Annotated in this window: 55 protein-coding genes (1 of these 55 running past the window's edge); 26 read left to right on the top strand and 29 right to left on the bottom strand. The window is 61.6% G+C overall.

Annotation, left to right across the window (positions count from 1 at the left end; genetic code table 11):
• Positions 1–352: the 3' portion of a TIGR00645 family protein gene (locus ACE3QM_RS16595; RefSeq protein WP_231580931.1), read on the top strand. It extends 155 nt beyond the left edge of the window; the window shows 352 of its 507 coding nt (coding positions 156–507); the start codon falls outside the window, past its left edge; it ends in the stop codon at positions 350–352.
• Positions 353–365: 13 nt separating this feature from the next.
• Here the strand turns inward: ACE3QM_RS16595 and ACE3QM_RS16590 are convergent, their stop codons facing one another.
• Positions 366–1,667, bottom strand: coding sequence for a tetratricopeptide repeat protein (locus tag ACE3QM_RS16590; protein ID WP_374423415.1), 1,302 nt, complete (start codon positions 1,665–1,667; stop codon positions 366–368).
• 159 nt (positions 1,668–1,826) lie between these two features.
• A complete protein-coding gene (gene phaR / locus ACE3QM_RS16585; protein ID WP_048407744.1) occupies positions 1,827–2,393 on the bottom strand; it encodes a polyhydroxyalkanoate synthesis repressor PhaR in 567 nt (188 codons plus the stop codon).
• Positions 2,394–2,589: 196 nt separating this feature from the next.
• Here phaR and ACE3QM_RS16580 point away from each other — a divergent pair, with 196 nt between their 5' ends.
• Together ACE3QM_RS16580 and ACE3QM_RS16575 are read left to right on the top strand one after the other, a co-directional pair.
• The gene (locus ACE3QM_RS16580) at positions 2,590–3,144 is read left to right on the top strand and encodes a phasin family protein (RefSeq protein ID WP_048407743.1); all 555 of its coding nucleotides are present in this window, start codon (positions 2,590–2,592) and stop codon (positions 3,142–3,144) included.
• A 138-nt stretch (positions 3,145–3,282) separates the two neighbouring features.
• Positions 3,283–4,413 carry a M14-type cytosolic carboxypeptidase gene (locus ACE3QM_RS16575; RefSeq protein WP_374423412.1) on the top strand — a complete coding sequence of 377 codons (1,131 nt, stop codon included), beginning with the start codon at positions 3,283–3,285 and terminating at the stop codon, positions 4,411–4,413.
• 64 nt (positions 4,414–4,477) lie between these two features.
• On the opposite strand, the gene ACE3QM_RS16570 is transcribed toward ACE3QM_RS16575, so the two are convergent.
• Positions 4,478–5,125, bottom strand: coding sequence for an HAD family hydrolase (locus ACE3QM_RS16570; protein WP_048407741.1), 648 nt, complete (start codon positions 5,123–5,125; stop codon positions 4,478–4,480).
• Positions 5,126–5,188: 63 nt separating this feature from the next.
• Positions 5,189–6,718: a threonine ammonia-lyase, biosynthetic gene (gene ilvA, locus ACE3QM_RS16565; protein ID WP_231460995.1), complete on the bottom strand. Its 1,530-nt coding sequence runs from the start codon at positions 6,716–6,718 to the stop codon at positions 5,189–5,191.
• 216 nt (positions 6,719–6,934) lie between these two features.
• Here ilvA and ACE3QM_RS16560 point away from each other — a divergent pair, with 216 nt between their 5' ends.
• The 6 genes from ACE3QM_RS16560 to ACE3QM_RS16535 all read left to right on the top strand — a co-directional run bounded on the left by ACE3QM_RS16560 (position 6,935) and on the right by ACE3QM_RS16535 (position 11,738).
• A complete protein-coding gene (locus ACE3QM_RS16560; RefSeq protein ID WP_107798629.1) occupies positions 6,935–8,080 on the top strand; it encodes a D-alanyl-D-alanine carboxypeptidase family protein in 1,146 nt (381 codons plus the stop codon).
• A gap of 328 nt (positions 8,081–8,408) precedes the next feature.
• Positions 8,409–8,675, top strand: a complete 267-nt coding sequence (locus ACE3QM_RS16555; protein WP_048407739.1) for a YbeD family protein — start codon at positions 8,409–8,411, stop codon at positions 8,673–8,675.
• Positions 8,676–8,691: 16 nt separating this feature from the next.
• Entirely contained in the window at positions 8,692–9,315 is a 624-nt protein-coding gene (gene lipB, locus ACE3QM_RS16550; protein ID WP_048407738.1) for a lipoyl(octanoyl) transferase LipB, read from the top strand.
• Positions 9,312–10,259, top strand: a complete 948-nt coding sequence (gene lipA / locus ACE3QM_RS16545) for a lipoyl synthase (protein WP_048407737.1) — start codon at positions 9,312–9,314, stop codon at positions 10,257–10,259. The genes lipB and lipA overlap by 4 nt, the downstream gene beginning before the upstream one ends.
• 184 nt (positions 10,260–10,443) lie before the next feature.
• Positions 10,444–11,307: a hypothetical protein gene (locus ACE3QM_RS16540; protein WP_231460997.1), complete on the top strand. Its 864-nt coding sequence runs from the start codon at positions 10,444–10,446 to the stop codon at positions 11,305–11,307.
• A gap of 125 nt (positions 11,308–11,432) precedes the next feature.
• The gene (locus ACE3QM_RS16535) at positions 11,433–11,738 is read left to right on the top strand and encodes a hypothetical protein (protein WP_048407735.1); all 306 of its coding nucleotides are present in this window, start codon (positions 11,433–11,435) and stop codon (positions 11,736–11,738) included.
• Between the two features lie 94 nt (positions 11,739–11,832).
• Here ACE3QM_RS16535 and ACE3QM_RS16530 read toward each other — a convergent pair whose 3' ends face one another.
• The 5 genes from ACE3QM_RS16530 to htpX form a co-directional block, all read right to left on the bottom strand.
• Positions 11,833–12,912, bottom strand: coding sequence for a porin (locus ACE3QM_RS16530; protein WP_048407734.1), 1,080 nt, complete (start codon positions 12,910–12,912; stop codon positions 11,833–11,835).
• Positions 12,913–13,406: 494 nt separating this feature from the next.
• Positions 13,407–14,855: an ATP-binding protein gene (locus tag ACE3QM_RS16525; protein WP_374423409.1), complete on the bottom strand. Its 1,449-nt coding sequence runs from the start codon at positions 14,853–14,855 to the stop codon at positions 13,407–13,409.
• On the bottom strand, positions 14,852–15,571 hold the full coding sequence (locus ACE3QM_RS16520) for a response regulator (RefSeq protein WP_048407732.1): 720 nt from the start codon (positions 15,569–15,571) through the stop codon (positions 14,852–14,854). The genes ACE3QM_RS16525 and ACE3QM_RS16520 overlap by 4 nt, the downstream gene beginning before the upstream one ends.
• A 158-nt stretch (positions 15,572–15,729) precedes the next feature.
• Positions 15,730–16,716, bottom strand: a complete 987-nt coding sequence (locus ACE3QM_RS16515) for a TerC family protein (protein ID WP_374423406.1) — start codon at positions 16,714–16,716, stop codon at positions 15,730–15,732.
• 101 nt (positions 16,717–16,817) lie between these two features.
• Positions 16,818–17,699: a protease HtpX gene (gene htpX, locus ACE3QM_RS16510; protein ID WP_374423404.1), complete on the bottom strand. Its 882-nt coding sequence runs from the start codon at positions 17,697–17,699 to the stop codon at positions 16,818–16,820.
• Between the two features lie 125 nt (positions 17,700–17,824).
• On the opposite strand from htpX, the gene ACE3QM_RS16505 reads away from it, so the two are divergent.
• The gene (locus ACE3QM_RS16505; RefSeq protein WP_231460999.1) at positions 17,825–18,718 is read left to right on the top strand and encodes a LysR family transcriptional regulator; all 894 of its coding nucleotides are present in this window, start codon (positions 17,825–17,827) and stop codon (positions 18,716–18,718) included.
• Between the two features lie 180 nt (positions 18,719–18,898).
• Here ACE3QM_RS16505 and ACE3QM_RS16500 read toward each other — a convergent pair whose 3' ends face one another.
• Genes ACE3QM_RS16500 through ACE3QM_RS16485 form a run of 4 tightly spaced genes read right to left on the bottom strand, consistent with a single transcriptional unit; the run spans position 18,899 to position 22,422 of the window.
• Positions 18,899–19,609, bottom strand: coding sequence for an ABC transporter ATP-binding protein (locus ACE3QM_RS16500; RefSeq protein ID WP_048407728.1), 711 nt, complete (start codon positions 19,607–19,609; stop codon positions 18,899–18,901).
• Positions 19,606–20,376, bottom strand: coding sequence for an ABC transporter ATP-binding protein (locus tag ACE3QM_RS16495; RefSeq protein WP_048407727.1), 771 nt, complete (start codon positions 20,374–20,376; stop codon positions 19,606–19,608). The genes ACE3QM_RS16500 and ACE3QM_RS16495 overlap by 4 nt, the downstream gene beginning before the upstream one ends.
• A gap of 3 nt (positions 20,377–20,379) precedes the next feature.
• Positions 20,380–21,480: an ABC transporter ATP-binding protein gene (locus tag ACE3QM_RS16490; protein WP_048407726.1), complete on the bottom strand. Its 1,101-nt coding sequence runs from the start codon at positions 21,478–21,480 to the stop codon at positions 20,380–20,382.
• Positions 21,481–21,498: 18 nt separating this feature from the next.
• Positions 21,499–22,422 carry a branched-chain amino acid ABC transporter permease gene (locus ACE3QM_RS16485; protein ID WP_048407725.1) on the bottom strand — a complete coding sequence of 308 codons (924 nt, stop codon included), beginning with the start codon at positions 22,420–22,422 and terminating at the stop codon, positions 21,499–21,501.
• A gap of 779 nt (positions 22,423–23,201) precedes the next feature.
• Here ACE3QM_RS16485 and ACE3QM_RS16480 point away from each other — a divergent pair.
• The 4 genes from ACE3QM_RS16480 (at position 23,202) to ACE3QM_RS16465 (ending at position 27,011) form a co-directional block, all read left to right on the top strand.
• Positions 23,202–24,068 carry an MBL fold metallo-hydrolase gene (locus tag ACE3QM_RS16480; RefSeq protein ID WP_374423400.1) on the top strand — a complete coding sequence of 289 codons (867 nt, stop codon included), beginning with the start codon at positions 23,202–23,204 and terminating at the stop codon, positions 24,066–24,068.
• Entirely contained in the window at positions 24,062–24,754 is a 693-nt protein-coding gene (locus ACE3QM_RS16475; protein WP_374423398.1) for a DsbA family protein, read from the top strand. The genes ACE3QM_RS16480 and ACE3QM_RS16475 overlap by 7 nt, the downstream gene beginning before the upstream one ends.
• Positions 24,755–24,932: 178 nt before the next feature.
• Positions 24,933–25,574 carry a hypothetical protein gene (locus ACE3QM_RS16470; protein WP_374423396.1) on the top strand — a complete coding sequence of 214 codons (642 nt, stop codon included), beginning with the start codon at positions 24,933–24,935 and terminating at the stop codon, positions 25,572–25,574.
• Positions 25,575–25,613: 39 nt separating this feature from the next.
• Complete coding sequence (locus ACE3QM_RS16465; protein ID WP_374423393.1) at positions 25,614–27,011, top strand: prolyl oligopeptidase family protein; 1,398 nt, start codon at positions 25,614–25,616, stop codon at positions 27,009–27,011.
• 126 nt (positions 27,012–27,137) lie between these two features.
• On the opposite strand, the gene ACE3QM_RS16460 is transcribed toward ACE3QM_RS16465, so the two are convergent.
• Positions 27,138–27,923, bottom strand: a complete 786-nt coding sequence (locus ACE3QM_RS16460) for an enoyl-CoA hydratase (RefSeq protein ID WP_231461004.1) — start codon at positions 27,921–27,923, stop codon at positions 27,138–27,140.
• A 306-nt stretch (positions 27,924–28,229) separates the two neighbouring features.
• On the opposite strand from ACE3QM_RS16460, the gene ACE3QM_RS16455 reads away from it, so the two are divergent.
• Positions 28,230–28,895 (top strand): sulfite exporter TauE/SafE family protein, encoded by a 666-nt coding sequence (locus ACE3QM_RS16455; protein ID WP_374423390.1) that lies wholly within the window; start codon positions 28,230–28,232, stop codon positions 28,893–28,895.
• Here ACE3QM_RS16455 and ACE3QM_RS16450 read toward each other — a convergent pair.
• Genes ACE3QM_RS16450 through ACE3QM_RS16425 form a run of 6 tightly spaced genes read right to left on the bottom strand, consistent with a single transcriptional unit; the run spans position 28,888 to position 32,972 of the window.
• Positions 28,888–29,793: a metal ABC transporter substrate-binding protein gene (locus ACE3QM_RS16450; protein ID WP_374423388.1), complete on the bottom strand. Its 906-nt coding sequence runs from the start codon at positions 29,791–29,793 to the stop codon at positions 28,888–28,890. The two genes, ACE3QM_RS16455 and ACE3QM_RS16450, sit on opposite strands and share 8 nt — an antisense overlap.
• A gap of 23 nt (positions 29,794–29,816) precedes the next feature.
• Positions 29,817–30,689, bottom strand: a complete 873-nt coding sequence (locus ACE3QM_RS16445; protein WP_374423425.1) for a metal ABC transporter permease — start codon at positions 30,687–30,689, stop codon at positions 29,817–29,819.
• A 2-nt stretch (positions 30,690–30,691) separates the two neighbouring features.
• Positions 30,692–31,435 (bottom strand): metal ABC transporter ATP-binding protein, encoded by a 744-nt coding sequence (locus tag ACE3QM_RS16440; protein ID WP_048407717.1) that lies wholly within the window; start codon positions 31,433–31,435, stop codon positions 30,692–30,694.
• Positions 31,432–31,602, bottom strand: a complete 171-nt coding sequence (locus ACE3QM_RS16435) for a hypothetical protein (RefSeq protein ID WP_156183680.1) — start codon at positions 31,600–31,602, stop codon at positions 31,432–31,434. The genes ACE3QM_RS16440 and ACE3QM_RS16435 overlap by 4 nt, the downstream gene beginning before the upstream one ends.
• Entirely contained in the window at positions 31,599–32,516 is a 918-nt protein-coding gene (locus ACE3QM_RS16430; protein WP_231461007.1) for a GTP-binding protein, read from the bottom strand. The genes ACE3QM_RS16435 and ACE3QM_RS16430 overlap by 4 nt, the downstream gene beginning before the upstream one ends.
• A gap of 21 nt (positions 32,517–32,537) precedes the next feature.
• Complete coding sequence (locus tag ACE3QM_RS16425) at positions 32,538–32,972, bottom strand: transcriptional repressor (RefSeq protein ID WP_048407715.1); 435 nt, start codon at positions 32,970–32,972, stop codon at positions 32,538–32,540.
• 173 nt (positions 32,973–33,145) lie between these two features.
• Here ACE3QM_RS16425 and ACE3QM_RS16420 point away from each other — a divergent pair, with 173 nt between their 5' ends.
• Both ACE3QM_RS16420 and ACE3QM_RS16415 read left to right on the top strand, forming a co-directional pair.
• Positions 33,146–33,574, top strand: coding sequence for a cytochrome c (locus ACE3QM_RS16420; protein WP_048407714.1), 429 nt, complete (start codon positions 33,146–33,148; stop codon positions 33,572–33,574).
• A gap of 83 nt (positions 33,575–33,657) precedes the next feature.
• Positions 33,658–34,095 (top strand): cytochrome c, encoded by a 438-nt coding sequence (locus ACE3QM_RS16415; protein ID WP_053074146.1) that lies wholly within the window; start codon positions 33,658–33,660, stop codon positions 34,093–34,095.
• Positions 34,096–34,155: 60 nt separating this feature from the next.
• Here ACE3QM_RS16415 and ACE3QM_RS16410 read toward each other — a convergent pair whose 3' ends face one another.
• Positions 34,156–34,815 carry a cytochrome b/b6 domain-containing protein gene (locus ACE3QM_RS16410; protein WP_048407713.1) on the bottom strand — a complete coding sequence of 220 codons (660 nt, stop codon included), beginning with the start codon at positions 34,813–34,815 and terminating at the stop codon, positions 34,156–34,158.
• A 302-nt stretch (positions 34,816–35,117) separates the two neighbouring features.
• Between ACE3QM_RS16410 and tyrS the strand changes: the two genes are divergently transcribed.
• On the top strand, positions 35,118–36,392 hold the full coding sequence (gene tyrS / locus ACE3QM_RS16405; RefSeq protein ID WP_231461009.1) for a tyrosine--tRNA ligase: 1,275 nt from the start codon (positions 35,118–35,120) through the stop codon (positions 36,390–36,392).
• A gap of 58 nt (positions 36,393–36,450) precedes the next feature.
• Here the strand turns inward: tyrS and ACE3QM_RS16400 are convergent, their stop codons facing one another.
• The 6 genes from ACE3QM_RS16400 to radC form a co-directional block, all read right to left on the bottom strand.
• Positions 36,451–37,014, bottom strand: coding sequence for a flavin reductase family protein (locus ACE3QM_RS16400; RefSeq protein WP_374423383.1), 564 nt, complete (start codon positions 37,012–37,014; stop codon positions 36,451–36,453).
• Between the two features lie 183 nt (positions 37,015–37,197).
• A complete protein-coding gene (locus tag ACE3QM_RS16395) occupies positions 37,198–38,421 on the bottom strand; it encodes a DUF3443 domain-containing protein (RefSeq protein ID WP_197081324.1) in 1,224 nt (407 codons plus the stop codon).
• A gap of 29 nt (positions 38,422–38,450) precedes the next feature.
• Entirely contained in the window at positions 38,451–38,909 is a 459-nt protein-coding gene (locus tag ACE3QM_RS16390) for a DUF2844 domain-containing protein (RefSeq protein WP_374423380.1), read from the bottom strand.
• A 229-nt stretch (positions 38,910–39,138) separates the two neighbouring features.
• Positions 39,139–39,516: an oxidoreductase gene (locus tag ACE3QM_RS16385; protein ID WP_048407708.1), complete on the bottom strand. Its 378-nt coding sequence runs from the start codon at positions 39,514–39,516 to the stop codon at positions 39,139–39,141.
• 162 nt (positions 39,517–39,678) lie between these two features.
• Positions 39,679–39,930 carry a hypothetical protein gene (locus tag ACE3QM_RS16380; protein ID WP_019101157.1) on the bottom strand — a complete coding sequence of 84 codons (252 nt, stop codon included), beginning with the start codon at positions 39,928–39,930 and terminating at the stop codon, positions 39,679–39,681.
• A gap of 128 nt (positions 39,931–40,058) precedes the next feature.
• Positions 40,059–40,733, bottom strand: coding sequence for a DNA repair protein RadC (gene radC / locus ACE3QM_RS16375; protein ID WP_048407707.1), 675 nt, complete (start codon positions 40,731–40,733; stop codon positions 40,059–40,061).
• 157 nt (positions 40,734–40,890) lie between these two features.
• Here radC and coaBC point away from each other — a divergent pair, with 157 nt between their 5' ends.
• The 3 genes from coaBC (at position 40,891) to ACE3QM_RS16360 (ending at position 43,732) form a co-directional block, all read left to right on the top strand.
• Positions 40,891–42,075, top strand: a complete 1,185-nt coding sequence (gene coaBC, locus ACE3QM_RS16370; protein WP_374423377.1) for a bifunctional phosphopantothenoylcysteine decarboxylase/phosphopantothenate--cysteine ligase CoaBC — start codon at positions 40,891–40,893, stop codon at positions 42,073–42,075.
• 66 nt (positions 42,076–42,141) lie between these two features.
• Positions 42,142–42,597 carry a dUTP diphosphatase gene (gene dut / locus ACE3QM_RS16365; protein ID WP_019101154.1) on the top strand — a complete coding sequence of 152 codons (456 nt, stop codon included), beginning with the start codon at positions 42,142–42,144 and terminating at the stop codon, positions 42,595–42,597.
• Between the two features lie 121 nt (positions 42,598–42,718).
• A complete protein-coding gene (locus ACE3QM_RS16360) occupies positions 42,719–43,732 on the top strand; it encodes a GGDEF domain-containing protein (RefSeq protein WP_374423375.1) in 1,014 nt (337 codons plus the stop codon).
• Between the two features lie 65 nt (positions 43,733–43,797).
• Here the strand turns inward: ACE3QM_RS16360 and ACE3QM_RS16355 are convergent, their stop codons facing one another.
• Positions 43,798–48,609 carry an NAD-glutamate dehydrogenase gene (locus tag ACE3QM_RS16355; RefSeq protein ID WP_374423373.1) on the bottom strand — a complete coding sequence of 1,604 codons (4,812 nt, stop codon included), beginning with the start codon at positions 48,607–48,609 and terminating at the stop codon, positions 43,798–43,800.
• A gap of 517 nt (positions 48,610–49,126) precedes the next feature.
• Between ACE3QM_RS16355 and ACE3QM_RS16350 the strand changes: the two genes are divergently transcribed.
• The 5 genes from ACE3QM_RS16350 to ACE3QM_RS16330 all read left to right on the top strand — a co-directional run bounded on the left by ACE3QM_RS16350 (position 49,127) and on the right by ACE3QM_RS16330 (position 53,376).
• On the top strand, positions 49,127–49,891 hold the full coding sequence (locus ACE3QM_RS16350) for an ABC transporter substrate-binding protein (RefSeq protein ID WP_048407703.1): 765 nt from the start codon (positions 49,127–49,129) through the stop codon (positions 49,889–49,891).
• A gap of 164 nt (positions 49,892–50,055) precedes the next feature.
• Positions 50,056–50,745, top strand: coding sequence for an ABC transporter permease (locus ACE3QM_RS16345; protein WP_048407702.1), 690 nt, complete (start codon positions 50,056–50,058; stop codon positions 50,743–50,745).
• Positions 50,742–51,473, top strand: a complete 732-nt coding sequence (locus ACE3QM_RS16340; RefSeq protein WP_374423369.1) for an ABC transporter permease — start codon at positions 50,742–50,744, stop codon at positions 51,471–51,473. The genes ACE3QM_RS16345 and ACE3QM_RS16340 overlap by 4 nt, the downstream gene beginning before the upstream one ends.
• A gap of 27 nt (positions 51,474–51,500) precedes the next feature.
• Positions 51,501–52,289: an ABC transporter ATP-binding protein gene (locus ACE3QM_RS16335; protein ID WP_048407701.1), complete on the top strand. Its 789-nt coding sequence runs from the start codon at positions 51,501–51,503 to the stop codon at positions 52,287–52,289.
• A gap of 88 nt (positions 52,290–52,377) precedes the next feature.
• Positions 52,378–53,376, top strand: coding sequence for a GlxA family transcriptional regulator (locus ACE3QM_RS16330; protein ID WP_231461016.1), 999 nt, complete (start codon positions 52,378–52,380; stop codon positions 53,374–53,376).
• A gap of 8 nt (positions 53,377–53,384) precedes the next feature.
• On the opposite strand, the gene ACE3QM_RS16325 is transcribed toward ACE3QM_RS16330, so the two are convergent.
• A partial coding sequence (locus tag ACE3QM_RS16325) for an ATP-binding protein (protein WP_374423366.1) occupies positions 53,385–55,889 on the bottom strand: 2,505 nt, incomplete at its 5' end.

The following is a 55,889-nucleotide window of genomic DNA, read 5'->3' as shown; positions in this document are numbered from 1 at the left end:
CGTGCTGGGCCTGATCGACGTGGTGATGATCGCCAATCTGCTGATCATGGTGGTGGTGGGCGGCTACGAGACCTTCGTCTCCAAGATCGACAGCCTGAATACACACGAGGACAGGCCGGAATGGTTGTCCCATGTCAACGCCGGCGTGTTGAAGACCAAGCTGTCGCTGGCGCTGATCAGCATTTCCTCCATCCATCTGCTGAAAACCTTCATCAGCGCGTCCAATCTGGGCAGCCCCGGCAATCCGCTCACCGAACAGGGCGTGATGTGGCAGGTGGTGATCCATTGCACCTTCCTGCTGTCCGCGCTGGTGATGGCCTGGACCGACAAGCTGATGCAAAGCAAGCACTGAGCGGCGGCCCGGCTCAGCACATGCGCTCGGCGCAGTAGAAAGCGCCGGGCACCGGGCAGCCGGCCTCTTCCCGCAACATCATGTCCCGCCTTTCCTCCAGCCGCAGCCCATAGTCCGCCAAGCAGGCCTCCACCCAGTCCGGATCGTGCAGATAGCGTCCGCAGGGCTGCAGCCGATGACCATCAGGCAAGGGCTGCAGCCCGCGCTCGATGCTGAACAGCAGCAGGCCGCCCGGCTTGAGCGCGCGCGCCATCCTACCCAGAGCAAGGCGCAGATCGCCAAAATAGCTGAGCGTGTCCAGGCAGCAGATCAGATCACAGGGCGGCGGGGCCGCCATCAGGAATTCGATGATGTCGCCTTGGGTCAAGGTGTCGTACACGCCTTTGTCCGCGGCGCGCGCCAACATCTCGCCGCTGAGATCCACCCCGTGCAAGCGCTGCGCGTACGGCCGCAACGCCGCGCCGGCCAGGCCGGTGCCGCAGCCCAGGTCTAACACCTCCAGCGCGGATGCCGGCAGCGCCAGCCGCCGCAGGCATTGCGCCAGCCATTGCGGCCCCTGGTAGCGCAAGCCGGCCAGGCTTGCGTCGAAGGTCGCGGCATTGGCGTCGAAAGTCTGTTGGATGAAGGCTGGGCTGCACTGCGACGGAGGCGGCGCGCCACCGCAGGCGGCCAGCAGATGCAAGGCCACCGCATCATCCGGCGCCTGCGCCAGCCAGCCATGCAACAGCGCCAATGCGGCGTCGTGCTGGCCCAGTTCGCAATAGGCCTCGATGCGCGCGATCGGTCCATGCGCGGCGGGCTGGGCCACGATGCCCGCAGCATTGTGCCGCCGCGCCTCGGCATGGCGCTCCTGGCGCAGGCACAGTCCGGCCAGCAGAAAATGGGCATCGGCGCAGCCGGCATCCAGCGCCAGCGCCTGCCGGCAGCAATGCTCCGCCGCCGCGAGGTCTCCATCCTGCTCGCTGGAGGCGGCAAGATTGGTCCAATACATCAACTGGCCGGCATCCAGCGCCACCGCGGCGGCAAAAGCCTGCCGCGCCCGGCCGGCGCGGCCCTGGCGCGCCAGCGCCATGCCCAGGTTGAAATGCCAGTCCGCATGCCCCGCCTCGGCGGCGATCGCCGCCTGCAGCCAGGTTTCAGCCTCCTCCGGCCGCTGCGTCTGCAATAACAGAAAGGCCAGCAAGGCCTGAGCCAGGGCGCAATCCGGCCAATCCCGCAGGCAGGCACGGTAGCGGCGTTCCGCTTCGGCCCAGTCGCCGTCAAGATGGCAGCGCTGCGCTTGTCGCAGGCTGAGGCTCAGTTCCGTGGCGGACATGGGAAAACAGGAAAGAAAAAAGATAGGATGGCGCCCGCAAAGGGCATCACGGCGTCGCGAACGGCGGCGCCGGGAATCAAACCGAAAAGAATCGGCATGGCGGGCTCCCGGACGGCGCATGGACGCGGAGCAAGCGCCGCGTCCGCTGGCCGCAGGCGTTTACGACTTGTCCTTGTCGTCTTCGCCGCCCGGCTTGTAGCCGGGGAAACCGAAACCACCGAACAGCTGCTTGGTCTGTTCCTGCATCCGGTTCTGCATGTCCAGGAACATGCTGGTGCTCTGCTCCATGTAGTTGGCCATCATGTTCTGCACCGCCGGACCTTGGAACTTCATGAACTCGCCCCATAGATTGGAGTTCAACATGGCGTTGTCGCCGTAGATCGCGCGGGTCTGCTCCTGCATTTTCTGTTGCAGTTGGGCAAACAGTTGCAGATTGTTCTCCAGAAACGGTCCCATCATGCCCTGCATGGCCTGGCCGTAGGAGCGGATGAACTGAGTCAGCACTTCGTAGCTGAACATCGGCATCCCACCGTTCTCTTCCTCCAGAATGATTTGCAGCAACACGCTGCGGGTGATGTCCTCCTGGCTCTTGGCGTCCACCACCTGGATATCAACATTATCCAGTACCAGTTGCTTCACATCCCCCAAGGTGATGTAGGAACTGGTGGCGGTATCGTACAGCCGGCGGTTCGGGTATTTTTTGATGACCCGCTTCTCAACACTCATGTAACGCTCCCGGTTTATTTTGTTACGGTGCCGTGTGCCCGCAATTTATCATAAATACAACACGCTAGAGTAAATCTTCAGTCAATGTTCCCAATTTTGCTGCATTGCATGATACATTTAGTCGTCATTGTGCAGTGCAAAATTTTTGATTAAGACTATCTCCTTAAGGTCTCACCCCACAGCGGAGGAATACCCCATGTCCATCAGCAATGAGCAACTGAACAAGCTGTCCCTCAACGGCCTGGAAACCGTTTTCCGTTTTTCGCAGATCACTCTGGACAGCGCCGAGCGCCTGGTCAAGCTGAATCTGGAAATCTCCAAGCAAACGCTGGAAGACAACGTCAAAGTCGCCAAGCAACTGAGCGGCGTGACCGACCCGCAGGAAGCCGTCACCCACCTGAACAAGCTGACCACCCAGAGCATAGACGCCGCGCTGGCCAACTCGCGCAATCTGTACGACATCGTATCTGCCGCGCAGAGTGAGCTGACCAAACTGGCCGAGGAAAACCTGGGCAGCTTCAACAAGTCGCTGATCGGCGCGATCGAGTCCGCCGCCAAGAACGCCCCGGCCGGCTCCGACGCCGCGCTGAACGCGGTGAAGAGCTCGGTGGCCGCCGCCGCCGCCGCGGTCAACACCTTCAGCAAGGCAGCCCAGCAAGTGGTTGAATTCACCGACAGCAGCGTCAAGGCCGCCACCAGCGCCACCGCCGACGCGGTGAAGACCGCCAGCAAGCGCGCGCCCACAGCTTAAAGAGAAGTTTCCGGCTAAAGCACAACCCCGTCCCGCCGACGGGGTTTTTCTTTGCCGCGCGCCAGGATGGCATGTGAGCGGCGACAGGTTTACAATCTCCGCCTTAAGCACGTTTCAGGAAACCAATAGGTTCAGCGCATGAAAATCAGCAGCAATTTTGACGCCGGCAGCATCGAGATCGTCTCCGCCGACAACTACGAAGACATCCAACTGCGCATCCGTCGCGACAATGCGGCCGAGTTCGCCCAGTGGTTTTACTTCCGCGTGCAAGGCGCCGCTTATCAGCACTGCACCTTCAATTTCCTGAACGCCAGCGAAAGCGCTTACCCGGATGGCTGGATCGACTACCAGGCGGTGGCCTCCTACGACCGCATCAACTGGTTCCGCGTGCCCACCCATTACGAAAACGGCGTGATGACGATAGATCACGTGCCGCTGTCCGGCAGCATCTACTACGCCTATTTCGAGCCCTATTCCTACGACCAGCACCTGAACCTGATCGGCCAGGCGCAAGGCTCCGGCCTGTGCCAGGTCAGCGACCTGGGCTTTACCGTGCAGCAGCGCGACATCAATCTGCTGACCATAGGCCACGAGGTGGAATCGGATCTGAAGATCTGGATCATCGCTCGCCAGCACCCCGGCGAGACCATGGCCGAATGGTTCATCGAGGGCCTGCTCAACCGCCTGCTGGACCCTCAGGACCCCACCAGCCGCGCGCTGCTGGACCGTGCCACCTTCTACGTGGTGCCGAATATGAACCCGGACGGCTCGGTGTTGGGCAATCTGCGCACCAACGCCGCCGGCGCCAACCTGAACCGCGAATGGGCGGCCCCCAGCGCGGAAACCAGCCCGGAAGTGCTGGCGGTGCGCAACAAGATGCAGGAAACCGGCGTCGACCTGTTCCTGGACATCCACGGCGACGAGAACATTCCCTATGTGTTCCTGGCCGGCACCGAAGGCGTGCCGTCGTGGAACGAGCACCTGGAAACCCTGGCCGACCAGTTCCGCCACCATCTGCTGCTGGCCAGCCCGGATTACCAGACCGAGCACGGCTACCCGCGCAACGCGCCGGGCAAGGCCAATATGACCATCGCCACCAACTGGGTGTGCGAGAACTTCGGCTGTCTCGCCTTCACGCTGGAAATGCCGTTCAAGGACAATGCCAATCTGCCGGACGACGACTTCGGCTGGAGCGGCCAGCGCAGCCTGCGCCTGGGCGAGGCGGCCTTATCGCCCATCTATGCGATTGCACAGAACCTGCGCGCCTGAGCACCAATCAGGCCGAAACCAAAAAAGCCACGGAAACCGTGGCTTTTTTCATGCCCGCCGCCGCTCAAACGTGATCGAGCAATTGCAGCGGATGGTCGATGGCGATATCGGCGCCCCACTCCGCCGGCCGGTCGCTATCGGCGATATAGCCCCAATTGGCCAACACCGTCTTCATGCCCACGCTGCGGCCGGCGGCGATATCCCGCTCGGCGTCGCCCACGTACAGGCAATGCTCGGGCGCGATGCCTATCCGCTCGGCGGCGAAACGCATCGGCCGCGGATCCGGCTTGGGCACGCCAACGGTGTCGCCGCTGACCGTCACCGCCGGGCAGGAGATGAAGGGCAGCGATGGCACCAATCTATCGGTGAAACGCATCGGCTTATTGGTGATGATGCCCCACAGCAGCCCCTTGTCCATCAAGCCCTGGATCAGGCCGTTGACGCCATCGAACAACACGGTCTCGTCGGCGAAGCTGTGCTCGTAATGGTCCAGGAAACGCAGGCGGTACTCCTCGAAACGCGGATGCTCGCGGTCGATGCCGAAGCCCAGGCTGACCAGCCCGCGCGCGCCGTGGCTGGCGATGGGCCGCACCGCCGCGTACGGCTGCGGCGGCAGGCCTTCCTCGGCCAGCAAGCGGTTGAGCGCGGCGCCCAGATCGCGCGCGGTGTCGGCCAGAGTGCCGTCCAGATCGAATAGAACTGCCTTGATCATGATTCGCTTCAAAGAGGTGGCACAGCGTCAGGCTGCCGACCACGAGCAGCCCGCCGGCCCGGTTCAACGTATGGTCTTGCCCAGGAACAGCTTGTAGGCCGGGTTCTGGGTTTCCTCGACATAGGGATAACCCAGATTGTCGAGGAAGCGCTGGAACTCCGCGTCGTCGCTGGCCGGCACCTGAATGCCCACCAGCACGCGGCCGTAATCGGCGCCGTGGTTGCGATAATGAAACAGGCTGATGTTCCAGTCCACGCTCATCGCTTCCAGGAAGCGCATCAAGGCGCCCGGCCGGTCCGGAAACTCGAAGCGCAGCACCCGCTCGTCCTTGAGCTGCGGCGCGTGGCCGCCCACCAGGTGGCGGATGTGCAGCTTGGCCAATTCGTTGTCGGTCAGATCGATGCTGCCCAGATCATTGGCGTTCAGGCTGGCCAGAATGCTTTCCAGATCCGGCTTGCCGCTGATCTGCACGCCGACGAAAACATGGGCGGTGCCGGGATCGGCGAAGCGGTAATTGAACTCGGTGATGTTGCGGCCGCCTATCACGGTGCAGAAGCGCTTGAAGCTGCCGGGTTTTTCCGGGATGGTCACCGCGATCACGGCTTCCCGCCGCTCGCCCAGCTCGGAACGCTCGGACACGTGGCGCAGACGATCGAAATTCATATTGGCGCCACAGGAAATCGCCACCAGCGTCTGATCGGCGCAACCCTCGCGCTCGACATAAGCCTTGGCGCCGGCCACCGCTAAGGCGCCCGCCGGCTCCACGATGGAGCGGGTGTCTTCGAAAATGTCCTTGATCGCCGCGCAGATGGCGTCGGTGTCCACCAGGATGATCTCATCCAACAGCTCGCGGCAGATGCGGAAAGTCTCCTCGCCCACCAGCTTGACCGCCACGCCATCGGCGAACAAACCCACATCCTTCAACTCCACGCGCTCGCCCTTGGCGATGGATTGGCGCATCGCGTCGGAATCCACCGGCTGCACCCCTATCACCTTGACCTCGGGCTTGAGCCGCTTGATGAAGCTGGCGACGCCGGAGGCCAGGCCGCCGCCGCCGATGGCGACAAAGACCGCGTCCAGATCGTCCGGATGCTGACGCAGGATTTCCATGCCTATGGTGCCTTGGCCGGCGATCACATCCGGATCGTCGAACGGCGGGATATAGGTCATGCCGTTTTGAGCGGCCAATTCAGTCGCGTGGTGGAAGGCTTCGTTGAAGGAATCGCCATGCAACACCACCTGGCCGCCGTATTGCTTGACCGCGTCTATCTTGATCTGCGGCGTGGTCACCGGCATCACGATGGTGGCGGCACAACCCAGCTTGCTCGCGGACAAGGCCACGCCCTGGGCGTGGTTGCCGGCGCTGGCGGTGATCACGCCGCGCTCGCGCTGTTCCCGGCTGAGCTTGGCCATCTTGTTGTAAGCGCCGCGCAGCTTGAATGAAAACACCGGCTGCAAATCCTCGCGCTTGAGCAGAATCTTGTTGCGATAGCGGCGCGACAGATTGGGCGCCAGCTCCAGCGGCGTTTCGATGGCGACGTCGTATACCCGCGACGTCAGGATGCGTTCCAGATAGTCTTGCTTCTCTTGCATGGCAAAGCCTTTGTCCCGATCATTATTGTGCTTGAACTGCCAGAGTAGCAGGAACTCCAAGTCTACGGGAAGCCTTGATAACATTGGATTGTTGCATTGCAGTATCGAGAAGCCGCCCGCAGAAAATCCCCACTTTGCGGCAACCGGTCGGCAATCCGCGTGTATAATCAACGGCTACTATTAGGCCCTCAACCCCCAGCGTTGCCCATAGGAACAATGAAAACATTCACCAGCATTCTCACGGCAGCGGCGATTGCGCTGCCGTCCGTCTCCTTCGCCTCCGCCGCCTTCCTGCCGCCCGCGCCCGAGATCGCCGGCAAGGCCTATTACCTGACCGATTTCAACAGCGGACAAGTGCTGGCCGAGCGCGACCCGGACTCCCGCGTGGAGCCGGCTTCGCTGACCAAGCTGATGACCGCCTACCTCACCTTCAAGGCGCTGAAGGAAAAACGGCTGACGCTGGAGCAGACGCTGACGGTGTCGCAAAAAGGCTGGAAGACCGAAGGCTCGCGCATGTTCCTGGATCCCAAGGTGCCGGCCAAGGTCGACGACCTGATCAAGGGCATGATCGTGCAATCCGGCAACGACGCCTGCGTGACGCTGGCCGAAGCCATTGCCGGCAGCGAAGAAGTGTTCGCCCAGGTGATGACCCAGCAAGCGCAGAAACTGGGCATGAAGAATACCCAGTTCCGCAACGCCACCGGCCTGCCCAACCCCGAGCACTACACCACCGTGCATGATCTGGGCATCCTGGCCGGCGCGCTGATCCGCGACTTCCCGGAGTTCTACCCGATCTACTCGATCAAGTCCTTCACCTACAACAATATCAAGCAGCCCAACCGCAACCTGCTGCTCTACCGCGACCCCAATGTCGACGGCATGAAGACCGGCTACACCGATAGCGCCGGCTACAATATGATCACCACCAGCCACCGCGACGGCCGTCGCGTGATTTCGGTGGTGGTGGGCACCGCCAGCCCGGAAGCGCGCGCGGTGGAAAGCTCCAAGCTGCTCAACTACGGCTTGCAGTTTTACGATACGCCCAAACTGTATAGCGGAGCCAAGCCGGTATCCGAGCTGCCCATCTACAAGGGCGCGGCCAAAACCGTGTCCGTCGGCTTCGCCAGCGACGTCTACGCCACCGTGGCCAAGGGCCAGGCCGCCAAGCTCAAGGCCGACCTGACCACCATGCAGCCCTTGATCGCCCCGGTCAAAGCCGGCCAGGTGGTGGGCAAGCTGGTGGTGTCCCTGGACGGCAAGCCGCTATTCGAGCGCCCGGTTGTGGCCTTGAAGGCGGTGGAAGAAGGCGGTTTCTTCAGCCGGCTGTGGGATAGCATCAAGCTGATGCTGGGCTGGAAATAAACGGCGTCCGCCGTTGATCGCGGCGCCGGGCATCGCCCGGACGCCGCGGCTGTATTATGATGTGGCGTTTTAGTAATAAAGACGACCGTAAAATGTATTGGCGCGGGCGGCCCGGTTTGCCGTACAACTGGCTGCTGCGCCTTTGCCCGTTTCGGGTTCGGCGTCTTTAGAACCTGTTTACGATCTGCTGCGCTTCGGCGATACAGCGTTGAAAACCGCTTCGAAATGCTCATGTACCGTGTGTACACTCCGCTTTCTCAACTGTTTTCGCCTTGTCTCGCTCTTGCTCGCAAAATCGTAAACACGTTCTTAGCGGATTTGATTGAATATGTCTGAAAAACAGGAACTCATGGAATTCCCCTGTCGCTTCCCCATCAAGGTGATGGGCGAGCGTCACGAGGAATTCGTCGTCACCATCACCGAGGTCGTCCGCGTCAACGCGCCCGACCTGGCCGACCACGACGTGACGCTGCGCGAAAGCTCCAATGGCCGCTTCTACGCGCTGACCGTCACCGTCACCGCCACCTCGCGTCAACAGCTGGATAATATCTACCTGTCGCTGACCGGCCATCCGATGGTGAAAATGGTGCTCTAAGCACCAGGAGATTGCCGTGTCGCGCATCGTCAAACATCTGGGCCGGGTCGACTACGAGCCAACCTGGCGCGCCATGCAGGCGTTCACCGACGCCCGCAACGCCGACACCCCGGATGAACTGTGGGTGGTCGAGCACCCCCCCGTCTACACCCAGGGCCTAGCCGGCAAGCCGGAGCATCTGCTGCACGCCACCGCCATCCCGGTGGTGAAAACCGACCGCGGCGGCCAGATCACCTATCATGGTCCTGGCCAATTGGTGGTCTACCTGCTGGTGGACTTCAAGCGCATGGGCATAGGCGTGCGCGAGTTGGTGCGCCGCATCGAACAAGCGGTGATAGACACGCTGGCGGAGCTGGGCATCCACGGCAATGGCGATGTGGACGCCCCCGGCGTTTACGTCGCCGGCGCCAAGATCGCCTCGCTGGGCCTGCGCATCAAGAACCACGCGGTCTACCACGGCCTCAGCTTCAATGTGGACATGGACCTGGCGCCTTTCGATTCCATCAATCCTTGCGGTTACGCCAACCTCAAGGTGACCGACCTGAAACAACTGGGAGTGGAGCTGAGCCTTGCCGCCGCCGCCGATACGCTGCTGCCGCATCTGGAGCGCCTCCTGAACTGCACCGAGGAACTGACATGAAGCCGGAAAACCAGGCTGGGGTCAAACACAAGGGCGCGGCCAAAACCGCGCGCATCCCCATCAAGATCGTCCCGCTGGACGAAAAGCTGAAAAAGCCGGAATGGATCCGCGCCAAGCTGCCCAACGGCCAGCGCTTCCACGAGATCAAGCAGATCCTGCGCGAACAGAAGCTGCACACCGTCTGTGAAGAAGCCACCTGCCCGAATATCGGCGAGTGCTTCAGCAAAGGCACCGCCACCTTCATGATCATGGGCGACATCTGCACCCGCCGCTGCCCGTTCTGCGACGTGGGCCACGGCCGCCCCAACCCGCTGGACGCGGACGAGCCGCGCCATCTGGCTGAAAGCGTGGCCGCGATGAAGCTGAAATACGTGGTGGTGACCTCGGTGGACCGCGACGATCTGCGCGACGGCGGTGCCCAGCATTTCGCCGACTGCATCAGCTCGGTGCGCGAAATGTCGCCCAACACCCAGATCGAAACCCTGGTGCCGGACTTCCGCGGCCGCCTGGACCTGGCCGTCGACATCCTGAGCCAGACGCCGCCGGATGTGATGAACCACAATCTGGAAACCGTGCCGCGGCTGTACAAGCAGGCGCGTCCGGGCTCGGATTACGCGCACTCGCTGCAACTACTGAAGGACTACAAGGCCAAGAACCCCAATGTCCGCACCAAGTCCGGCCTGATGGTGGGCCTGGGCGAAACCGACGAAGAGATTCTGGAAGTGATGCGTGATCTGCGCGCCCACAATGTGGACATGCTGACCATAGGCCAGTATCTGCAACCTTCCGACGGCCACCTGCCGGTACTGCGCTACGTGCATCCGGACGTGTTCAAGATGTTCGAGACCAAGGCCTATGAAATGGGCTTCGTCCACGCCGCGGTGGGCGCGATGGTACGTTCCAGCTACCACGCCGACGTGCAGGCGCACGAGGCCGGCGTGTAAACGCCGACCCCGCCGGACCAAGGGAGCTCCAGGGCTCCCTTTTTTCATTTCGTGTCTTTGGTACAGGCATGCGGCGCCGGCGAATCGGCTATACCATGGCATGCGCCCACCGGGGCGCCAGCATACGTTTCATCCCGCAAACCGCGCGGACGCAGCCACGCCCGCCTGCCGATGGAGCCGCGCCATGCCCACCCGCCCTCGCCTGCCGGCCCTGCTGCCACTGCTACTGCTGGCCGCCTGCGCCACCCCGCCCAATAAGCCCTTCTCCGATTTCGACCAGGCTACCCGCAAGGTTCAACTCAGCACCGGCAATACCCTGGAGCGCATCCAGCACAACGCCCGCCTCAATGCGGTGCTCACTGCGCCCAACGCCCCGCTGAACCCGGACACATTCCGACTTCAAACCGGCAGCGGCGCTGGCTACGACCTGGCACCCGCACTGGGGCAGCTGCAGGCCACGCTGGACACGCTGGCACTGTACGCGCGCACCCTGAACGGCCTAGCCGGCGACCGGGAGGCCGAAGCCCGGGTCGATGCCGCCGCCCAGGATCTGGCCGACAGCATCCAGGATCTCAAGCGGCAAGGCGGCAACGAAGATGCCGCCAAAATACTCGCCACCGCCGCCGACGCGCTGGGCAGACAACTGACAGCCGCGCAACGCCAAGCCGCGCTGCGCAAGGTCATGGCGACAGCCCAGCCCGGGCTCGAACTGCTGGCCGACAACAGCCACCGCGCTCTGAGCATGCTGCCCGCCTATCTGACCGTGATCCGGGACAGCCTGCTGCGCCACGCCAACTTCAGCCGGCCGCCCTACGGCAGCTGGCAGCGCTATCAGTTCGACCTCGCCATCGCCGACAGGCTGCGCGAGCTCGAGCGGATAGAAGCCGCGCTGCAGGCCAGCGACCAGGCGATTCAGGGCTTCCCCGCCGCCAATCGCCAGTTGCTGCAAAACCTGGACGCGCCCGCCTCAAGTCTGCAGGCGCTACGCGCCTTCGCCGCCGAAGCGCGGCGGCTGCGCGATTTTTATCGCGAGCTGCCCGACAAATAATGAGCGAGCACCACTTCGAAATGCTCATGCACCACTGCAGCACATTCCGCTTTCTCGGCCACTTTCACCTTGTTTCGCCCTTGTTCTCAAGACCTTGAACGGGGCTCCAAGCATGGAGAACGAGCATGGACCAACACACAGCAGTCGAACTCGTCGGCGGACTGGCGTCGCGCATCAATAATCTGGCCGTCGCCAGCCTGGGCGCGGACAGCAGGACGCTGTTGGCGCAACAGGATGAACTGGCGAACCAGACCTTGGCGCTGATCGCCCGCGAACTGAACGCCGACACCGCCGACTTCCAAACCGCCATCGCAGCGCTGCAGGCGGCCATCGCCGCCGCCGACCAGGCCGCGCAGCAACTGCAACAGGTGGGCAGAGCCATAGGCCTGACCGCCAAGGCCATCTCCGCGGTCGCCAAGCTGCTGACCTGAGCTCCCTCATTTCGTCCAGCCATGAAAAATGCCGCCCCTGTTGCCAGGGGCGGCATTCCAAACTGTTCGCAGCTTTACGTCTAGCCCGTAACGCTTAGAACTTGTGTACGACGTTCAGACCGAAGGCCTTAACCTTGTCGGTGTTCTGGCCGTTGCTGTTCAGGAACGCGCTGTCAGCCTTGATTTCGCCGTACTGAGCGCCAACCACGGTGCGCTTGGACAGGCTGTAGTCAACACCCAGCAGGTACTGCTTGTAGCCGGTGTTGTCTTGGGTAGCGCCGTCAACTTTGTAGTCTTTGCCCTGAGCGTAGGTGAACTTGGGCATGAAGGCGCCGATCTGGTAACCAGCGGTCAGCGCGTATTCTTGCGATTCGTACTTACGGCCATCGTTGATCACGACGTCGGAAGCACCCTTGTTCAGGAAGCTGTACGGGGTAACGGAGTAGTCACCCTTGTCATTGCGGTAGCCCAGCGCCACGAAGATATTGTTGGCGTTGTAGCCAGCTTCGATGCGGTGCTTGTTGTTGGCCTTGCTGCCAGCGTCAACTGCAACGGCAATCGGGCTTTCGTGGATGAACTGGTACTTGCCGAAGAAGCCGCTGTTCTCGTAGGACAGGCCCAGGTTGTACATTTCACGGTCGGCGCCGTTGGTGTTGCCAACAGCTTGCTTGTTCTCTTTGGTGCCGTACAGGAAGGCAGCCTTGAAGCCAGAGAATTCCGGGGTGTCGAAACGCACGGCGTTCTTAACATAGCCGTCGTCGCGGGTGAAGGCGTTCAGTTGCAGCGCGTTGCTGCTGCTTTCCCACGGGTTAACCTGAGCCATGTCGGACTCGCCGTAGGTGGACAGGTGGCCCAGACGGAAAGTACCGAAGTTGGAGGACAGGCCAACGAAGGATTCGCGGCTGGCGAAAGTGCCGCTGCTGTCGCCGGTGCGGCTTTGGCCGTCGATGCCGAAGCCGGTTTCAACTTGCCAGATGGCCTTCAGACCGTTGCCCAGGTCTTCATTGCCTTTGAAACCCAGGCGCGAGCCCAGATCATCGATATTGGTTTGCTTGGTAGCGTTGTTGCTGTCGACGTATTCAACGCCGCCTTTGATGGTGCCGAATACGGTTACATCGGCGAAAGCGGCTGCCGGCAGGGTGGCAACCATCAGGGCGATCAGACTTTTTTTCATGATTTGGCTATCCTTCTGTTTACTTAGGAAGTGAGCGAATACTAGTTCCTGTGTTTCACATTTGCAACTAGGCTTGCTAACTTGTGGTCATTAAACAACAGGTCGTGTCAAAAAAACAACAGATAACATCAGGCAATCAGACTGTAACGCAGCAGGAAAGTTGCAGCTCACAATTGTTAAAATCCATTAACTGCAAGCATTTGAGCAAAAAAAAGCCCGCTCGCGGCGGGCAAAGATTGGATAGACTTGACTCGAATTCAGAGAATCGAAAAAGAATCTGGAATCAGTGAATTCTGAACACGATTGTAATCGATCACTTTGTAAATGTCCATTTACAATAGCCTTATATTGTAAATAGAGTGTGAATACATCCCAATATTTAAGAATATCTGCGGCCACCGCCTCAGTGACACACAATGCGGCAACATCGCCACACCCAAAGCCGGGAACAAAAAAAAGCCGCTATCGCGGCTTTTTTCGACACCCAGCCCCAATCAACTCCGCAGAGGCAAGCTCAGCTGCACACACAAGCCCCCTTGCGGACGGTTGCTCAATACCAAGTTCCCGCCATGGTCGCGCGCGATGGCGCGGGCAATCGCCAGCCCCAGCCCGCTGCCGCCGGTATGACGCGCGCGCGACCCTTCCAGCCGCACATAAGGCTCCATCACCCGTTCCAGATCGGCCTCGGCAATGCCCGGCCCATTGTCCTGGATCTTCACCTCGACGCATTCCGCCCGTTGCCGCAGGCTGACCTCGATCGCATCGCCGCCATAACGGCGCGCATTCTCCAGCAGATTGCCCAGGCAGCGGCGCAGCGCGCTGACCTTGCCCATCACCGGCGGCGCCGGCTCGCTGTGTAGCTGAATATTGGAGCCCAGGGCCTCCATGTCTTCCACCACGCTCTCCAGCAAGGCGTTGAGATTGAGCTTCACCACGCCCTCGCTGCCGCAGCCGCCGCGCAGATAGGTCAACGAGTCATTGATCAGCTGGTCCATTTCCAACAAGTCGCGCTCGATCGCCTGTTTCTCCGCGGACTCTTCCAATCCTTCCAGACGCAGGCGAATGCGGGTGATCGGCAAGCGCAGATCATGCGACACTCCCGCCAGCATCTGACTGCGGGTTTTCAGCAGACGCTGCAACTCGGTCTGCATGCGATTGAAGGTCCTGGCCGCCTCCGCCACTTCCTCGGAGCCGGTCTCCGGCAATGGTTTCTGGTTTAGATTGCTGGCCAAGCCTCGAGCCGCGCGCGAGAACAGGTCCAGCGGCCGGATCAATTGCCGTACCGCCCACGCCCCCAGCAACGCGGCGGTCAAGGCCACCAGCAGCATCCAGGCCAGGATGCGGGCCGGCTGATCCGCCAGGGAGATCGGCCGCGAAGCGTTGAAGGTCAAGATCGTGCCGTCGCTCAACCTGGCTTGCACCGTGGCCAGATGCGTCTTGAATTCAGCCAGCGGCCCCAGCGCGCTCAATTCTTCGCTGACGATGGAGCCGGCGGCGCCGGCCTCGCGCGTGGGCGAGAAACTCTGCAGGCCGGCCCCGGCATGGTCCATCCAGGTGGCCCGCCCGCCTGCCGACGAGTCTTGCTGCTTGGACAGCACTTGCAGCGGATAGGGCTTGATCAGGTCGCGCCTGATCAATTGCTGAAACGAACGCCCATGCAGGCTCAGAGGCTGGTCCTGCGATTCCCAAAACCGGTCCATGCGCACCAGCAGCGTCGGCTGATTCAACGTGGAAATCACTTGTTCGCGATAATTGCTGGGACACTCGTCCAATAGATTGACGATGTCGGCGATATGCTGAGCGGTGTATTGCACCCGCAAGGAATTGCTGAGCCGGTCGCGGTCGCTGAGGATGAAGTAGATGCCCAAGGCGTTGGCCAACAGCAACCCGCCAACCAGGGTCAGCAGGATCTGGCCGTAAAGCGTGCGCGGCAACCACTTCATCGCAAGGCTTCCACCTCGCAGGCCAGCATATAGCCGCCGCTGCGTATGGTCTTCAACAAGGCCGGCTCGCGCGCGTCCTCGCCCAGGCGGCGGCGCACCCGGCCTATCATCACATCCACGGTGCGGTCGAAGGGCCCGGCCTCCTTGCCATTCATCGCTTCCATCAACTGATCGCGCGACATCACCGCGTTGGCGTGCTCCGCCAGGGCCTGCAGCAGCTTGAACTCGCCGCCGGACAGCGGCGTGACCACGCCGGCCTCGTCCAGCAGGTGCTGGGCGCCCAGATCCAGCGTCCAGCCGGCGAAACGCAGCCGGCGCACGCTGGCGGCATTCGCCGGCTGATCCGATACCCGCCGCAGAATGCTCTTGATCCTGGCCAACAACTCGCGCGGGCTGAACGGCTTGGTCAGATAATCGTCGGCCCCCATTTCCAGACCGATGATGCGATCCAGCTCATCGCCACGCGCGGTCAGCATCAGTATGGGCATGCAAGAGCGCTCGCGCAGATTGCGGCACAGAGTCAGGCCATCCTCGCCCGGCAGCATCAGGTCCAGGATCAACATATTGTAGTTTTGCGCGGCGATCGCCTGTTGCATCGCCTGGCCGTCACCGACGGCATCCACGGCGAAACCTTGCTTGCCCAGATATTCGCACAGCAGTTCGCGCAAGTCCGGATCGTCATCCACCACCAGCAGTCTTGGTAAATCGACAGTCATAACAGCTCATCTCCATTGCGGCTTTATTATTAGGATACCGCGCCCACCCGCGGGAGCCATGGAGAAATCGTGGCGAAATAGCCTGGGTTTACACCGGGTTTACAAAAAACGGCCCGACGCAAGCGCGCCGGGCCGGCAAAAGGCGGCTAGACCGTCTTTCAATCGTTGGGGTTCTGATCCCGCGTCTTGTGCAGCGAGTACAGCACGCCGGCCAGCAACAGGCCCAACGTCGCCGCCAGGGACCAGGCGGTGGGAATCTTGAAGCTCACCCAACCCACATCGTTGAAGAACACCAGCCCCACCTTGATGCCGATCAGCACCAGCACCAGCGACAAGGCGTACTTGAGGTAATGGAAGCGATGCACCATCGCCGCCAGCGCGAAGTACAGCGCGCGCAGGCCCAGAATCGCGAAGATATTGGAGGTGTACACCAGGAACGGGTCCTGAGTGATGGCAAAAATGGCCGGAATGCTGTCCACCGCGAACACCAGGTCGGCGCTCTCCACCATGATCAGCGCCAGCAACAGTGGCGTCGCCCACCATCCACGCGCCAGGCCGTGCGCCTCGCCGCGCACCAGGAAGTGCTTGCCGTGCAAATCCGGCGTCAGCCGCAGATGACCACGCAACCACTGGTACATGCGGTTTTCCTGGATAGGCGCGTGTTCGTCATCGGAGAACAGCATCTTGACCCCGGTAACGATGAGGAACAGGCCGAACAGCACCAGCACCCACTGGAACTCCGCCACCAGCGCCGCGCCCAGGCCTATCATCAGCGCCCGCATCACGATGACGCCGAGAATCCCCCAAAACAGCACGCGGTGCTGGTATAGCCGCGGCACCGCCAGGCTGGAGAAGATCAGGGACATCACGAAGACATTGTCCATGGACAGCGACTTCTCCACCACGTAGCCGGTCAGATACTGCATGCCGGCATCCGCGCCCTGATACCACCAGATCCAGCCGCCGAAGGCCAGGCCGACGCCGATGTAGAAAGCCGACAGCATCAGGCTTTCCTTGACCCCGATCTCTTTTTCTTCCTTGTGCAAAACGCCCAGGTCAAAAGCCAGCAGCGCCAGCACAATGGCCATGAACATCAGCCACACCCACAAAGGATAGCCGGCAAAACCGGCGCTCAACCATTCCATACGCATTCCTTTTGGCAACAGAAAGGCCCCGGGCCGAGCAAACCGCCCCGGGGCCTGAATTCAAACCATCCGCCGCCGCTATCGCGACGGCGAATCAAGACTTAACGACCGTGTTCCAGCGCGCCGATGCGCTCCTCGATGCTGGGATGGCTGGAGAACAGCGCCATCAGGCCACCGCGCCCGCCGGAGATGCCTGAAGCCACCATATTCTGCGGCAGGTCGCCGGCGACGCCGCCGCCAAGGCGGCGCAAGGCGTTGACCATGGGGCGCGCGCCGCCCAGCAGGGTCGCCGCGCCAGCGTCGGCGCGGAATTCACGCTGACGCGAGAAGTACATCACGATGGCCGAGGCCAGGATGCCGAACACGATCTCACAGACGATGACGGTGACCATATAGCCTATGCCCGGGCCGCTGGACTGTTCGTCATTGCGGCGCAGAAAACTGTCCACCAGATAACCGACCACGCGCGCCAGGAAGAACACGAAGGTGTTGACCACGCCCTGAATCAGCGTCAGCGTCACCATATCGCCGTTCTGGATATGGGCGACTTCGTGCGCCAGCACCGCTTCCACTTCTTCTTCCGTCATCGAGGCCAGCAGGCCGGTGGACACCGCCACCAGCGAATTGGACTTGCTCGGGCCGGTGGCGAAGGCATTCGGCTCACCCTCGTACACCGCGACCTCCGGCATCGGCAGATTGGCGCGGCTGGCCAGCTTCTGCACGGTATGCACCAACCAGCGCTCGGTCTCATTGCTCGGAGTTTCGATCACCCGCGCGCCGGTGCTCCACTTGGCCATGGTCTTGGACAACATCAGCGAGATGAAGGCGCCGCCGAAGCCCATCACCGCGGCGAAGCCCAGCAGCGTGCCCAGGTTCAGGCCATTGCCAGTCATGAAGCGGTTCAGCCCCAACAAGCTGGCCACAATGCTCAGCACCACCATCACGGCGATGTTGGTGGCGATTAATAGGATGACTCGTTTCATGGTGTTGGCCCTTGTTTAATTCGACGACATTCCGCGGAACGCCCGACACAGTGCATTCTAGACGCTGCATTCCACAGAAAAAATCAAATATAATCAGAAAATACATCAAGTTTTTTCGAACAATCATGTCCGAACAGATCAACTTCAAGCATCTGCATTATTTTTGGGCGGTCGCCCATGCCGGCGGCGTCACCCGGGCTGCTGAACAGCTGGGGGTCAGCACCCAGACCGTCAGCGGCCAGATTTCACGGCTGGAGCAGAGCCTGGAGCGAACCTTGTTCCGACAACAAGGACGCCAGCTGGTTCTGACCGAGGCCGGCCACGTGGCGCTGCGCTACGCCGACCAGATTTTCATGCTGGGGGAGGAACTACAGGAAACGCTGGAAGACGCCCAACTGGATAAAACCATCCGCCTGGCGGCCGGAATCTCGGACGTACTGCCCAAAACCATCGCGCTGCAACTACTGGAACCGGCGCTGAGGCTGGATGCCAAGGTCAGGCTACAATGCGGCGAAGGCGATTTCGACGAACTGCTGGCCGATCTGACCCGTCACCGGCTGGATGTGGTGCTGGCCGATCGGCCGCTGCCCGCCGGCGGCACCCAGGCGTTTCAGTCCTGGCTGCTGATGCGCAGCCCGGTGATGATAGCCGGCGCGGCCGCGCTGTGGCAGCGCTACGCCGCCGGCTTTCCCGACAGCCTCAATCAGGCGCCCATATTGCTGCCCAGCCGCCATCATGTGCTACGCAGCCAGTTGGACCAATGGTTCGAAGAACGCCGCATCAAGCCGGACATCGTCGCCGAGTTCGACGACGGCGCCTTGCTCGACGCCTTCGGCCGCCAGGGCTTCGGCCTGTTCCCCTCCACCGCCCATACCGGCGGCGACGCGCACATGCCGCAGGCGCTGGGCGAGATCGACGGCGTCTGGGAGCATTATTACGCCATTGCCAACCGCCGTCGGCTGCAGCATCCAGGCGTACAGGCCATGCTGCAGGCCGCCATCGAGGCAGCCCCGCTCTGAGCCGTTCAAACGAGACAAGACCTTATGGCTGAGAAAGCGGCATGTACGAATGCTACATAAGCATTTCGAAGCCGCTTTCAACGCCCTTGCCTAAAATTCCGCCGATACGCAGCAGACATTGAGCAGGCTCTAAAAGCAAAAACCCCGGACCAGTCCGGGGTTTGACGACGCGGCGCTGGATTACTCGCCCAGATAAGCGTTGCGCACCCGTTCGTCGTTCAGCAGATCCTTGGCCGGGCCGCTCATGGTGATGCGACCGCTTTCCATCACATAGCCACGTTGCGACACTTCCAGCGCCAGCTTGGCGTTCTGCTCCACCAGCAGCATGGTGACGCCCTCCTTGGCCACCATCTGGATGATCTCGAAGATCTTTTCCACGATGATGGGCGCCAGGCCCATGGACGGTTCATCCAGCAACAACAGCTTGGGCTTGGACAGCATCGCGCGGCCCATCGCCACCATCTGCTGCTCGCCGCCGGACAGGGTGCCGGCCAATTGCTTCTGTCGCTCCTTCAAGCGCGGAAACAGCTCGTACACCCGCTCGGCTTCGCTCAGGATCGCGGCCTTGTCGTCGCGATAATAAGCACCCATCAGCAGATTCTCCTCCACCGTCAGCTTGGCGAAGATGCCACGGCCTTCCGGCACCATGGCCAAGCCATGACGCACGAAGTTGTGCGGTGCAATACTGGCGATATCCTTGCCGTCGTACTGGATGCTGCCGCCGGATTTCTTCACCATGCCCACCAGGGTTTTCAGCGTGGTGGTCTTGCCGGCGCCGTTGGCGCCGATCAGGGTCACCAGCTCGCCCTGTTCGATGTGAAAATCGATGCCCTTGACCGCCTGAATGCCACCATAGGCCACTTGCAGGTTTTTGACTTCCAGAATGCTCATGCGTGTGCCGCTCCCAGGTAGGCCTCAATCACTTTCGGGTTTTTGCGCACTTCTTCCGGCACGCCCTCGGCAATCTTCTTGCCGTAGTCCAGCACCGCGATGCGGTCGCACAAGCCCATCATCAGCTTGACGTCGTGCTCGATCAGCAGCACGGTCACGCCGCCGTCCCGAATCTTGGACATCAGGGCTTTCAACTCTTCGGTTTCGCGCGGATTCATGCCGGCAGCCGGCTCGTCCAGCGCCAGCAGCTTGGGCTCGGTGGCCAGCGCGCGGGCGATTTCCAGACGGCGCTGATGGCCATAGGACAGGTTGCGGGCGCGCTCATGAGCGACATCGGCGATGCCGACATACTCCAGCAACTCCCACGCCTTGTCGGTGATGGACCTCTCCTCCGCCATGGTGCGGCGGTCGCGCAGCACCGCGCCCAGCGCGCCGGCCTTGGAACGGATGTGACGCCCCACCATCACGTTTTCCAGCGCCGTCATTTCGGCGAACAGACGAATGTTCTGGAAGGTGCGGGCGATGCCGGCGGCCACCACCACGTGCGGTTTCTGCTGGAACAGATTGTGGCCGTCGAACTCGAACGCGCCCTCGTCCGGCACATACAGGCCGGTCAGCACATTGAACAGCGTGGTCTTGCCCGCGCCATTGGGGCCGATCAGGCCGTAAATCTCGCCCTTGTTGATGGTCAGCGCCACATTGTTGAGCGCGTGCAGGCCGCCAAAGCGTTTATGGATGCCTTCTATCTTCAGCAAAACTTCAGCCATGGCTCAACCTTTCTGCCCAGCGGTTTCTCTATCGTCACGGAACTCGGCTTTGCGACGCTTGGACGGCCACATGCCTTCGGGCCGCACCAGCATCATCACCACCATCGCCAGGCCGAACAACAGCATGCGGGCGTTTTCCGGATCGATCAGCATTTTGCCGAAGGTTTTCATCTGCAACGGGCCGATCACGTCGCGCAGGATTTCCGGCGCGATGGTCAGCACCACCGCTCCCAGGATCACCCCCGGGATATGCCCCATGCCGCCCAGCACGATCATCGCCAGAATCATGATGGATTCCAGCAGGCTGAACGATTCCGGCGACACGAAGCCCTGGAACGAGGCGAACAGGCCGCCGGCCACGCCGCCGGACAAGGCGCCCAGCGCAAAGGCCAGCAGCTTGATATTGCGGATATTGATGCCCATCGCCGCGGCGGCGATGTCATCCTCGCGCAGGGCCACCCAGGCGCGGCCGATGCGCGAATGCTGCAAGCGCCAGGCCATGATCACCACGCCCACGGTCAGCACCAGGAACAGGTAGTAGTAAAGGTAGACGCTGTGAAAGCTGAGGCCGAACAACTCCATGGTATCGCCCAAGGACACGCCGCCCACCTTGATCGGGTCGATCAGGTTGATGCCCTGCGGACCGTTGGTGATGTTGACCGGGGTGTTCAGGTTGTTCATGAAGATGCGCACGATCTCCCCGAAGCCCAGCGTCACGATGGCTAGGTAGTCGCCCTTGAGCCGCAACACCGGCGTGCCCAGCAGAATGCCGCAGAAAGCGGCCAGCACCGCGCCCAGCGGAATACTGATGTAGAACGGCAGATGCAGGCCAAAGTGCGGAGAACCCAGCAAGGCGAAAGCGTAAGCGCCCACCGCGTAGAAGGCGATGAAGCCCAGATCCAGCAAGCCGGCAAAGCCCACCACGATGTTGAGGCCCAGCGCCAGCATCACGTAGAGCAAGGCGAAGTCGACGATGCGGACCCAGGAATTGCCCAGCACGCCGCCCACCAGGAAGGGCAGCACCGCCAGCGCCACCGCGGACAGCACGAACAGGCCGACTTTCTTGCCGGTGTCCATCTTATTGATATTGAGTGCCATGGTCATGATATGTCTGCTCCGGGATCAGGCACGATCGGCCATCTTTTCGCCCAGCAAGCCGGACGGACGGAAAATCAGCACCAGGATCAGCACCATGAAGGCGATGATGTCCTGATAGTTGGAGCCGAGGAAGCCACCGGTCAATGTGCCGATATAGCCGGCGCCCAGGCTTTCGATGATGCCCAGCAGCAAGCCGCCGGCCACCGCGCCGCCCAGATTGCCGATGCCGCCGAGCACCGCCGCGGTAAAGGCCTTCAGGCCAATCATGAAGCCCATGTAGTAATGGGCCTGCTCATAGTTGGTGGCGACCATCACGCCAGCCACCGCGCCCAGGCCGGAACCGATGACGAAGGTGGCGGAGATGATGGTGTTGACGTTGACGCCCATCAGGCCGGCCACCGCCGGGTTCTGGCTGGTGGCGCGCATCGCGCGGCCCAGTTTGGTGCGTTCCACCATCAGCAACAGACCGGCCATGATCACCAGGCACAGCACGATGATGGTGATCTGCAGCTTGGTGATGCTGGCGCCGAAGAAGGACACCACGTCGTGGTCAAGGATTTGCGGAAACGGAATATAGTTGCGTCCCCAGATCAGGATGGCCACCTGTTGCAGCACGATGGACAGGCCGATCGCGGTGATCAGCGGAGCCAGCCTTTGCTTGCCGCGCAGCGGGCGGTAGGCGATGCGCTCGACGGTGAAGCCTAGCAGCATGCAGGCGACAATCGCCACCAGCAGACCGATCAACACCAGGGCCGGGCCGGGCAAGCCGGTGCCGGACAAGGCGTTGATGACGGAGATGGTGACCATGGCGCCGAACATCACCACTTCGCCGTGGGCAAAGTTGATGAGCCCCATGATCCCGTACACCATGGTGTAGCCCAATGCGATGAGCGCATAAATGCTACCCAGAACGAGACCGTTCAGGATTTGTTGCAGAAAAATGTCCACGTTGGGAGATCTCCTTTGTATTGACGACCGACAGCTTGCGGGGCTTCCCCTCTTATGGCTGCTGCCTGTTCTTAGTGCCCGGACGAGCCTTGATTATTTGGATTCTGTCAGACAGGCGAACGGATTATGGAGGCGTATTCAAGCGACTGTCAATCTTAAAGATTGGTTAAAACGGCACAAAATCAAGCTCATTTAACACAAACACAAGCATTTGATTTTATTGTGTTTTTTATGAAAATACGCGATTGACACCCAAAGAACTTTTGAATTTCTTTGGATAAAGAAAAACCCTCAGTCAGTAAGCCGTTTTTCAGATTTTGATCATGCTCCGACGCAAACCATGTTCACTTTCGAAAAGACAATAATCAAATAATTCGAATTGCAACATTCAAGCGCGCCCGCGATTCGAATGAATACAATCTCCTAAATTTAAAACATGCGCAAGGCAAAATAGGCAATGCCGACACGCTTGCGCATCAAGCAAGAACGAGGCCATCCAAACGCGCCCATCCGACATTTCAACTCTAGCCCTTTTATGGCTGAAACATAGTCGATCCGCTTGCTCTTGGCTGTAACAGTCTGCACGCCCCTCCCGCAAAAGCAGAGCCGGCAGCACCCACATCGCTGCCATCAAGCGCGCCTTCACTTCACTTGATCGTTTCAAGCAACAATCTAGTACGATTTAGATGGTTTATCATGATAACGCGCAGCCGCTATAGTGAGGCCTCGATACCCCCTCCCGGCCTGCTGCAGGCGCGGGCTTCATGGAGAATGACACGATGTTCCGCCCAACCCTGATCGCCGGCGCGCTGGCGCTGAGCGCCGCCGCCAGTCACGCCGCAGAACCGCTGCAACTATCCATCTACAATGCCGACGGCAATAGCTTCAATGTCAGTTCGGTGCTGGTCAGCGGCGCCAAAGACGCCATCCTGATCGATACCGGTTTCACCCGCGCCGACGCCTATCGCATCGCCGCCAAGGTGCTGGACAGCGGCAAGCAGTTGAAAGCCATCTATATCAGCCAGGCCGATCCCGACTACTACTTCGGCGCAGCCGAACTGAAGAAAATCTTCCCGCGCGCGGCCGTGCTCAGCAACGGCCCCACCCTGGCCAAGATCAAGGCCAATATCCAGGGCAAGCAGGCCTATTGGGGTCCCAAGATGGGCGACAACGCGCCAACCACCGCGCTGCTCCCGGAAGAGCTGAAAGGAGATCGCCTGGAACTGGAAGGTCAGGCGCTGGAAATCAAGGGCGCGCGCGGCGTGCTGGCGCACCGCGGCTATGTGTGGATTCCGTCCATTCGCGCGATTGTCGGCAATGTTGGCGTCACCGGCGCCAGCATGCATGTCTGGACCGCGGACACCCAAAGCAAGGCGGAACGCCAGGCCTGGATCAAGCAACTGGATGAAATGGAAGCGCTGAAACCGGCCACCGTGGTGCCCGGCCACATGCAGGCCGGCGACAAGACCGACCTGAGCGCCGTACGCTTCACCCGCCTGTATCTGCAACGCTTCGAAGCCAATCTGGCTACCTCGGCAAATAGCGGCGAACTGATCGCGGCGATGAAACGGGAATTTCCGCAGGCGGGCGAGGACATGTCGCTGGACATCGGCGCCAAGGTCAACAAGGGCGAAATGAAATGGTAAGCGTCGCCCCGCTCCGGCTGCACTATTTTTACGACCCGCTGTGCGGCTGGTGCTATGGCGCCTCGCCGCTGCTGCTGGCCGCGGCGGACTTGCCGGAAATCGAACTGCTGCTGCACGGCGGCGGCATGCTCAGCGCGCCGCACAACCGCCGCGTGAACATGGAATGGCGCGGCTATGTGATGCCGCATGATTGCCGCATCGCCGCTATCAGCGGTCAGCCCTTCGGCGACGCCTATTATGAAGGCCTGCTGCGCAGCGAAGCGCGGCTGGACTCCACCCCGCCCATCGCCGCCATCCTGGCCGCGCCCAAACTGGACATTGCGCCACAGCGCATGCTGGCCGCCGTGCAAGCCGGCCACTACCTGCACGGCCTGGAAATCGCCGACCCCGCCGTGCTCGCCGTCATCGCCGCTGAGCTGGGCGCTGATGCCGGGCGCTTCGCCGATGCCTATGCCGCCGCGCTGGAACGCAGCGCCACCCATATTGCGCACAGCCGTCAACTGATGAACCGGCTGGAACTGCGCGGCTTCCCTTCCGCCGTGCTGGAACAAGACGGTCGCTTCGAGCAATTGGACCTGGGCGCCTACCTGGGCCGGCCGGAAGCGTTCCGCCAGTATTTACAGCAAAACGGCGCCGCCCGCGCCGAAACCGGCCAAGCGCCGCAGTGCGGGCTGGACGGCTGCTAAACGCTGACAAGCAGCCCGAAACACGGCGGCCCTCATCGAGGGCCGCCGTTTGCTTTTCCCCGCCGCGCGGCCATTGATGACAAACGGATTAACGGACGCTACAGTATTCGGTCAAACCAGAACAAATCGATTGTCTACACACCATTATGACTTGCCGAAATAGAGGGAATCTTTAGCGATGAAAATCATGGGATGCGCGCTCTACCTCAGCCTGCTCGCCACTGCGGCCCACGCCGCCGCCGGCGAAACAGACCCTTATCTATGGCTGGAAAACATCCAGGGCAAGCAGGCGCTAAGCTGGGTTGGAGAACAGAACGCGCGCACGCGCGCCGATCTGAGCCGGCAGGCCGACTACCCCGCGCTACGCCGGGACTTGCTGTCCATACTCGACTCCAATGACCGCATACCCGGCATCGAGAAGATAGGCGTGCTCTACTACAACTTCTGGCGCGACAAGGACCACCCGCGCGGACTGTGGCGGCGCACCACGCTGGATGAATATCGCAAGGCCGCGCCGCAGTGGGAAACCGTGCTGGATCTGGACCAACTGGCCAAGAAGGAGCAGGAGAACTGGGTATGGCAAGGCGCGGACTGCCTGCGCCCCAGCCAGGAACGCTGCCTGCTGCGCTTGAGCCGCGGCGGCGGCGATGCCGCGGTGGTGCGCGAGTTCGACCCCGCGGCCAAGGCCTTCGTCAAGGATGGCTTCCAGCTGCCGGAAGCCAAGAGCGAACTCAGCTGGCAGGACCGCGACACCCTGTACGTGATGAGCGACTTCGGCCCCGGCTCCCTCACCGACTCCGGCTATCCGCGCATCGTCTAGACCTGGCGCCGCGGCCAGCCGCTGGCCCAGGCGCAGACCGTGTTCGAAGGCCAGCGCGCCGATGTCTCGGTGCATGCCGCGCGGATAGAAACCCAGGGCCGCCGCTACGATGTGATCACGCGCGCGCCCACCTTCTTCAGCACCGAGGCGCGGCTGCTGGTGGACGGGGAGTGGCGCAAGCTGGACAAGCCCGACCATGTCGGCATCGACTTTTTCGGCGACTGGCTGCTGCTGACGCCCAAGCTGGACTGGAAAATCGGCGATAAAACCTGGCGCGGCGGCTCGCTGCTGGCGATAGACAGCCGCGCCTATCTGGCCGGAGCACGCGACTTCAGCCCCCTGTTCGAACCTAGCGACACCGTATCGCTGGCGAACCAGACCGCGACCCGCGACAGCCTGCTGCTGACCACGCTGGACAATGTCAGCAGCCGGCTGCGGGAGTGGAAAGTCGTTGACGGACACTGGCAGTCGCGGCCGGTGGCCACGCCGGCCTTCGGCAGCCTCACAGTCAGCGCCGTCGATCCCGACCACGACAACCGGTACTTCTACAGCTTCACCGACTTTCTGACGCCGCCGACGCTGGCCTTGGCCGAGGCCGGCAGCGATCAGCGCCAGGTGCTGAAACAGCAGCCCGGCTTTTTCGACGCCAGCCCTTACCGCGTCCAGCAATGGTTCGCCACCTCGCGCGACGGCACCCGGGTGCCCTACTTCCTGATCAGCCGCAAAGACCTCAAGCTGGACCGCGCCAACCCGACGCTGCTGTATGGCTACGGCGGTTTCGAGGTCTCGCTGACCCCGCGCTACAACGGCGCGCTGGGCAAGGCCTGGCTGGAACGCGGCGGCGTCTACGCGCTGGCCAATATCCGCGGCGGCGGCGAATACGGTCCGGCCTGGCATGAGGCGGCGCGCAAGCAGCGGCGGCAGAACGCCTACGACGACTTCGCCGCCATCGCCGAGGACCTGGCCAAGCGCGGCGTGGCCGACGCTCGCCACCTCGGCATCAAGGGCGGCAGCAACGGCGGCCTGCTGATGGGGGTGATGCTGACCCAGCGCCCGGAACTGTTCAATGCCGTGGTTTGCCAGGTGCCGCTGCTGGACATGCGCCGCTTCAATCAACTGCTGGCCGGCGCCAGCTGGATGGACGAATACGGCAACCCCGACCAGCCGGAAGACTGGGCCTTTATCCGCCGCTATTCGCCCTACCACAATCTGAAGCCGGACACGCGCTACCCAGCCACCTTGTTCATGACTTCGACGCTGGACGACCGCGTGCACCCCGGCCATGCCCGCAAAATGCACGCGGCCATGCAGGCGATGGGCGCCGACGTGCGCTACTTCGAGCGCACCGAGGGCGGACACGGAGCCGCGGCCAACCATCAGCAGGAAGCCGATATCGCGGCGATGGAATACGCCTTTCTGCTACAGCAGTTGCGCTAAAAACCCGTTTACGTTCCGCTGCGCGTCGTGGGACGCTGAACGCGCTCTTTAAAAACGGCGCCAGCCAAGAAAAACCGCCTGCGGCCGAAACGGCGGCAGGCGGTTTACGTTTGTAGCGTCGGCGCGTCAATCGTCGCCGGATTCGGCCCAGCTCGGATTGCGCTTGGCGATGAAGGCGCCCACGCCTTCCAATTGCTCGGCGCCGCCCATCAATTGACGCACCGCGGCGCGCTCGCGCTCCAGGTGCTGCGTCAAGGTCAGATTGGAGCTGTCCTCTATCAGCCTGCGCGCGGCGGCCACCGCGCCCGGAGCCTGGTTCGCCACCTTGTTGGCCAGGCTGATCGCCACGATCTTGGCGAAACCCTGGTCCACGATTTCTTCGATCAAGCCTATGCTCAGCGCCTTTTCCGCGGCCACCACCTCGCCGCCGAGAATGATGCGCTTGGCCCAGGACACGCCCACCTTGTCCGCCAGCGTCTTGGTGCCGCCCGCGGCCGGAATGATGCCCACCTTGGTTTCCGGCAGCCCGAGCTTGGCGCCGCGTTCGGCCACCATGTAATCACAGGCCAGCGCCAACTCCAGGCCGCCGCCCAAGGCATAGCCGTTGATGGCGGCCACGGTGACGCCACGGTATTGCCGCAAGGCATGCAAAGCGCCGGCGAAGGCATCGAACACCTTGTCGGCCTCGGCCGCGTCGCCGGAAGCGAATTGTTTCAAGTCGGCACCGGCGGAAAAGAAGGTCTCTCCGGCGCCGGTCAGCACCAGCGAGCGCACTGCGGGGTCCGCATCCAGCGAGCGCACGGTGCTTGCCAGTTCATTCAGGCTCTCCGTGGTCAGCAGATTCGCCGGCGCATTCTTCAGCGTCACGATCGCAGACTGGCCCAGCCGCTCCAGTGTCAGATACTTGGCCATATTTTCCTCACTCTATCCCCATGGATTGCATCGCTGATGCATATGTTTTAGCCAGGCCGGCTGCCTGGATCCTTATGTGGAACCCATTGCGCATAGGTCCAAAGCCAAAGCAGCATTTTCTTTGCAAACTGACCTTTTGACCAGTAGTCAGTCAACAAGACCATCATTTTTTTTATAACTTTCTTTAAGACAATGCCAAGTAAAATTTTGTCAAAGTCCATAAATGCCAAAAGCAAATAACAGGCGCTTCAGCGCGGCCTGAATCGCCACTCTGTTACCATAGAGCTTTCTGCGACAGGTTGCGGCATGATTGAAACGAGCGGATGGGTATTGTTTCTGGCGGGCTTGCTGGGCGGCGGCCACTGCATGGGCATGTGCGGCGGCATCGTCGCAGCTCTCACGCTGAACCTGCCGCCCGACGCCAGCCGCTGGCGCATCATGCTGGCCTACAATCTGGGCCGCATCGGCAGCTACACGCTGATCGGCGCGCTATTGGGCGGCCTCGCCGCCACCGGCCTCGCATTGCTGGACATCCGCGGTCTGCAGCTTGGACTGGCGCTGCTGGCCAATCTGATGTTGGTGGCCATGGGCCTCTACCTCGCCGGTCTGTCAGGCGCCGTCAACCTGATAGAACGTCTGGGCGTGCCGATCTGGCGGCGCTTGCAGCCGCTGCTGGGCCGTCTGCTGCCGGTGCGCTCGGCGCAAGCCGCCTTGCTGGCCGGCATGCTGTGGGGCTGGCTGCCCTGTGGCCTGGTCTACAGCGCCTCGCTGTCGGCGCTGGCCAGCGGCAGCGCGCATGGCGGCGCGCTGACCATGCTGGCCTTCGGCCTCGGCACCCTGCCCAATCTGCTGCTGATGGGCGCCTTCACCGACAGCTTGCGCCGCTGGATGCAACAACGACCAGTCCGCCTGACGGCGGGACTGGTCGTTGCGGGCATAGGCGCCTGGCAGTTGCTGCGCGCGCTTATTTGAACGACTTCAGAATGGTGTCCACATTGTAGCGGAATAGCGCCAGGTAGCTGGGCGCCGGACCGGACGGGCCGGACAGCGCATCGGCGTACAGCTTGCCGCCGATTTTCACCTTGGCCTCGCGCGACAGCTGCTCCAACAGGCGCTTGTCGGTCATGTTCTCCATGAAGATCGCCGCCACCTTTTCCTGACGCACTTGGCGCACCAGCCGCGCCACGCCCTTGGCCGATGCCTCGGACTCGGTGCTGACGCCCTGAATCGCCAGCACTTGCAGCTGGTAGCGCTCACCCAAATAACCGAAAGCGTCGTGCGAGGTCAGCATCTTGCGCTTGGCCGTGGGCACGGCGGCGAAGGCCTTGGCCGCCCAATCGTCCACAGCCTTGACCTTGGCCGCGTAATCGGCCGCGCGGCGCGCGTATTCCTGCCTGCCGGCCGGGTCGGCCTGGCTCAGGCCGGCCTCGATGTTACGGATGTAAGTCAGCACGCGCTTGGGATCGTGCCAGGCATGCGGATCGATGGCGCCATGATCGTGGCCCGCATGACCATGCTCGTGATCGTGCCCCTCTTCTTCCTCGGCTTCACGGACCTTGATGCCCTTGCCGGCTTCCACTTGCACGCCCTTGAAATGAGCGGCCTTGCTCAGTCTCACCATCCAACCTTCCAGCCCCAGGCCATTGGTGACCAGCACCTTGGCCGCGGCCACTTTCTTGACATCGGCCGGCGATGGCTGGAACACGTGAGCATCTTGATCCGGCCCCACCAGCGAGGACACTTCGACGCGATCGCCGCCGATTTCCCGCGTCATGTCGGCCACGATGCTGAAGCTGGCCACCACCGGCAGCTTGGCCCAGGCGGATAAAGGCAGCCCCAGCAGCAGCAGGGCCATGATTGATTTCTTCATCGACGACTTCCTTATCTAAGGGTTCAGGATTCCAGATGCCGGGCGCGGATATAGCGCGGCAAGGCCCCGCCCACCGGCGCCAGCAGCAGCGACAGCAGATAAACCAGCCCGGCCAGCAAGATGATGGCCGGCCCGGAAGGCAGTTCGAAGTGATAGGACAACAAGAGGCCGCCCAGGCCGGACAGGAAGGCGATGGCCACCGACAGCGCCAGCAGGGCCTCGATGCGCTCGGTCCATAGCCGGGCAGTGATCGCCGGCAGCATCATCAAGCCCACCGCCATCAGCGTGCCCAAGGCCTGGAAGCCGGCCACCAGGTTCAAGACCACCAGCATCAGGAACAGCATGTGCCACAGGCCGCCGCGCGCGCCCACCGCGCGCAGGTAGACCGGGTCCAGGCTTTCCAGCAATAGAGGGCGATAGATCAGCGCCAGCGTGGCCAGGGTGAACGAGGCCACGCCGGCCACCAGGTACAGCGCGGCGTCGTCCACCGCCAGCACCGAGCCGAACAGGATATGCATCAAGTCCACATTGCTGCCGCCGCGCGACACCAGCAGCACGCCGATGGACAAGGACAGCAAATAGAAGGCCGCGAAGCTGGCGTCCTCCTTGATGCTGGTGAAACGCGTGGCCAGGCCGGCCAGCAAGGCCACCAGCACGCCGGCGAAGAAGCCGCCTATGCTCATCGCCGGCAGGCTGAGGCCCGCCATCATGAAGCCGACCGCGGCGCCGGGCAGCACCGCGTGGCTCATCGCGTCGCCCATCAGGCTCATGCGCCGCATCACCAGGAACAGGCCGATGGGCCCGCTGCCCAGGGCCAGGGCCAGGCAGCCCACCAGAGCCCGGCGCATGAAGGCGAATTCGGCGAACGGAGCCACCAGCAAATCATATAAGTGCAACATCAGGCAGGCGCTCCATCCACTTCGCAGACCGCAGCCTGGGATTGCCAATGCGCGGCGATGTCCACCGCGCGCTTCAGATTGGCGTCGCACAGCACCGTGGCGGTATCGCCCCAGGCCACCACTTCGCGCGCCAGCAGCAAGGTATGCGGAAAATAGGCGCGCACCTGCTCGTAATCGTGCAATACCGCCACCACGGTGCGTCCCTCTTCCCGCCAGTGGCGAACAAGCTCCAACAGATCGTAGGTGGTTTTGGCGTCCACCGCGTTAAACGGCTCGTCCAGCAGGATCAGTTGCGCGTCCTGCACCAGAATGCGGGCGAACAATACTCGCTGGAACTGTCCGCTGGACAGCGCCGAGATTGTCCGCAAGGCGAAATCGGCCAAGCCCACCTGCTCCAAGGCTTGCAAGGCCTGGTCGCGACCGCGGCGGCTAACGCCGCCGAACACGCCGGTGTCATGCCACAGCCCGGTACACACCAGGTCCAGCACGCTGACCGGCAAGGAGCGGTCGATTTCCGACTGCTGTGGCAGATAGGCGATATCGCGACGCCGGAAGCCGCCCAGCTGCACGCAGCCGGCATCCGGTTTCAACGCGCCTATCATGGTTTTGAGCAAGGTGCTCTTGCCGGCGCCGTTGGGGCCGAAAATCGCGGTGGCGTCGCCGGCGGCGAAACTGCCGCTGACATGGTGCACCGCCGGGTGGCGCTGGTAGGAAACGGTCAGGTTTTGCAGGCTGATGCTCATGCCGCCTCCTGCAAGGCCCAGGCCACCAGCAGCCACAAAGCCGCCAGCGCGACGCTGACCAGCGCCAGCCGCTGCCAGGCCGACATCGCCAGCAGGCTGAACGGCGCCTTGAAATTGGCCGGCGTCAGATGTTGATGCGCATGGCCATGGCTATGTTTGGGCGTCATTCGAAGCACTCCCGCAGCTTGGCCTCGACCACGGCGGCGTCGAAATCCTCGGCGATCAGCTCGAAGCGGCTATCGCGCCGCCAGGACACCTGGGCTGCGCCCCACTGCCCTGCCGCCCAGTTCAGCCACACCCAGCTGTCCAGCACCTTGAACACGCCCTTGGCGCGCACCAGGCCCGGTACCAACGCCGGCAGGCCGTCGAAGAAGCGAGTCAGCCGTTCGCCGTCGAAAGCCTGTTCCGGCGCGAAGGTCCAACCCATCGCGCGCCATTGCGCGGCGGCATCCTCCGGCACCGCCGGCCGATAGCGCGGCTTGGGGACGGCGGCGGCATTCAGCCAGGCCGGATCCAGCTCGCCGTTGCGCACCTCGCTGATCAGCGACTTGGGCGGGAACAAGGCCGCCGCCTGCTGGCGGAAAGCCTGCATCGTCGGCACGTCGGCGGTATCTATTTTATTGGCCACCAGCACATCGGCGATCGAAATCTGATCCCGGTACAGCGGCTGGCGATGGTAGTCGGACTGGATGAACTGGCGCGGATCCACCAGGGTCACCACCGCGCCCACTTCCAAGGCATCGCCCAAGGGCTTGGCGCGCAGTTCGTCGATGACGCCGGCCGCGTGCGCCAGGCCGCTGGCCTCTATCAGCAAGCGGTCCGGGCGCTCGCGGCGCAGCAGGGTCGCCACGGTGGCGGTCATTTGCGGCCCGGCCACGCAGCACAGGCAGCCGCCGGCGATTTCCGCCACCGCCAGGTCGTCCTGGCTCAGCGCCGCGCCGTCGATGCCGACTTCGCCGAATTCGTTGACGATGATCGCCCATTTCTCGTGCTCGGGACGATGCTCGATCAAATGGCGCAATGCCGTGGTCTTGCCCACCCCGAGAAAGCCGGTGAACAAGTTGACTATGGTTTTTTTCATGGGTAAGGGTGTTCGGTAGATTCAAGCGCTGCAGGCCTGGCAGCGGCCGGCCAGCACCAGATTTTGCGGACACAAAGAAAAAGCCACCGCCTGCGCCGCCTGGCGCAACGCGCTCAAGGCCGGCGTGGCGTCGATTTCCTGGACTTGACCGCACTCGCCGCACACCAGGATCAGTCCTTCGTGCTGGCACTCGAAATGGTTGCAGACGATGAAGCCGTTCAAGGCGTCCACCTTGTGCAGCAGACCGTGCTCCACCAGGAAGTCCAGCGCCCGGTACACGGTGGGCGGCGCGGCCGCGCCGCGCTCTTGCTGCAGATCCGCCAGTATCTGGTAAGCCTTGACTACTCCGCGGTAGCGCAGCACCAATTCCAGCACTTGGCGGCGCAAGGCGGTGAGCTTGCTGCCGCGCTGTTCGCAATGCCGCTCCGCGGCGGCCAGATAGGCGAGATGGTCCATGCCGGGCGCTCGTCTCGATGAATCAAAACACAATGTTACTGTATAACATCTCACCTTCACAAGGATTAATCATTCATCGGTTTATCATGCAGAACCATCGTGATAGCTTTGTGCTCCGGAATGTCCATGATAGTCTTATGGCCTATCACCCATCGCTCATATAAGGAAATGACATGAAAAAGCTGTTGATGCTCGCCGTTGCCGCCACACTCGCCGGTCAGGCCTTTGCCGCCGACCCGATCGCCCAGCGCAAGGACGTCTTCAAGCAATACAAGCCGGTGGTAGGTGGCATGGGCAAGATGGTGAAGGGCGAAACGCCCTATAACAAGGATGAATTCGCCAAGCTGGCCGGCGAACTGGAAGCCCTGTCCCAGAAGCCGTGGCAGTATTTCCCGGCCGGCAGCGGCACGGGCAAGACCGATGCCAAACCGGAAATCTGGAGCAAGCCCGCCGACTGGCAGAAAGCCGTGGACAACCACAAAGCGGCTACCGCCAAGCTGAAACAAGTGGCGGCTGGCGGTGACCTGGCGGCGATCAAGGTACAGTTCGGCGCCACCCAGAAAACCTGTAAAGCCTGCCACGACGCCTTCCGCAAGGATTAAGCGCGGCCTTTCCAGCCCGCCATCCGGCGGGCTGTTCACCTTCAGGTGACGCGCCAGCCACCCCCGCCCGTATAGACCGTGAAATGAAAAAACTGCTGACCGTATTGCTGCTGGGCGCCATCGCGACGCCGCTCGCCCTGGCCGACACCCCGGCCGAAACCCGCACCAAATCCTTCAAGAAGATACTGCTGAGCTTCGAGCCCATGGGCATGGTGGTGCGCGGACGCGATCCCTACCAGAAGGATGCCTTCATCCGCCAGGCCGACACGCTGAAGCAGCTAGCCGCCGAGCCGTTCAATCACTTCCCCGCCAACAGCATCAGCGGCAAGAGCCGCGCCAAACCGGAGATCTGGAGCCAGCCGGCCAAGTTCCAGGCCGACAAGGACGCCTTCCTGAAAGCGGTGTCCGAGCTGAACCTGGCGGCGCACCGTGGCGATCTCGCCGTCATCAAGAAAAACTACGGCGCAGTGGCACAGAGCTGCAAATCCTGTCACGACGCCTTCCGCGGCCCGGAAAAATAATTGGAGGCATGAAAAAAGGGCGGCTACCCGCCCTTTGCTCCACAACCATGCGCCTGACGCTTACAAGCGCGTCAACAACACGTAGATGCCGCCGCTGGACACCAGCAAGGCCACCAGCGCGATGATGGCGGGCACGAATTCCAGCCGCGGCACCTCGCCGGCAATCGGCTTGCGCCCGGTAATCATCGCCTGGACCAGATTGTTCTTCTTGAACACCCGGTAGGCAACGATGGCCAGCAGATGCAGGCCGACCAGGCCCAGGATCACATTGAAAAAGTTCTTGTGAAACCAGGTCGCCGTCTCGGCCATATCGCTGCTCAACAATTTGGCCAGTGGGCCGTCGTACAGATAACTGTCGACATCAGCGGCGAACAAACCGCTGCTCACCTGGGCCAGCAAGGCCAGCAGCATCGCCAGCACCATCAGGCCGCCCAGCGGATTATGACCCGGCTGCTCATTCTCGCTCAGTTCGCCGCGCAAATAGCGCAGAATGCTGCGCGGCCCCTTGATGAAATTGCTGAAACGCGCGGTCTGGCTGCCGATCACGCCCCAAATCAGCCGGAACAGCAGCAGGCTGGCAAGGCCGGCCCCACACCAAATATGGTATTGCAACCAATCGCCGCCCTGCTCGCCGCTATACCACATGCCGGCAAACAAGATCACCAGCGCCCAGTGAAACAAGCGGGTGGGAACATCCCACACTTTTACCATTTGCGTCATTGCGCCCTCACTCCCCTTCACACCTTAAAATCCTGAATACCCTGCGTTCAAGCCACCCCGGCATCCCGCATCGCAACATGATAACTCCTTGCGCCGCGCAGCATCCCTGATACCAATGGGGTTTTATTCCGATTTTACCGAGAAAAAGCGCTCAAGAACCATCGATTTTCGGTTAATATCATTGACTGGACTCGCTCGGCGGGTCCAGCTACGCCGCCCGCCAACGGGCGGCCTAACTTTTTGCGGCGACGCCTTAAACACGTCATTGGCCGCGCGTCACGATTTTGTTGGAGACCCGATAAATGAACCATGCCCCCCTGATTCAGGATCTGCAGGCCCGCGGCCTGATTGCGCAAACCACGGATGCCGTTGCGCTGGAAGAACTTCTGAGCAAGGAGCAGGTAACCCTTTATTGCGGCTTCGACCCCACCGCCGACAGCCTGCACCTGGGTCACCTGGTGCCGGTGCTGATGCTGCGGCGCTTCCAACTGGCCGGCCACCGCCCGGTGGCCTTGGTGGGCGGCGCCACCGGCATGATAGGCGATCCCAGCTTCAAGGCCGCCGAACGCAAGCTGAACACCCCGGACGTGATCCAGGGCTGGGTGGAGAAGATCCGCGGCCAAGTGGCGCCCTTCCTCAGCTTCGAAGGCGATAACGCCGCGCTGATGGCCAATAACTATGACTGGTTCGGCCAGATGAACACGCTGGACTTCCTGCGCGACATCGGCAAGCACTTCTCGGTCAACGCGATGATCAAGAAGGAATCGGTGCAGCAGCGCATCAACCGCGACGACCAGGGCATTTCCTTCACCGAATTCGCCTACAGCCTGCTGCAAGGCTACGACTTCGCCGAGCTCAATCGCCGCTTCGGCTGCAAGCTGCAGATCGGCGGCTCCGACCAGTGGGGCAATATCACCGCCGGCATCGACCTCACCCGCCGCCTGCAGCAACAGCAAGTCTTCGGCCTGACCGTGCCGCTGGTGACCAAGTCCGACGGCACCAAGTTCGGCAAGACCGAATCCGGTGCCATCTGGCTGGACGCGAGCAAAACCTCGCCCTATGCCTTCTACCAGTTCTGGCTGGGCACGGCGGATGCCGACGTCTACAAATTCCTGCGCTACTTCACCTTCCTGTCGCTGGAAGAGATCGCCGCGATTGAAGCCGCAGACCAGGCCCGCGACGGCAAGCCGGAAGCCCAGCGCATCCTTGGCGAACAAATGACGGCGATGGTGCATGGCCAGAGCGCGCTGGAAGCGGCGCAGCGCATCACCCAAAGCCTGTTCAACAATGATCTGAGCAGCCTGACCGCCGACGACTTCGCGCAACTGGCCCAGGACGGCCTGCCCTGCGTCCAGTTGGAGCACGGCGCCGACAGCCTGATCGACGCGCTGGCCGCCGGCGGCCTGGCCAAGTCCAAGAGCGAGGCGCGCACCTTCATCCAGAGCGGCGCGGTCAGCGTCAATGGCGACAAGGCCGACAGCCTTGAGCATCAGTTCGGTGACGCAGAACGCCTGTTTGGCCGCTACACCCTGCTCAAGCGCGGCAAGAAGAACTACGCGCTGCTGGAATGGCGCTGAGCGCGGTGAATGCATAAGACAAAGCGGCCTTCACGGCCGCTTTTTTATTAGCCGCGCCTCACTTTTCCACCTCGAAGGCCTCGCCGGTGGCGAAGAAGGCGCCGCCGGCGATGTAATGCAGACTGCGCTTGGCTTCATCATCGAAATGCCAGCGCCCGTCGACGAACACTTCCTCATCGGCTTCCGCCGCCACCACTTCCCCGATGAACAGATCATAGCGCTGCTGATTATGCGGCTCGCTGATCACCTTGCACTCCAAATAGGCGATGCAGCCATCCACGCGCGGCGCGGCCACTTTTTGCGCCAGGCGCCGGCTCAGCCCGCTGTAGGCGAACTTGTCCACCAGCCGGCCATCGGCGCCGCCGGCGCGCAGCACCGCCGCGGCTTGGGCGCGGCACGGAATATTCAGCACGAATTCGCCGGAGGCTTCGATCAACTCACGGGTATGGGTAGCCTTGTCGATGACGACCAACACTTTGGGAGGGTCGAAATCCAGCGGCATCGCCCACGCCGCCGCCATCACATTGCTACGCTCCCCCGCCGCGCTGGACACCAGCACCGTGGGGCCATGGTTCAATAAACGGTAGGACTTGCTCAGCTCAACGGCGCGTAAACGGGACATGGATGGACTCGGCTTAAATCACGATGGCCATTCTAGCGAGAGGTCACAGCCGGCGTCTGCAAAAAAAAGCCCGGCTCAAGCCGGGCATATGGATTGCTAATTTCAACAAAGGAGAAGTCATCGAGATGACTATCCAGATATAGGATGCTTTATATTGCGTTGCAAGAAGCCTTGCATCTCCAATCAAAACAGGAACATAGGCCCGCCACCCAAGGTATTGCTGCTCCCTTCCAGGCCAATATAGACATTGCGTCCGTAAAAGAACGGCAAGCCCCAATCAAAGTAATTACTGAGGCCGCCACCGGCAGGCGCGCCCAAGCCCGGCAAGGCGGAATATCCCTGCGACAACAGCGTGCCACCATTACCCAGGCCAAAGGACACCACGCTGCTATTGCTATTGCTGGCATTGCTCAGCGTGGCGCTGAGCGCCAGCGTGCCGGCCGGGCAGAACCAGGTGCCACCGCCCACCGTGCAGGTATTGATCGTCGCATCCGGAAAGAACAGGCCGTTGGAACCACTGTCCAGAAAGCTGCCGTAACTGGACGATTTATAACTGGTCGCGATCACCGCCTGCCCATTGCCGTCCAGCGTGGTGGGAAAGGCTTTGGCCGTACCCAAGGCATTATTGCTCTGCGTATCCACGCCGAAGTACAAGGTACCGGTGGCGCTGGGCGCGCCACTGACGGCCACGGCGGGCAGTTGCAGCATCACGCCGTTATTGTCGCCGCTAAAGCCGATCACGGGGTTGGATACTTGCAGCGAAGCCGCCACCGTCGCCGGCTGACAAGTCAGCGCCGTCGGGCAGGCGTAATAGAAACCATTATTGCTGATGCTGCTGCAAGCGCTGCCGCAATCCTGCCGCCATAAGCCGACGCCGAGAACGCCATTGGCGCCCAGGACGGACTGGCTGCCGATATTGGTCCCGGTATTGCTGCAGGCGGTGGGAATCGTGCTGTAGGCGGAATCACCCACGATCTGAATAGGCAGCGAAGACGCCGTCTTGGACGCCATCTTGACATCGGCGTAGCGCACACTTCCCCAAGTGAAACCGCTGGCGAACTGCATGCATTCAAGCACTTGCCGGCTGTTTGTCGCCACGCCAGGCAGGCTGGACAAGGTAGCGCCGTTCACGGCGCTGGCCAGCAAGCGCAGCCCGCTGGAGCCGGTATCCACCAGCACCCGGTCTATGGTCTGGCATTGGCCGCCGCCTGGAGCGCACACCGTGACCGACACATAAGGCATATTGATTTGATAGACATTGGCCACCGGCCCGCGGTCTATCGTCATCGTCACCGAGTTGGCGGTCGAGCCGCCATTATTCGGCGGCGCAATCCCGCCACCGCCGCCTCCGCCCCCCCCTCCGCATGCAGTCAACACCACCGCGCACGCCAGCGCGAGCCACAACATCCCCTGTCTCATCTCGCTCTCCCGTCGGATTATTTGAGTTGTTCGATATCTAGCCCGGCCGGCAGCAGTGCCGGCACATAGGCCAAGCCGTGGAAAGCGCGCGTGCGGCCGGCCGAGATCACGACCAGGCCCGGCCGGTGGCCATCCAGCCGATTCAGGCCGGCCCGGTTGGACTGCTGTGAGGAAACATAGGCGGGAAAATAATCGCCGAGCAACTGCCGCATATCGGGCAACGACGCGCCCTGCCAAGCGACGGCGAACACAATGCCGTCCGCCCCGGCGAATTCGCGAATGCGGCGGCCCGCCGGATCCTGGCTTTGCGCCACGGAATAAGCGGCTTGCGGCACGGCTCTCAGCGCCAGCGGCGGCGGCGAATTGCCGGCCACCGCGCCTGGTGGCAGCGCCTGCCCCAGCGTGGCCAGGGCTGCAGCGGGCAGCAAGCCCAGGCCGAGCAGCAGCGCGCCGCCCACGATACGAGAAATCTCCATGGATGAGCCCCCAAATCAGGATGGAAAGACAGCCGCAGCCCGGATGCTTGGCCCGAGCTTGCTAGGTGCGCGCGGTGCCGGCACCGCTTTAAAAATATAGCACGCCAGCATGAAACAGCCGCCCCATCACAGCGGAGCGATCGAAATCGACAATAAAAAAGGGGGGCCAAAGCCCCCCAGCGTCCTCAAAATTCAACCAGCTGCCCGCCGGTCAAATCCGAATGGCCTGTCAGTACGCCAGCGAGTCGTCATGCCGGGTCGTCACCAGCTTGCCCGCGCCCAGCGACAACATCAACAGAGCAACGCGCTCATGCACGATCACGGTATGGGTATTGCCGGAAAACTGCATATAGCGCCGCAAATCCTCACGCACTTTGCGCGAGCCGGTGACATCGATGATGATGTCTATGCGCGTGCCCTGCTCCGCCAGCTCAATGAAATTATCGGTAACCGAGATGCCACGCTGCCGGGCCAACTGGATGCCAGGCGACTCCAGATTCAAGTCCGCCACGCCAACCATCTCGACAAACGGCGCATCCAGCAACTGCCGCAACAGCGGCGTGCCGGTTTCGCCCGCGCCTATCATTCCCACTTTGATCTGTTCCATGCGGCCCACCCGAATTATGCCTATCAAATAAACGTCACACTGTAACAGCTTTGCCGGCCACGACTATTTGAGCCAAATCAAGCAGAGTCCAACAGTCCGCGCCGCCATCAAATGAAACAGGCCCGGACTATGCCGGGCCTGTAACGGTAAGATCACACGTGTTCAATGCAGATTCTGCTGCGACAGGAAACGTAGATAGCCAACGCCCTCCAGCCAGAAGCCGCCATCGGCCAGCGGCGTCGCCTCCTCCAGATCCGCCACCGTCAGCACCAATTCCTGGCCATCCAGATTGGCCTCCAGCACCACATCGTCGTCGTCGGAAAACTCTTCGGAAGCGGTATGAAAGTCCGGCTTCACGAACTGGTTGTTGACCTGAATATAGTCGGACTCATTCAGCAAACGCAGGATGTTCATGGCGACCTCCTAATGATGCGGTGGGAGACAAGGTCCAACAGACAGTGAGCACGGCGCCGGATCCGCCACGGCGACGCGCACTGTCAAGCACGCCGCCCTAGTTCCCGCCGCCCTCCGTTCAACGGCGGCTACAGCCAGCCGCGCTCGGCAAATGATTCCGCATGCCGACCGGTGACGACGAAGTGATCCAGCAATCTTATATCGACCAGCAGCAGCGCCGCTTTGAGCGTCTTGGTTAGAGAATGATCGGCCGCGGATGGTTCGCAGACGCCGGAAGGATGATTGTGGGCAATGATCACCGCCGCCGCGTTATTGGCCAGAGCCCGCCGCACCAGCTCGCGCGGATAGACCCGGGTTTCGGTCAGGGTGCCTCGAAACAACTCTTCTACCGCAATGACTCTATTCTGCGCCGTCAGGAACACGGCGACGAAGACTTCCACATCCTTGCCCGCGATCGCCAGACGCAGGAAATCCCGCACCTGTCGCGGATTGTGCAACACATCCGTCAAACTCATGTTCTCGGCCAGCGCGCGCTGCGCCAGCTCCTTGCTGGCCATCAGCTGTGCGTACTTGGCGGCTCCCAGGCCGCGCCGCGCCTGGAACTCCTCGAGACTGGCGTTCAACAAGCCGGACAAGGAACCAAAATCCAACATCAGCTGCCTGGCCATCTCCACCGCGCTTTGCCCCCGCATCCCGGTACGCAGAAAGATGGCGAGCAATTCTGAGTCGGACAGCGCCGCCGCTCCTCGAGCCAACAGCTTTTCACGGGGACGCTCGGCTTCCGGCCAATTGGCGATAGACATCGGCACGCTCCTCTTCTGGCTATAGCACTGTTTTCAGGATCAGACCAAACGTGATGCGGCATCTGCCACCATATCATCGAAGCCGGATACCGGCCAGCGCGCCCAGTCCGCGGAAATCCGCTAAAATTGCTCATTTACCGCCTGTTTCGACAAGCCCATGACAAGCAAGAAAATCCTGCTAGGCATCACCGGCGGCGTCGCCGCCTACAAGTCGGCCGAACTGACCCGGCTGCTGGTCAAAGCCGGCCACAGCGTGGAAGTGGTGATGACGGAGTCGGCCACCCGCTTCGTGACCCCGGCCACTTTTCAAGCGCTGTCCGGCCACGCGGTGTACACAGACTTGTGGGACGAGCGCCCCAGCAACGCGATGGCCCATATCGATCTGTCGCGCCGCGCCGATGTGTTCCTGATCGCTCCCGCCACCGCCAATACGCTGTTCAAGCTGGCTCACGGCGCCTGTGACGATTTGCTGTCGACCCTGGCTGCCGCCCGCGCCTGCCCGCTGATCGTGGCGCCGGCGATGAACCGGCAGATGTGGGACAACCCGCCCAACCAGCGCAACATTGCCCAGCTGCGCGCCGACGGCATCAGCGTGTTCGGCCCTGCCAGCGGCGCCCAGGCCTGCGGAGAAACCGGTGAGGGCCGCATGCTGGAGCCGGTGGAGATCGCCGAATTGCTGGAAGGTTTTTTCCGCGACAAACTCCTGTCCGGAAAAAAAGTGTTGCTCACCGCCGGCCCCAGCTACGAAGCGATCGACACCGTGCGCGGCATCACCAATATCAGCTCCGGCAAGATGGGCTATGCGCTAGCGCGCGCCTGCCGCGATGCCGGCGCCGAAGTCACGCTGATCTCTGGCCCCACAGGCATGGCCGCGCCGCTGGGCATGCGCCGTATCAACGCCGCCAGCGCCCGGCAAATGCATGACGCGGTGATGGCCGAGGTGGGCCGCAGCGATATTTTCATTTCCGTCGCCGCGGTTGCCGACTACCGGGTCAAGAATCCCTCCGCCCACAAGATCAAGAAAGGCGACGCGCCGCCCAGCCTGGAGCTGGAGGAAAACCCGGACATCCTCGCCACCGTCGCCGGCCTGCCCGCGGCCCCGTTCTGCGTCGGCTTCGCCGCCGAAAGCCAGAATCTGCTGGAATTCGCCGAAGCCAAACGCCTGCGCAAGAAGCTGCCGCTGCTGGTCGCCAACCTCGCGCAACAAGCCATGGGCGCCGACGACAATCAAGTGGTGCTGCTGGACCACGCCGGCGCCCATCCGCTGCCGGCGATGCCGAAACCGGAAGTAGCCCAAGCCATCGTTGAACACTTGGCCCAGCTGTTGCGTCACAAGCCATAAACGCAGACCGATCAACCTCCCCCGGTCGGGCAGCCACGCGCCCCCGGCCAGATTTAAGGACATGCAATGAAAAAACCCGTTATCGACGTCAAGATCCTGGATCCGCGTCTGAAGCAAAACCTGCCCAACTACGCCACGCCAGGCTCCGCCGGCCTGGACTTGCGCGCGGCCATTGAGCAGGACATCACCATCGCCCCCGGCGAAACCCAACTGATCCCCACCGGCATGGCCATCCATATCGCCAACCCCAATCTCGCCGCCATGCTGCTGCCGCGCTCCGGCCTCGGCCACAAGCATGGCATCGTGCTGGGCAACCTGGTGGGTCTGATCGATTCCGACTATCAGGGCCAATTGTTCGTGTCGGTGTGGAATCGCGGCCACGAACCGTTCCGCCTGACACCGCTGGAACGCATCGCGCAAATGATCATCGTTCCCATCGTTCAGGTCGGCTTCAATATCGTCGACGATTTCGAAAGCTCCGAACGCGGCGACGGCGGCTTCGGCAGCACCGGCCGCAACTGAGGCCGCGCGCCGCGCGATTGCCTATACTGGCTCCATGGCGGCGCGGACCCGCGCGCTCCGCGCCCGCAGCCTTGTCAGCCGCACAGCGCCGTCACCAACCGCTCGCAAAGGATGCGCCGGCATGAAGCAGAGTCCCAACGAGGATGACAGCAAGCGGATACTCGACAATCTGGTCGAGCTGACCTCCCAGCGCGAACAGGACATGCTGGAAAGCAGCCTGCTGTCCACCCTGGTCGAGGTGATGCGCGTGGACAAGGTCGAGCTGTTCGCCTGCCGCTGGGTCAACGGCGTACCCTACATCCGCCGGCGCCTGAGCGCCGCAGCCCTAGACGGCAAAGCCCAGATTGCCGAAACCGCCCACGATAGCTGGCTGCCGCCGCCCATCTTTCTCTACGACCTGCTGAACGCGCTGGACAAGGACGACGGCATCTTCCGCATCCCGCACGGCCTGTGCCTGCCGCTGCGCTGCATGGGCAGCATCATTTCCCTGCTGATTATCCACGCCGGCTCCGAGCAAAAGGTCAACAAGGCCATGCTCAAGGCCATGGCCAGGATTCACGAGAACTTCCTGCGCCTGCTGTTCGAAGCGGACCGGGACATGCTCACCGCCTTGAACAACCGCCGTAAATTCGATCTGCGCCTGTTCAATCTGATGGCGACGCAGCTGCAGTCACCCGAGGAGCAGACGCACTGCACTCTGGCCTTGCTGGACGTGGATCACTTCAAGCAGGTCAACGATCAATACGGCCACATGGTTGGCGACGAGGTGCTGTTGCTGCTGGCGCAGTTGATGCAGCAATCCTTCCGCGAAGACGACAGCCTGTTCCGCTACGGCGGCGAGGAGTTCGCCATCATCTTCCAGGGGCTGGTACCCGAACAGGCCGCGGTGGCGCTGGAGCGCTTCCGTGTCCGCGTCGAGCAATACCCATTCCCGCAAGTGGGCAGCCTCACCGTCAGCCTGGGCTATACCCGCATCCTGCCGCAACTGCTGCCGGGGCAATTGGTGGAACAAGCGGATCGGGCGCTGTATTACGCCAAGTCCCATGGCCGCAATCAGGTACACGGCTACGAGGAGTTGATTGCGGGCGGCCTGCTCGACAATACCCAGCGCTTCGGCGAAATCGATCTGTTCTAGCATTTCACGGACGCAAAAAAAGCCGGCTCTGACGAGCCGGCTTTTGCTTGCTGAACGCTAAGCGCTTACGACAGCAGGTGGTTGCTCAATTCGCGCATGCCGGCCGATAGCATCGCCAGATCCAGCGCGCTGAACGACTGCAGTTCGGCGAACATCTGCGCGCAGACCTCCACCTCGTGGTGGCGCTTCTCCATCCACTGCTGGGCAAAGGCTTCCGCTCCGGCCGCGTCCTGCAAGGCCTGCCCCGCCAGATTGCGGTGCACGCGATACAGGTCGTCGCGCAGCGCGGAACGCGCCAGCGACTGCCAGCGGTTGTCGCGTGGCAAGCTGGTGATCGCGTCGCGCAGCCAATCCAGCTGCATCGCATGGCCCAACTGGTAGTAATTCTTGGCCAGTAGTTCCAGCGGCAGCTTGCTGCCTTCGCTGATTTCGATGATGTCGGTCAGCGGCACCGCGAACTCCAGCCGCGCCAACACCTGCGCCAGCGCCTGCGGCATGCCCGGCTGCGTCAGCTTCTCTTCCAGCGCGGCGACCGCCGGGTAGCTGCCGGAGGCGATCAGCTGCGGCAGCTTCGCCAACAGCGCCTGCACCTTGGCCGCGTATTGCTCGATCACCGCGTTCACCGAGGTGAACGGACGCTTGCTGCGCAATACCCAACGCGTCACGCGCTCCACCAGCGTGCGCACCAGCACCATCATTTCCACTTGATGATCGGCCGGCACCTTGTTGTCCAACGCTTCGATCTCGCTCCACAGACGCTCGGCATCGAACACGCGGCTGGCGATCCACCAAGCGCGGGCGATATCGCCGGCGGAGAACGGAGACTCTTCCTGCATGCGGAACACAAAGGTGGTGCCCATGCGGTTGATGATCTGGTTGGCCAACTGGTTGGCAATGATCTCGCGCTTCAGCTGATGCTGCTGCATCTGCGCGCCGAAGCGCTGCTGCAGCGGTTTCGGGAAGTAATTGGTCAGGATGGGCAGGAAGTCCGCGTCATCCGGCACATCGGTGGCCAGAATCGCCTGATCCAGAGAAATCTTGCTATAGGACAGCAGTACCGCAATTTCCGGCACGGTCAGACCCTGGCGCGCCAGACGGCGCTCATTGATATGGGTTTCAGACGGCAGGTACTCGATTTCGCGGTTCAGTTCGCCGGTCTTCTCCATGTGCGCGATCATGCGCGCATGGGTGGTCAGCATCGCGGGCGCTTCCTGACGCTTGATCGCCAGAATCTGGGTTTGCTGGATGTTGTTGCGCAACACCAGCTGCGCCACCTCGTCCGTCATCTCCGCCAGCAACTGGTTGCGCTGCTTCAAGGTCATGTCGCCGGCCTGCATCACGCCGCCCAGCAGAATCTTGATGTTGACCTCATGGTCGGAGCAATCCACGCCGGCGGAGTTGTCGATGGCGTCGGTGGCGATGCGACCGCCGTTCAACGCAAACTCAACGCGTCCCAGCTGGGTGCAAGTCAGGTTGCCGCCCTCGGCCACCACCCGGGCTTGCAAATCGCGACCATCGACACGCACCGGGTCGTTGGCGCGATCACGCGCGTCGGCGTGGCTCTGGGTCGACGCCTTGATATAGGTGCCGATGCCGCCGTTGTACAGCAGGTCGATCTTGGCCTTGAGGATCACATGGATCAGCTCGTTCGGCGCCATGCTGTCCTTGTCGGTTTCCAGCCAGGCCTTCACTTCCGGCGACAGCGGGATGGACTTGGCGGAGCGCTCGAAAATACCGCCGCCCTTGGAGATCAGATCGCGGTTGTAATCAGTCCAGCTGGAACGCGGCAGCTTGAACAGGCGCGCGCGCTCGGCATAGCTCTTGGCCGCATCCGGCGTCGGATCCAGGAAGATGTGCAGATGGTTGAACGCCGCTTTCAGGCAGATGTGCTCGGACAGCAGCATGCCGTTGCCGAACACGTCGCCGGCCATGTCGCCGATGCCAATCACCGTAAAGTCCTGCTCCTGGGTATTGATGCCCAGGTGGCGGAAATGACGCTTCACCGATTCCCAAGCGCCGCGGGCGGTAATGCCCATGCCCTTGTGGTCGTAACCTGCCGAGCCACCGGAGGCGAAAGCGTCTCCCAGCCAGAAGCCGTAATCGGCGGAAATACCGTTGGCGATGTCGGAGAAAGTAGCCGTGCCCTTGTCGGCGGCCACCACCAGGTACGGATCATCCGGATCCAGGCGGCGCACATCGACCGGCGGCACGATCTGACCGTTGACCAGATTGTCGGTCACGTCCAGCAAGGCGGAGATGAAGATCTTGTAGCAAGCCACGCCTTCGGCCAGGAAGGCCTCGCGCTCGCTCGGCGCCGGCAACTGCTTGCCGACAAAACCGCCCTTGGAACCCATGGGCACGATCACCGAGTTCTTCACCATCTGCGCCTTCACCAGGCCCAGCACTTCGGTGCGGAAGTCTTCCATGCGATCGGACCAGCGCAGGCCGCCGCGCGCCACCTTGGAGCCGCGCAGATGCACGCCCTCCACGCGCGGGCTATAGACCCAGATCTCAAACATCGGGCGCGGCTGCGGCAGGAAGGGAATCAGATTGGATTCCAGCTTGAACGAGATATAGGACTTGAACTCGCCGTCGGCACCCTTCTGCCAGAAGTTGGTGCGGCGGGTGGCCAGGATCACCGACAGGAAACCGTTCAGGATGCGGTCTTCATCCAGGTTGGCCACGCCGTCCAGTTGCTCGCGCAACTTGGCCAGCAGGGCATCGGCGCGAGCGTCGTCGGCATGGGCCGGATCCAGGCGCACGGCAAACAGTTCGACCAGCAGGCGAGTGATGGCCGGGTAGTTAGCCACGCACTGCTCGATGTAAGCCTGGCTGAAGGTCAGACCGCCCTGGCGCAGATACTTGGCCAAGGCGCGCACCAGCGAAATTTCACGCCAATCCAGTCCGGCCACCAGCGCCAGACGGTTGAAACCGTCGTTCTCGCAACGCTTGGCGAATACCTGGGTCAGCAGCTCCTGGAAGTCCTGCTGCACTTCCTCACGAGCAATCTGCTCGTCGGCGGAACCAACATCCAGGCCGAAATCGCTGATCCATACTTGGCGGCCATCCGCGCGCTGCACGCAGTACGGATGTTCGTCGCGGACCTTGACGCCCATATTCTCAAGGATGGGCAGACTGGCGGACAGGCCCAACGCCTCGCCCTCGCGGAACAGCTTCAGATTGAAGACCGCCGCGCCGCGGTGGAACGGGCGATACAGCTTCATCGCCAGCGGCGAATCGGCATTCACCGATTCCACATGCTGGATGTCCAGCACCGCGTTGCGCACCGCGAACTCTTCGCGATAAGCCACCGGAAACGCGCCCTTGTAGCGGTTGAACAGCGCGTTGCCCTGCTCCTCGCCATGGGTTTCCACCAGCAGCTGGTGCAACTCCTCCACCCAGCCGCGCACCAGGCGGGCGATTTCCGCCTCGATGTCGGACTCATGGAACTCCGGCAGCTTGGCGGCATTGGTGCGGATGATGTAATGCACGCGCGCCAGCGAGCTGTCGCTGATCTGCACGCTGAACTCGGCGCTGGTGCCGTTGAAGGCGTTCATCAGCACTTTTTCGATCTTCAGGCGCACCTCGGTATTGAAACTGTCGCGCGGCACATAGACCAGGCAGCTGACATAGCGGTGATAGCGATCCTTGCGCACGAACAGGCGCACGCGCGGACGTTCCTGCAGGCTGACGATGCCTTCGGCGATCGGCCCCAGCACCTCGGACGGAATTTCAAACAACTCATCGCGCGGATAGCTTTCCAGCACGAAGCCCAGCGTCTTGGATTTATAGCTGTCGTCCACGTAGTCGCAGTTGTTGACCACGGTCGCCACTTTCTGGCGCAGGATGGGCACGTCCTTCGGCGAATCCTGGTAGGCGCTGGCGGTATACAGGCCCAGGAAGCGACGCTCGCCTATCACCTCGCCCTTGTCGTTGAAACGCTTGATGCCGACGAAATCGATATAGGCCGGACGATGGATGATGGAGCGAGTCTGCGATTTGTTCAGAATGATCAGTTGCGGCAGATGCGCGAGCTCGCGCAATTCCTGCGGCAGCTGTTCGAAGCTGGCGGAGTACTCTTTATCACCCTGGTCTTGCAGGATGCCCAGGCCGGACTGCTTGACGATGCGCAGGCTGTCCTTGCCGTCGCGGCGCACCAGATCATAATCGCAATAGCCCATGAACAGGAAATTGCGCTTGGACATCCAGGCCAGGAAGTCCACCGCCTCTTTGGCTTCCGCCGCGCGCTTGCCCTTGACCACGGACAGATCCTTGCTGATCTCGGCCAGCACTTCGCGCATCTTGGGTTCGTCGCTTACCACTAGGCGGATATCGGCGATCACGCGGTTCAAATCCGTTTCCAGCTGCTTCAAGGCCACCGGATCGGTCACGCGGTCGATCTGCACATGGATGAAGGACTCCAGGGGCAGACTGCGGTCTTCGGTGCGCTTCACCGCCTGGATCACGCCGCTCTTGTCGCGGCCGACCGACAGCACCGGATGCACCAGCAGGTGCAGGTTCAGATTGTGTCGCGACAGCAGCATGGTGATGGAGTCGATCAGGAACGGCATATCGTCGTTGACCACTTCAATCACGGTATGGGTGCTTTGCCAGCCATCACGCTCGAAATCGGGGTTGTAGATGCGCGCCTTGTGTTGGCCGGCGCTGCGCTTGGCGCCGAACGCATAATGCGCCGACGCCGCACCGAACAAGTCCAGCGACGAAAACTGCCGGAGGTCGGCATGCTCGGCTTCCTCGAAGTAAATCGGGAAGAAGGGTTCGAGCTGGTGTTTCTCCTTTTCGGAAAGCTTGGTCTCTGCTACGGCCTGAATATCGGCGATCAGGCTCGCGAGTTCGGTCTTATTGGTAAGCGACATGTTGCTTCTCTTGTTGTGTGCACGGAGTGTGTCGAGGCATTGTAGATACCCCCATCATGCTGGGATTTCCTTAATGCGACGTGGACGTACAGTTTCGTGGAAAAGCTGTGCGCGGCCGACCGATGCCAAAACGATAAATGGCGGCAAACACCACTTTTTTGCTTACAGCAATGCGACGGCAGCTTACAAGTTCCTTTCCTGGCGCCACATTGTACACAAGTCAGAAAACAAAATATAAATCGTTGATTTACAAGCAATTTCACACCGACCCCCAATATCAGGTAGAATGCAACCACCTGCTCACACCGATTGCCAGACAATGGCCCCATCTTGCGCACGGCGGATAACCGTTGCAAGCTGCGGCCAACTACTGGCAAAAGTAGAAAAAACTACAATGGTTCCGGCTTGGGCGAGACATCGTGAGCAGCCTCGTTTCAAGCGCCGGGTTTACAAGCTTGGGTTTGCGTCCGATTCATATCCAGACCAACCGCCCGATAGAGAAGTAGAAATTCACTCCATGAAAAAAGTCCTGATCGCCTCCGCAGCGGCAGCTCTGCTGTCCGGTTTTTCCGTCCAAGCAGAGACTCTGCGTTTTGGGGTTGACCTCAACTACCCGCCGTTCTCCAAACAAGGCGCCGATGGCAAACCGCAAGGTTTCGACATCGATATGGCCAATGCCCTTTGCGCCGCCATGAAAGTCAGCTGTCAAATCGTTCCGCAAGACTGGGACGGCTTGATCCCCGCACTCAACGCCAACAAGTTCGACGCCATCCTGTCCTCGATGCAGATCACCGAGGAGCGCAAGAAAGCCGTCGATTTCAGCCGTAAGTACTACAACATCGCCAGCCGCATCGTCGCCAAGTCCGGCACCGCGGTCGACCAGAACAGCTTCAAGGGCAAGAAGATAGGCGTGCTGCGCGCGTCCACCCAGGAAAAGTTCGCCAAGGACTACTGGGGCAAGTCCGGCGCCACCATCGTGCCGTACGCCAAATCTCCGGAATCCTTCCTGGACCTGAAGTCCGGCCGCGTTGACGCCGTGTTCGTCGATGGCGCCGTTGGCGACCAGGAATTCCTGAAAACCGCGAACGGCAAGGGATACGCCTTTGTCGGCCCGAACTACGCCGACGTCAAATACTTCGGCCTGGGCGCGGGCATCGCCGTCAAGAAAGGCAATAAGGCATTGGCCGAGCGCCTGAACAAGGCCATAGACCAAGTGCGCAAGGACGGCAGCTACAAGAAGGTGCAGGACAAGTACTTTAGCTTCGACGTCTACGGCGGTTAATCCCCCAACAGCGATCGCAACCGTCCCGGCTGACCACTAGGCGCCGGGCGGCTTACTGCCGCCCGATCCGCGCGCAAGCCGGGATTTTTTTGCTCTGCAGCCTCAAGGCCGGCAGGGCAAGGACCAGCCTTGCGCGCAAGGTTGACGAACGAGGCAGTATCACTATGTTTTTGCAAGGTTACCTTCCCAGCATCCTGCAAGGAGCGGTGCTCACATTGCAGCTGGCCGGCTCAGCACTGGCCGTGTCCATCGTGCTGGGCCTGATTGGCGCATTGTTCAAATCCGCTCACTCCAAGCCGCTGGTCTGGCTGGCGGAACTCTACTCCACCGTGGTCCGCGGCGTGCCGGACCTGGTCTGGATGTTTCTGCTGTTCTTCGGCGTCCAGATGATGATCAACGATTTTTGCGGCTATATGGGCTGGACTAGCCCCAATATCGATCCCTTCATCGCCGGCGTGCTGACTCTGGGCTTCATCTTCGGCGCGTATATGACGGAAACCTTCCGCGGCGCGATGATGGCAGTGCCCAAAGGGCAGATGGAAGCCGGCATGGCCTACGGCATGACGCCGCTGCGCGTGTTCTTCCGCATCACCGTTCCTCAAATGATCCGCTTCGCGCTGCCCAGCTTTTCCAATAACTGGCTGGTGCTAGTCAAATCCACCGCCCTGGTGTCCGTGATCGGCCTGAACGACGTGATGTACCGCGCCGACGCGGCCAAATCGACAACGCAGGAGCCCTTCACCGTCTATATGATCGTCGGCCTGCTATTCCTGCTGATCACAGGGGTATCCAATCTGGTACTTGGACAATTGGAAAAACGCTACTCGCTGGGCGTCAAGGAGAGCGAACTGTGATCGACTTCCAACTGGTTCTGGAAAAGCTGCCCGCCTTCTTCGGCGGCGGCGACGGCCACGCCGTCATGAGCACCCGCGACGGCCTGTTGCTGACGCTGGAACTGCTGTTCATCTCCCTGCTGCTAGGCATGGCGATGGCGGTACCCATGGCGCTGATGCGGGTGTCCAAGAACCGCCTGGCCTCTGGCTTCGTCCGCGTCTATAGCTACATCTTCCGCGGCACGCCGCTCTTGGTGCAGCTTTTCATCATCTACTACGGCCTGGCCCAGTTCAACTGGGTTCGCGACAGTTGGGCCTGGGACTACCTGCAAGACGCGTACTTCTGCGCCATCCTCGCCTTTACCCTGAACACCGCGGCCTATACCACCGAAATCATCGCCGGTCAGATTCGCAACACCCATTGGGGCGAGATCGAAGCAGCCCAGTCCATGGGCATGAGCAAATGGCTGATGATGCGCCGCATCGTGCTGCCTTCCGCGCTGCGCCGCGCGCTGCCGGCCTATAGCAATGAAGTCATCATGATGCTGCAAAGCACCGCAATCGCGGGCCTGGTGACGCTGGCCGACATCACCGGCGTGGCGCGCCGCATCTATGCCGACAGCTATATGGCTTTCGAGCCCTTCCTCACCGCAGCCGCCATTTACCTGGCGCTCACCTTCCTGCTGGTCTGGCTGATGAAGCAGGCGGAAAAACGCTGGCTGGCCTATCTGGCCCCACGCAAGCATTAATGCGGATAGCAATACAGGAATACCATCATGCACACCCCCACCGATAAAAACCTGAAGCTGCAAGTCAGCGATCTGCATAAGAGCTACGGCGCGCACGAAGTGCTGAAAGGCGTGTCGCTAACCGCGCACGCCGGCGACGTGATCAGCATCATCGGCTCCTCCGGCTCAGGCAAAAGCACCTTCCTGCGCTGCATCAACATGCTGGAACAACCCAATAGCGGCCGCATCCTGGCCGCTGGCGAAGAACTCAAGCTGATCACCGACCGCAAGAACGGCGCGCTCAAGGCCGCCGACGCCCAGCAGTTGGCGCGCATCCGCACCAAACTGGCCATGGTATTCCAGCATTTCAATCTGTGGGCACACATGACAGTGCTGGAAAACATCATCGAGGCGCCGATTCACGTGCTGGGACTGAGCCGCGACGAAGCTTGCGCCCGCGCCCGCAAATACCTGGACAAGGTTGGCCTGCGCGGCGTGGAGGACAAATATCCGGCCCATATGTCCGGAGGTCAGCAACAGCGCGTCGCCATCGCCCGCGCGCTGGCCATGGAGCCAGAAGTCATGCTGTTCGACGAGCCCACCTCGGCGCTGGACCCGGAACTGGTCGGCGAAGTGCTGCGCGTGATGAAGGACCTTGCCGGCGAAGGCCGCACCATGGTGGTGGTCACCCATGAAATGGGCTTTGCGCGCGAAGTATCCAACCACGTCATCTTCCTGCACCAGGGGCGGATCGAGGAACAAGGCCATCCCAAGGAAGTGCTGGTCCGTCCGCAGAGCGAGCGATTGGTACAATTCCTCTCCGGCAGCCTGAAATAAATCGTACAATAGGAAAATGTCGCACACCATGCCGGGCCGCCCGGCATGGTGTGTTTTTATAATATCCATTCTTCTTCCGCGAAAACCCATGGGTCAGCATCCGTCCCACCCCGTCAAGCCAATGCGCTACGGCTTCCTGCTCTTGCCCCATGCCTCGATGGCTGACTACGCCATGGCTTCCGAGGTCCTGCTGCACGCCAACTGGCTAGCGGAAAAGAAACTCTACGAAACCCTGCTGCTTTCCCTTGACGGACAAGCGGTGCCGCTCTCCAACGGCACCCGGCTCGCCGTGGACCTGCCATTGGATGGCGCGCCCAAGCTGGACTGCCTGCTGGTGCTCGCCGATGACATCAATCCCGACTTCAGTCTGGACACGCTGAGCAAAGGGCTGGCCTCCTGCAACCCGGACAAAATAAGCTTGGGAGGCATAGGCTGCGGCAGCTACTGGCTGGCTCGCACCGGCTACTTCAACGGTCTACGCGCCACGATACACTGGCGCGAGATCAGTCGCTTCACCGAAGAATTCCCCGACATCATTACCTCGTCCAATCTATTCGAGATCGACGGCAAACGCCTCAGCTGTGCCGGCGGCGCGGCCACTTTCGACTTCATGCTGACCCAAGTGGGCAGCCAGCATGGACATGAGTTCGTCGCTCAGCTGTCGGAACTGTTCAGCATGGAACGCATCCGCCCCGGCAACGAGCGTCAGCGCATTCCGCTCGCCACCCGCATCGGCGGCAGCCAGCCCAAGTTGACGGAAGCGGTCAGCCTGATGGAGGCCAATATCGAAGAGCCGCTGAGCACCGACGATATCGCCTACTACGTCGGCGTCTCCCGACGCCAGCTAGAACGGCTGTTCAAGCAATACCTGAGCACGGTGCCTTCGAAATACTATCTGGAATTACGGCTGAGTCGAGCACGCCAGCTATTGCAGCAAACCAGCAAATCCATCGTCCAGATCGGCCTCGCTTGCGGCTTCTCCAGCGGCCCGCACTTCTCCAGCACCTACCGCAACCATTTCGGCATCACACCGCGCGAAGAACGCTCGCACCGCACCCAAACCGCCATCCAGGAAATCCGGCCCTAAGCCACGCGTCAAAGCACGCCAGCGCCGCAACCGTCCGGCGAAGGCATCACCGGACGCGCCGGCTCCCCTTGGCGTGATAGCGGCAGCTCTATGCGGAAGCAGGCGCCGCTGGCTGGAATGTTCTCCGCCGAGATCAAACCACCATACTGCTCCACTATCGTCTGGCAAATGGACAAACCCAACCCCATGCCATTCGGCTTGGTGGAAAAGAATGGATGGAACAGCACCTCCAGCGAACTCGGCGTAATGCCGCGTCCGGTATCGCGGACCTCCAGAATCGCCTTTTTGCCCTCGCGCCGGGTATGCACGATCACATGGCGCTTCATCACCGGCTCATCGCGCAAGGCATCCATCGCATTCGACAGTAGATTCAACACCACCTGCTCAAGCTGGATGCTATCCGCGAACACCGCCACCGGATATCCGGACAGCAGCTGCACCACTTCGATGCCACGCTCCTTCAAATCGTACTCGGCCAAGAACATGCAATTGCCAACCACCTGATTCAAATCGATCAGCCGCGTCTCGATCGCCCTCTTGCTGACCAGGGCTCGCAAACGCTTGATGATCTCCCCTGCCCGCTCCGCCTGCGCTACCGCCAACCGTAAAGCCGCATTCACTTGCGCGGGAGCATCCTCCACCCCCTCCAGCAATTGGATGCTGGCCTGGCAATAATTGGCAATCGCCGTCAATGGCTGATTCAACTCATGCGCGATACCGGAAGCCATCTCGCCCATGGTATGTAGCCTGGCGACATGCGACAGCTTTTCCAGGTGCTCCTTGACCTTGCTTTCACTAGCCTCCAACGCCGCCACCGTCCGCAAGCGCAGCGGCCCCAGGTCGCGCAATGCGCATACCACCCCTATCAGGCTGCCATCGCGGGAAAACAACGGCGAAACCCCGCCCTCCACCGAGCGGATCTGCCCGCGAGCCGACGTCAGCTGCATCCGTTCCGCCAGCACCACCGGCTGCGCGGTGCGGAAGCATTCGCGAATCGGATCCTCGGCAAACTCGGCAGCCAACTCCGCCTGCAAATGGAACACCTCGTGGCAGACCCGCCCCACCACCTCGCCGGCATCCATTCCCATCAACTCCAGCGCCATCGGATTGGCCAACTCAATCGCGTGATCCTGCCGCAAAATGATCACCCCATCATGAATCGCGCTCAAGGTGACCGAGGCTCGCTCGCTCTGCAGAAAAATCGCTTCGTCCGATTGCAGGCGCTCCTGCCGCAAAGCCATGCGCTGCAGATGAAGCAGGCCGGCGAACACAAAGAACGCCAGCAATAACGACTGCTGCCACAGCAAAGGCAGGATAGCCAGATCCGTTACCCTCAGATCCCGGGCCACCCCCAGCACGAAAGGCTGTGCTTCGCTCGCTAGCGGCAGCCTGGCTTCCAGGCGCCGCAATACCGGCCACCAATCACGCTCGGACGATGTATGCAGACGCTGGAACAGCGGTGGACCACCCGAGGCCTCCCCTCCTTGATACAAGGCCAGGTCCAGCCCAGGCAACAGACGCTCCAAGGCCGGAGCCTGCAATAAACGATCACAGAACACGACCAGCCCCACCACCCCAATCAAACGACCCTGCGTCCTGGCTTCCTGCTCGAACAACGGCTGCAATAACAAATATGCGCGGCCACCGCCCTCATGCAATTCGAAGGCGCCACTGGATACCCGCCGCCCCGATTCCAGCGCACGGAGCAAGGCAGGCCTGAAATAATCATCCCCCAGGATGTCGTAGCCGAACATCGGACCGGCCTCGGGACGGTCCGGCTCCAACATAGAAATCACCAGTGACTGCGGGCGCACCGCCGCAGGCCGCCACTCTCGGCGTCCAGCCACATCAAAGTCGCGAATATAGAAGGTTTCGCCAAACTTGCCGCTCATCTGATGTAGAAAAGCCTGCCGTTCCGACATGGACACACTCTGGAAAAACACAAAGGAATGGAGTTGCGGGTAATGCGGCAGCAACTCACGGGCAAAGGTGCCCAAGGCGGCTGCCTCAAACGGCCGGCTGGCCACCATCAGCGCATCCACGGACGCCAGCACCGATTCGTTCTGATCCAACTTGCGCGCCACTAGCGCATGCGCGCGTTGCGCCACCGACTCGAACTCATCCCTCAAGCGCTGCAACTCGCCGATACCCCACAGCACCGCCACCAGCAAAGCGCTGAGCACCCATGCCAGTACGAACAAGTGCACCCCGTCCCGCCTGAACTTTCTCAAAATCTCCGCCTTGATTCCCAGTCTTGATGCTGGAATTCTATTCATTACCAATAGTTTTTGCTGAGCAATTAGACGCAATTCCGGCCATAAATACAGGGAATGGCATGCAATAACTTGAAAATCAAAGGGAAAGTCGATAAAAGCTTGAACCGATGTGACCGATACGCGCCGACGTATCACCCGACGCCCCAAACGCAACAAAGCCTCCCCGAGGGGAGGCTTTCGTATCGCGTTTCCACCGCGCCAATGCATAAAGCCCAGCTCGATTGAGCTGGGCTTTGC

Origin of the sequence: Chromobacterium sp. (genome assembly GCF_041912965.1) — a bacterium.
GTDB classification, from domain to species: domain Bacteria; phylum Pseudomonadota; class Gammaproteobacteria; order Burkholderiales; family Chromobacteriaceae; genus Chromobacterium; species Chromobacterium aquaticum.
The sequence above is the reverse complement of the archived record's forward strand: the minus strand, read 5'-3'. Positions and strand labels throughout refer to the sequence as shown.

Excerpts from the sequence above, each read along its gene's own strand:
- ACE3QM_RS16590 (WP_374423415.1), bottom strand. The coding sequence starts at position 1,667 with ATGTCCGCCACGGAACTGAGCCTCAGCCTGCGACAAGCGCAGCGCTGC.
- phaR (WP_048407744.1), bottom strand. The coding sequence starts at position 2,393 with ATGAGTGTTGAGAAGCGGGTCATCAAAAAATACCCGAACCGCCGGCTG.
- ACE3QM_RS16580 (WP_048407743.1), top strand. The coding sequence starts at position 2,590 with ATGTCCATCAGCAATGAGCAACTGAACAAGCTGTCCCTCAACGGCCTG.
- ACE3QM_RS16575 (WP_374423412.1), top strand. The coding sequence starts at position 3,283 with ATGAAAATCAGCAGCAATTTTGACGCCGGCAGCATCGAGATCGTCTCC.
- ACE3QM_RS16570 (WP_048407741.1), bottom strand. The coding sequence starts at position 5,125 with ATGATCAAGGCAGTTCTATTCGATCTGGACGGCACTCTGGCCGACACC.
- ilvA (WP_231460995.1), bottom strand. The coding sequence starts at position 6,718 with ATGCAAGAGAAGCAAGACTATCTGGAACGCATCCTGACGTCGCGGGTA.
- ACE3QM_RS16560 (WP_107798629.1), top strand. The coding sequence starts at position 6,935 with ATGAAAACATTCACCAGCATTCTCACGGCAGCGGCGATTGCGCTGCCG.
- ACE3QM_RS16555 (WP_048407739.1), top strand. The coding sequence starts at position 8,409 with ATGTCTGAAAAACAGGAACTCATGGAATTCCCCTGTCGCTTCCCCATC.
- lipA (WP_048407737.1), top strand. The coding sequence starts at position 9,312 with ATGAAGCCGGAAAACCAGGCTGGGGTCAAACACAAGGGCGCGGCCAAA.
- ACE3QM_RS16540 (WP_231460997.1), top strand. The coding sequence starts at position 10,444 with ATGCCCACCCGCCCTCGCCTGCCGGCCCTGCTGCCACTGCTACTGCTG.
- ACE3QM_RS16535 (WP_048407735.1), top strand. The coding sequence starts at position 11,433 with ATGGACCAACACACAGCAGTCGAACTCGTCGGCGGACTGGCGTCGCGC.
- ACE3QM_RS16530 (WP_048407734.1), bottom strand. The coding sequence starts at position 12,912 with ATGAAAAAAAGTCTGATCGCCCTGATGGTTGCCACCCTGCCGGCAGCC.
- ACE3QM_RS16525 (WP_374423409.1), bottom strand. The coding sequence starts at position 14,855 with ATGAAGTGGTTGCCGCGCACGCTTTACGGCCAGATCCTGCTGACCCTG.
- ACE3QM_RS16520 (WP_048407732.1), bottom strand. The coding sequence starts at position 15,571 with ATGACTGTCGATTTACCAAGACTGCTGGTGGTGGATGACGATCCGGAC.
- ACE3QM_RS16515 (WP_374423406.1), bottom strand. The coding sequence starts at position 16,716 with ATGGAATGGTTGAGCGCCGGTTTTGCCGGCTATCCTTTGTGGGTGTGG.
- htpX (WP_374423404.1), bottom strand. The coding sequence starts at position 17,699 with ATGAAACGAGTCATCCTATTAATCGCCACCAACATCGCCGTGATGGTG.
- ACE3QM_RS16505 (WP_231460999.1), top strand. The coding sequence starts at position 17,825 with ATGTCCGAACAGATCAACTTCAAGCATCTGCATTATTTTTGGGCGGTC.
- ACE3QM_RS16500 (WP_048407728.1), bottom strand. The coding sequence starts at position 19,609 with ATGAGCATTCTGGAAGTCAAAAACCTGCAAGTGGCCTATGGTGGCATT.
- ACE3QM_RS16495 (WP_048407727.1), bottom strand. The coding sequence starts at position 20,376 with ATGGCTGAAGTTTTGCTGAAGATAGAAGGCATCCATAAACGCTTTGGC.
- ACE3QM_RS16490 (WP_048407726.1), bottom strand. The coding sequence starts at position 21,480 with ATGACCATGGCACTCAATATCAATAAGATGGACACCGGCAAGAAAGTC.
- ACE3QM_RS16480 (WP_374423400.1), top strand. The coding sequence starts at position 23,202 with ATGTTCCGCCCAACCCTGATCGCCGGCGCGCTGGCGCTGAGCGCCGCC.
- ACE3QM_RS16475 (WP_374423398.1), top strand. The coding sequence starts at position 24,062 with ATGGTAAGCGTCGCCCCGCTCCGGCTGCACTATTTTTACGACCCGCTG.
- ACE3QM_RS16470 (WP_374423396.1), top strand. The coding sequence starts at position 24,933 with ATGAAAATCATGGGATGCGCGCTCTACCTCAGCCTGCTCGCCACTGCG.
- ACE3QM_RS16460 (WP_231461004.1), bottom strand. The coding sequence starts at position 27,923 with ATGGCCAAGTATCTGACACTGGAGCGGCTGGGCCAGTCTGCGATCGTG.
- ACE3QM_RS16455 (WP_374423390.1), top strand. The coding sequence starts at position 28,230 with ATGATTGAAACGAGCGGATGGGTATTGTTTCTGGCGGGCTTGCTGGGC.
- ACE3QM_RS16450 (WP_374423388.1), bottom strand. The coding sequence starts at position 29,793 with ATGAAGAAATCAATCATGGCCCTGCTGCTGCTGGGGCTGCCTTTATCC.
- ACE3QM_RS16440 (WP_048407717.1), bottom strand. The coding sequence starts at position 31,435 with ATGAGCATCAGCCTGCAAAACCTGACCGTTTCCTACCAGCGCCACCCG.
- ACE3QM_RS16435 (WP_156183680.1), bottom strand. The coding sequence starts at position 31,602 with ATGACGCCCAAACATAGCCATGGCCATGCGCATCAACATCTGACGCCG.
- ACE3QM_RS16430 (WP_231461007.1), bottom strand. The coding sequence starts at position 32,516 with ATGAAAAAAACCATAGTCAACTTGTTCACCGGCTTTCTCGGGGTGGGC.
- ACE3QM_RS16425 (WP_048407715.1), bottom strand. The coding sequence starts at position 32,972 with ATGGACCATCTCGCCTATCTGGCCGCCGCGGAGCGGCATTGCGAACAG.
- ACE3QM_RS16420 (WP_048407714.1), top strand. The coding sequence starts at position 33,146 with ATGAAAAAGCTGTTGATGCTCGCCGTTGCCGCCACACTCGCCGGTCAG.
- ACE3QM_RS16415 (WP_053074146.1), top strand. The coding sequence starts at position 33,658 with ATGAAAAAACTGCTGACCGTATTGCTGCTGGGCGCCATCGCGACGCCG.
- ACE3QM_RS16410 (WP_048407713.1), bottom strand. The coding sequence starts at position 34,815 with ATGACGCAAATGGTAAAAGTGTGGGATGTTCCCACCCGCTTGTTTCAC.
- tyrS (WP_231461009.1), top strand. The coding sequence starts at position 35,118 with ATGAACCATGCCCCCCTGATTCAGGATCTGCAGGCCCGCGGCCTGATT.
- ACE3QM_RS16400 (WP_374423383.1), bottom strand. The coding sequence starts at position 37,014 with ATGTCCCGTTTACGCGCCGTTGAGCTGAGCAAGTCCTACCGTTTATTG.
- ACE3QM_RS16395 (WP_197081324.1), bottom strand. The coding sequence starts at position 38,421 with ATGTTGTGGCTCGCGCTGGCGTGCGCGGTGGTGTTGACTGCATGCGGA.
- ACE3QM_RS16390 (WP_374423380.1), bottom strand. The coding sequence starts at position 38,909 with ATGGAGATTTCTCGTATCGTGGGCGGCGCGCTGCTGCTCGGCCTGGGC.
- ACE3QM_RS16385 (WP_048407708.1), bottom strand. The coding sequence starts at position 39,516 with ATGGAACAGATCAAAGTGGGAATGATAGGCGCGGGCGAAACCGGCACG.
- ACE3QM_RS16380 (WP_019101157.1), bottom strand. The coding sequence starts at position 39,930 with ATGAACATCCTGCGTTTGCTGAATGAGTCCGACTATATTCAGGTCAAC.
- radC (WP_048407707.1), bottom strand. The coding sequence starts at position 40,733 with ATGTCTATCGCCAATTGGCCGGAAGCCGAGCGTCCCCGTGAAAAGCTG.
- coaBC (WP_374423377.1), top strand. The coding sequence starts at position 40,891 with ATGACAAGCAAGAAAATCCTGCTAGGCATCACCGGCGGCGTCGCCGCC.
- dut (WP_019101154.1), top strand. The coding sequence starts at position 42,142 with ATGAAAAAACCCGTTATCGACGTCAAGATCCTGGATCCGCGTCTGAAG.
- ACE3QM_RS16360 (WP_374423375.1), top strand. The coding sequence starts at position 42,719 with ATGAAGCAGAGTCCCAACGAGGATGACAGCAAGCGGATACTCGACAAT.
- ACE3QM_RS16355 (WP_374423373.1), bottom strand. The coding sequence starts at position 48,609 with ATGTCGCTTACCAATAAGACCGAACTCGCGAGCCTGATCGCCGATATT.
- ACE3QM_RS16350 (WP_048407703.1), top strand. The coding sequence starts at position 49,127 with ATGAAAAAAGTCCTGATCGCCTCCGCAGCGGCAGCTCTGCTGTCCGGT.
- ACE3QM_RS16345 (WP_048407702.1), top strand. The coding sequence starts at position 50,056 with ATGTTTTTGCAAGGTTACCTTCCCAGCATCCTGCAAGGAGCGGTGCTC.
- ACE3QM_RS16335 (WP_048407701.1), top strand. The coding sequence starts at position 51,501 with ATGCACACCCCCACCGATAAAAACCTGAAGCTGCAAGTCAGCGATCTG.
- ACE3QM_RS16330 (WP_231461016.1), top strand. The coding sequence starts at position 52,378 with ATGGGTCAGCATCCGTCCCACCCCGTCAAGCCAATGCGCTACGGCTTC.